Source organism: Pantoea sp. GCM10028869, from assembly GCF_042666835.1.
GTDB classification, from domain to species: Bacteria; Pseudomonadota; Gammaproteobacteria; order Enterobacterales; family Enterobacteriaceae; genus Pantoea; species Pantoea leporis.
Genome location: NZ_JBHTGO010000006.1, coordinates 113562 through 171232 on the forward strand (window position 1 = coordinate 113562; position 57671 = coordinate 171232).

The following is a 57671-nucleotide window of genomic DNA, read 5'->3' on the forward strand; positions in this document are numbered from 1 at the left end:
TTAAATTGGTATGATAACTTTTAGTTAAAAGCCATCTGGCTACAAAATGAGGAAGCAGGTATGTCGCGTTTTATGAGTGAGGATTTTCTACTCGACACCGAGTTCGCCCGTCGTCTGTACCACGACTACGCTAAAGACCAGCCGATTTTCGACTATCACTGTCACTTACCGCCGCAGCAGATTGCCGATAATTACCGCTTCACCAACCTCTATGACATCTGGCTGAAAGGCGATCACTACAAATGGCGTGCAATGCGCGCTAACGGCGTGCCGGAAGCGTTATGCACCGGCGATGCCAGCGATCGTGAGAAATTTAACGCCTGGGCGCGTACCGTGCCGCATACCATCGGCAATCCGCTCTATCACTGGACGCACCTCGAATTGCGCCGCCCTTTTGGCATCACCGATGTGCTGCTGAATGAGCAGAGCGCAGATCGCATCTGGCAGCAGTGCAATGAACTACTGGCGCAGGACGCCTTCAGCGCGCGCGGCATCATGCAGCAGATGAAGGTGAAAATGGTCGGCACCACCGACGATCCGCTCGACGACTTACAGCATCACCGCAAGCTGGCGCAGGACAGCAGCTTTGACGTCAAAGTGCTGCCGAGCTGGCGTCCAGACAAAGCCTTTAACATTGAGCTGGAGAGTTTCCTACCGTGGATTCAGCGCTTAGCGCAGGTCGCGGATGTTAACGTGCAGCGCTTTGACGATCTGCGCCGCGCCTTAAGCCAGCGACTCGATCACTTCGCCGCGCATGGCTGCAAAATTTCCGATCACGCGCTGGATGTGGTGGTGTTTGCGGAAGCGGATGACGCCACGCTGGATGGCATTCTGGCGCGCCGACTGCAAGGTGCAGCGCCTTCCGCTGAAGAGACGGCCCAGTTTAAAACTGCCGTGCTGGTGTGGCTCGGCAGCGAATATGCGCGTCGCGGCTGGGCGCAGCAGTATCACATTGGCGCGCTGCGCAACGCTAATCGCCGCCAGTTCGATATTCTCGGGCCGGATGTAGGCTTCGATTCGATTAACGATGCGCCGTTGGCGATTCCGCTGGCGCGTCTGCTGGATGCGCAAAACCGCAATAACGCGCTGCCCAAAACCATTCTTTACTGCCTCAACCCGCGCGACAACGAAGTGCTGGCGACCATGGCAGGCAATTTCCAGGGTGAAGGCGAACCCGGCAAGATGCAGTTTGGTTCGGCGTGGTGGTTTAACGATCAGCTGGATGGCATGCAGCGGCAGATGACGCAGCTGGCGCAAATCGGCCTGCTGAGCCGCTTCGTCGGCATGCTAACCGACAGCCGCAGCTTCCTCTCTTACACGCGTCATGAATATTTCCGTCGTTTGCTGTGCCAGATGATCGGCAATTGGGTGGCGCGGGGCGAAGCGCCTGAAGACGAGGCGTTGTTAGGGCAGATGGTACAGAACATCAGTTTCAACAATGCGCGCGATTACTTCGGTATTGAGCTGGGAGCCTGATAATGCAGCGACTCAACCGTCACGATTTTCCTGGCGCGCACTACAGCGAGCGCGTTATCCAGTTTGGTGAAGGCAACTTCCTGCGCGCCTTTATCGACTGGCAGCTCGACTGGCTTAATCAGCATCACAATACCGATGCGGGCGTGGTGGTGGTGCGGCCGCGCAACCGTGTGGTGGAAGAGACGTTGAATCAGCAAGATAGCTTATACACCACGCTGATTCGCGGACTCAATGCGGCGGGTGAGCAGGTGAGTGAAGCCCGCCTGATCCGCAGCGTGAATCGTGAAATCCAGCCGTATCAGCAGTTTGATGCGTTTCTCGCGCTGGCACGCGCACCGCAAATGCGCTTTGTCTTCTCCAATACCACAGAAGCCGGCATTGCCTTTGCGGAGCAGGATCGGCTGGACGACACGCCCGCCTCATCCTTCCCCGGCAAGCTGACGCAGCTGCTGTGGGCGCGCTTCAACCATTTTGCCGGTGCCAGCGATAAAGGTTGGCTGGTGGTGCCCTGTGAACTGATCGATTACAACGGCGACACGCTGCGCGAGCTGGTGCTGCGCTACAGCCAGCATTGGCAGCTGCCGCCGGCATTTGCCCGCTGGGTGCAGGATCACTGCGCGTTCTATAACACGCTGGTGGATCGCATTGTCACCGGTTATCCGGCGGATAGCGCGGCGATCGAAGCGTCATTAGGCTACGAAGATCGCTATCTGGTGGCGGGCGAAGTCTATTACCAGTTTGTGATTCAGGGACCAAATGCACTGGCGCAGGAGCTGCAGCTGCACGCGCTGGCACCGGAAGTGAAGCTGGTGGAGGACATCACACCGTACAAAGCGCAAAAGGTGGCGATCCTTAACGGCGCGCACACCGCGCTGGTGCCGGTGGCATTTCAGGCCGGGCTGGAGAGCGTGGGAGAGGCGATGGATGATGCGCAGATGGCTGGCTTTGTCGATGCGCTGCTGCGCGATGAGGTGATCCCCACGCTGGATCTGCCGCGCGACGAGCTGCACGCCTTTGCCGACGCGGTGCAGCGTCGCTTCCGCAATCCCTTTATCCGCCATGCGTTGCTCTCCATCGCCCTTAACGGCATGACCAAATTCCGCACCCGTTTGCTGCCGCAATTGTTGTTGTCGCAGCAGCAAAACGGGCAATGGCCTGTGCGGCTGACCTTCGCCTTTGCCGCGCTGCTGGCCTTTTATCGTGGTGCAGAGGGCAAACGTCACTGGCCGCTGCAGGACGACGAACAGTGGCTGCAGCGTTTCGCTGAACTGTGGTCAGCAGTAAATAACGATAAACAGACTCCAGAACAGTTGGTGCGCGCGGTACTCAGCGACGCCAATCACTGGGGCGAAGATCTCACTCAGCAGCCCGGATTAGTGGCTGCGGTCAGCCAACACCTGCAAAACATCATCGTCCACGGGATGCGGACGGCGTTGACACAACTGAGATAACGCTATGCAAGATGCCATTAGAATCCATTCACGCGACAACGTTGCTGTGGCGTTGCGCGATTTGCCAGCCAATACCCAGGTCGAAATCAATCAACAGGCGATCATCTTGCAGCAGGAGGTTGGACGCGGCCATAAGTTTGCGCTGCAGCCTTTAGCCACCGACGCGCTGGTGATCAAATACGGTTTGCCGATCGCGCACGCCACTCAACCGATTGCGGCCGGCGAAATCATTCACTCCAGCAATGCGCGCACCAACCTAAGCGACGTGGATGAGTACGACTATCAACCCGATTTTCTCGATCTGCCGCCGCAAGCTGGCGATCGCGACGTGCAGATCTATCGTCGCGCCAGCGGGGAAGTGGGCATCCGTAATGAGTTATGGATCCTGCCCACCGTGGGCTGCGTCAACGGCATCGCGCGGCAAATCCTGACGCGCTTTATGAAAGAGACCAATGACGCCGAAGGCATTGATGGCGTGCATCTGTTCAGCCATCCGTTTGGCTGTTCGCAGCTCGGGCAGGATCACGAGAACACCCGCACCATGTTGCAGAACATGGTGCGCCATCCCAATGCCGGCGCGGTGCTGGTGATTGGGCTTGGCTGCGAGAACAATCAGGTTGATGTGTTTCGTGAAACGCTTGGTGGCTTCGATAGCGATCGCGTGCAGTTCATGGAGTGCCAGAAGCAGGATGATGAAGTGGAAGCGGGGCTGGAACGTCTGCACGAACTCTATGGTGCCATGCGCGCGGATCAACGCCAGCCGGGCAAACTCAGCGAGCTGAAGTTTGGCCTGGAGTGCGGCGGTTCGGATGGTTTTTCCGGCATCACCGCCAATCCTATGCTGGGCTGTTTCTCTGACCAGATGATTGCCAACGGCGGTACCACGGTGCTGACCGAAGTGCCGGAGATGTTTGGCGCAGAGCGCATTTTGATGAGTCGCTGCCGCGATGAAGCCACCTTTGAAAAAACCGTGGCGATGATAAATGACTTCAAGCGCTACTTTATCGATCACCAGCAGCCGATTTATGAGAATCCATCACCCGGCAACAAAGCGGGCGGCATCACCACGCTGGAGGAGAAGTCGCTCGGCTGTACGCAGAAGGCCGGACAAAGTCAGGTGGTGGATGTGCTGAAGTACGGTGAGCGCCTGCATACACCGGGACTGAATCTGTTAAGTGCGCCGGGCAACGATGCGGTTGCAACCAGCGCGCTGGCGGGCGCTGGCTGTCATATGGTGCTGTTTACCACCGGACGCGGCACGCCGTACGGCGGTTTTGTGCCGACGGTGAAGATCGCCACCAATACGCAGCTCGCCGAGAAGAAGCCGCACTGGATCGATTTTAATGCCGGGCGTTTGCTTGAAGGAATGAGTATGGCGGAGATGCTGGAGGACTTCGTCGACATGATTGTGGCGATTGCCAATGGCCAACCCGCGCGCAACGAAACTAATGATTTTCGCGAGTTAGCCATCTTTAAAAGCGGTGTGACCTTGTAAAACCAGGTCGCCATGAATGGCGACCCATATTCAAAAACCTTACCTTACTCCGATTCTGACACCGTACGACGCGGCTGGCGCTCGGCTTCGGCCTGGCATACGGCCGCGGTAAACAGAATATCCGTCGAGGAGTTAAGCGCAGTCTCGGCGGAATCCTGCAGCACGCCAATAATAAAGCCCACCGCCACTACCTGCATCGCCAAATCATTTGGAATACCAAACATGTTGCAGGCTACCGGGATCAGCAGCAGCGAACCGCCGGCCACACCGGATGCGCCACAAGCACACAGTGACGCTACCAGACTCAACAGAATGGCGGTTGGAACATCCACCGCAATACCCAGCGTATGTACTGCCGCCAGCGTCAACACCGTGATGGTGATGGATGCGCCAGCCATGCTGATGGTGGCACCCAGCGGGATCGACACGGAATACGTGTCTTCATCCAGATTGAGACGTTTCGCCAGCGCCATATTGACCGGAATGTTGGCCGCTGAACTGCGGGTGAAGAACGCGGTGACGCCACTTTCACGCATGCAGGTAAACACCAGCGGATACGGGTTGCGGCGAATCTTCTGGAACACCAGCATTGGGTTGATTACCAGCGCCATAATCAGCATGCAGCCGAGCAGCAGCGCCAGCAGATTGGCGTATTCCCACAGCGCGTCAAAGCCGGTTGAGGCGAGAATAGAGGCCACCAGACCAAAAATTCCCAGCGGCGCACAGCGGATCACACAGCGCACGACCCAGGTCGCGGCATTGGACGCGTCATTAAGAAACGCTTTGCTGCTTGGGCTGGCATGACGAAACGCCAGCCCCAATCCCAGCGCCCACACCAAAATACCGATGTAGTTGGCATTCATCAGCGCTTCAATCGGGTTCGACACCATGCTCATCAGCAAACCGTGCAGCACTTCGGTAATACCCGACGGCGGCGTAATTTGCGTGGCGCCGACGTTCATCGACAGCGTCTGAGGGAACAGATGGCTGAAGATCACCGCCACAACCGCAGCAAAGAACGTGCTGAGCAGATACAGCATGATAATCGGGCGGATATTGGTTTTTTGTCCCTGCTGATGGTTAGCGATCGAAGAGATTACCAGCACCAAAACCAACAGCGGCGCGACGGCTTTTAGCGCACGCACGAACAGCTCACCCAGCAAGCCAACGGCCAGTGCGGCATCGCGTGAGAACCACGCCAGCGCCACGCCCGCCACCAGGCCGATCATGATTTGTTTTACCAGGCTTCCTGCGAACAGTGCGCCCAGACGTCCAATAAAGTTGTTTTGCATATCACAGTCTTTTTATATTCGCGGTCATGAGTATTGTGCGCGGTTCCACCACGCACAACGGTTTGCCCGGCGGAGTATAAGGAAAAGAGCTTATGAGGAAAGAGATAATTCTGTGCATGCGCAGCAGATCGGTTTTTTGATCTGCTGATGATGGGAAGTGTGACAGATATATAAAAGGTGAAGGTTGCCACTGGCGAAACAAAGCAGGGGCGATTAGCGCCCCTGCAGAAGATTATGGTGAGATCTTCTTCTGGTCGTTTCTGTGGTTTACCCAGGCGTTGATCAGCAGCGTACCGCCGAGAATTACACCCACCACCGTCAGCGAGATGCCGACGGGAATGTGATAGAACTCGACAATCAGCATTTTGATACCGATAAACACCAGCACAATCGCCAGGCCATATTTCAGCATCGAGAAACGCTCCGCGACGTTAGCCAGCAGGAAGTACATGGCGCGCAGGCCGAGAATCGCAAACAGGTTGGAAGTCAGCACAATGAACGGATCGGTGGTCACCGCGAAGATAGCGGGAATGCTGTCCACGGCGAAAATCACATCGCTCAGTTCAACCATGATCAGCACCAGCAGCAGCGGCGTAGCAAACAGCACACCGTTTTTGCGGGTGAAGAACTTCTCGCCGTCCAGACTATCGGTCATGCGCAGATGTTTGCGCAGCCAGCGCACCACCGGTTTGTCGCCCACCGTGCTGTCATCTTCCTCTTTCGCCAGCGCCATTTTCAGGCCGGTGAACAGCAGGAAGGCGCCAAACACGTAGAGGATCCAGCTGAACTGAGTAACCAAATAGCTGCCAGCGAAGATCATGATGGTACGCAGCACAATCGCGCCCAATACGCCATAAATCAGCACGCGGCGCTGCAGGTTGGCCGGTACAGCGAAGTAGCTAAACAGCATCAGCCAGACAAAGACGTTATCCACCGCCAGCGCTTTCTCTAAAACGTAGCCAGTGAGGAAAGCGAGGGTTTGCGCGGTGGCGACTTCACGTCCGGCGGTGCCGTCGAGATACCACCAGAAGGCGGCGCTGAACAGCAGTGAAACTGACACCCAAATCAGCGACCAGACCGCTGCTTGTTTGAATGACATGGTTTGTGCGCCGCGTCGGCCCTGTAATAGCAGGTCGATCGCCAGCATGATGAGCACTACGACAGCGAAGCTGCCCCAAAGTAACGGTGTGCCAACTGAGTGCATAGTCGTATCCTTTTCCAGAAATAAAAAAGCGGCTGAAGTCAGAAGACGTCAGCCGCTTTGATCGTGCTGCAAGCAAACCTCGCCTTCCGGCAAGGTCTCACTTACAACTCAGAATAGATTCCGGGTTGCCTGACGACCGGATGCGTAACGCATATTGCGTGGCGCATCGTAATGACGATCAATCAGCGTAGAAGTTACTCCCCTTTGCAGCGCTAAACATACGGAGTTCGATAATCGCTTTCAAGAGGGCTTTGGAAATGTTTTGCAATATTTACACTTCAGCCTGATCCGCCGGGAATACCACGCCGGTCTGGCGACGGATTTCCGTGAGCAGTTGCGCCGTAATGCGCGAGTTTTCTAAGGCCGCATGCTCAACTTCACCGGCTTCCACCAATTTGGCGAAGGTTTCGGCTTCATACAGCATGGTATTGATGTGCTGCGGCTGCGTCAGGTTTTGGCTCTCGCCACCGCGCGGGATAAAGTGCAGTTGCTGGCACTCGGAGATCTTTTCAATCACCAGCGATCCCGCTTCGCCCTGAATTTCACTCGGGATCAGTGAATCGCTGACCTTTGAGTGCAGCAGCGTGACATCAAAATCGCCGTAGCCCAGCACCACCACGCCATGCGCATCAACGCCACTTTCCAGCAGGGAAGCTTGCGCCTTGACCTGCTGTGGCGCACCCCACAAGGTGACAGCGGCGGCGAGGCAGTAAAAGCCGATATCCATCATCGAGCCATTCGACCAGCGAGGATTAAAGGTATTCGGGTTCTCACCATCCAGATAGCGCTGATAACGCGAGGAATACTGGCAATAGTTGATCAAGGCTTTACGCAGTTTGCCCAATTGCGGCAGCGTTTTTTGCAGTTGCAGGAAGGTGGGCAGGCTGGCGGTTTTAAAGGCTTCGAACAGCACCACCTGATGCTGGCGCGCGCAGGCAATCATCGCCTCGGCTTCACGCAGGTTAGACGCCATCGGCTTCTCGCAAATCACATGCTTGCCATGCGACATAAACAGTATCGCCTGCTCACTGTGCAGCGCATTCGGACTGGCGATATACACCGCATCGATCTCACTGCTGGCGGCAAGCTCATCCAGAGAGGTGAAGGTCAGCTTACAGGGATAATCCACCACAAACGCGTCGGCCTGCTGCTGACTACGCGAATAGACGCCGCTCAGCTTCATCTTGCCGGTTTCATGCGCGGCGTCGATAAACTGGCGGGTAATCCAGTTGGTTCCCACGATGGCGAAACGAATCACGTGCTGCTCTCCTGCTAAAGTAAAACGGCAGAGTAACATGTTCATCTGAGCGCCAGGCAGGCGAAATTTGATCCTGAGATCCGCATTCCAATATGATGATGCCGCACAACTTTTTAACCGACTTAGCGGGGACGCGCGGGTGAGTGGAAGTAAACATGCTCTGAACTGGACCACATTACTGATCGCCATCCCCGTTGGATGTGTGGCCTCGCTGGTGACGCTGGCCTTTCGCGGCGTGATTGAATTGATCAACCATCTGCTATTCAACAGTGACAGTGAAATCACCGTGGCGATGCATGTCTGGCCGTGGATCTTCTGGCCGCTGCTGGTGGGCGCGGGCGGCGTATTGGCCGGTTTTTTCCTGCGCTATGCGGTGGCGATTGAGAAACAGGAAACGGTGCAGACCGATTATCTGGAGGTGATCAACGCGCGGCTCGATGCGGTACCAACCAAAACCTCGCTGTTCCGTGCGCTGTCATCGATGGCCAGCATCGGCAGCGGCGCGTCGATTGGTAAAGAGGGGCCGATGGTGCAGCTATCGGCGCTGAGCGGCAGTTTAATCGGGCGCTGGCTGCCGAAATCGCTGAATCTGCGCAACAGCGATATCGTGGCGATGGCCGCTGCTGCCGGGCTTTCATCGGTGTATCACGCCCCGTTGGCGTCGGCGATATTTGTCGCGGAGATCGCTTTTGGCATCTCGGCGCTACAACGCTTGATTCCGCTAATTGTCTCGTCGGCGGTGGCGGTGATGACCATGTGGTCGCTGGGTTTTCGCAGCGCGCTATATCCGTTATCCGAAGCGCTATTCCAGATGGATATCAGCAGTTTGCTGATGACGTTGCTGATTGGTTTTGTCGCCGGTATCGCCGGCTGGCTGCTGATCAAACTGATTGCGCGCAGCAAGGCGCTGTTTGGCCGCGTGCGTTCGCTGCCGCTGCGGCTCGGCGCCGGTGGATTAGCGGTGGGGTTTTTGGCGCTGATCTCCACCGATATTCTCGGTAACGGTTACGAAGTGATCGTGAAAATCATTGATGGCCAATATCTACTGATGGGATTACTGGGATTGCTGGTGCTAAAAACGCTGGCGACCACGCTGTCGGTGGGTTCCAACGCGGTGGGCGGGCTGTTTACCCCTTCCTTATTGATCGGCGCACTGCTCGGCGTGGCGCTGGCGCAGATGGGTGTGATGCTGCATTTACCGGTCGGCAATACTTTGCTGTATGCGGCCATCGGCATGGCGGCGGTGCTGGCGGCGGTCAGCCAGGCACCGTTAATGGCGATGCTGATGGTGCTTGAGATGACGCTGAATAGCAGCCTGCTGTTCCCGATTATGATCGCGTCAGTGCTGGCCTCGATGGTGGTGTATCGCCTGCAATCGTCCAGCACTTATCCGGTGGTGAGCAGCCATTTCAGTCGTTCCGAAGCCAAGTATGATTTCGATAACATGCGTGTCGATCAGTTGATCATTCCCGGCGCGGCGTTGCAGCCAGAAGAGTCAGTAGGGCAGGCGCTGGCGGTGAGCTCGCTCAAGCGGGAACGTTATGTCTATGTGATTAATAGTGAAGGGCAATTTCTCGGCGTGGTGTCGATACACGATATCTCACGCAAGGTGTTGTCGCAGGAGATCACGCTGCATTCGCCAGTCAGTAGCGTGATGGACAATAACTTTCCTTGCATTTATCAGAATCAAAGCATGCGCGAAGGCTGGGAAGCCTTTGCCCGCGTCACGCTTGAACGCCTGCCGGTGCTAAATAATCCGCAGGAGCGCCGTTTTATGGGCGCACTGACCAAAACCAGCCTGATCCAAAAAGCGCAGGAGTTTCTTTAAGCCGCGTTGCCGCGCATCGCCTGATCGGTCATCCACAAGCGTGCGTCAAATTCGAGCTGATGATAATCCGGTTCCATGTGGCAGCAGAGTTGGTAAAACGCTTTGTCGTGCTCTTTCTCTTTCAGGTGCGCCAGCTCGTGCACCACGATCATGCGCAAAAACGCTTCCGGTGCGAGGCGGAAGAAAGTGGAGATGCGAATCTCCGCTTTGGCTTTTAGATTGCCGCCTTGCACGCGCGAAATCGCCGTATGCAGCCCCAACGCGTGCTTCATCACCTTGATTTTATTGTCCCAAATCACTTTGCTCACCGGCGGTGCGCTGCGCATATAGCGGTTTTTCAGCGCCTGCGTGTAATCATAGAGCGCGCGGTCGCTGACGATATTGTGCGTATCGGGATAGCGTTGCTGGAGAAAGGCACCTAAGCGCTCATGTTCGATCAGCGTCTGAACCTGCTCGAGGATGTTTTCAGGGTAGCCCTGCAGATAGATTAATGACATTGGGATTCCCGGCGAAAGACAGTATACTGCGCCCCCTTTTTAGGGCGAAAATCGCGCAAAGTGTACCACGCCGGAGATTCCATGAGCCAACTTGAACTGACCAATCGCACGCTGACGCTGCACCGCTTCCCGCCAATGCGTGAGGAAAGCCCGCTACAGGCGTGGGATTCCGCCGATGAATACCTGTTGCAGCAAGCGCTGCCTGAGGGACCGGTTTTGGTGTTCAACGACAGCTTTGGCGCGCTGACTTGCGGGTTGGGTGCACGTCCGGTGTGGCACGTCAGCGATTCACTGCTGAGCGAACAGGCGGCAAAACAGAACCTGCGACTCAATGAGATGGATGAAGATCAGGTGCATTTTCTCGATAGCCTGGCGCCATTGCCGGCCGCACCGGCGGTGGTGATGATCAAAATCCCCAAAGCGCTGGCGCTGCTCGAGCATCAACTGCGTGCACTGCGCGAAGTGGTCACGCCGGACACGCTGATTCTGGCGGCGGCGAAAGCCAAAGATATTCACAACTCCACGCTGCAACTGTTCGAGCGCATCCTCGGCGAGAGCAAAACCTCGCTGGCGTGGAAAAAAGCGCGTCTGATTTACAGCCGCTTCACTGCGCCGCAATTAGCGGATCAGCCCGCCACCATCGTTTGGCCGCTGGATGATTCTGAATACCAGATCCACAATCACGCCAACGTGTTTTCCCGCGCGTCGCTGGATGTGGGCGCACGCTTCTTTATGCAGCATCTGCCTTTTGACATTGAAGGTGAGATTCTCGACCTGGGTTGTGGCAACGGCGTGATTGGCTTGCTGGCACTGGAACAGAACCCAAACGCGGACGTGCTGTTTTATGATGAATCCTACATGGCGGTGGCATCAAGCAAACTGAACGTGGAAGTGAACCGTCCGCAGGATATGGCGCGCTGTCAGTTTCGCGTTAACAACGTGCTGAGTGGCTTCCCGTCCGATCGCCTGCACGCGGTGCTGTGCAATCCGCCATTCCATCAGCAGCACGCGGTGACCGATCATCTGGCATGGCAAATGCTGCGTGATGCGAAACGCTGCCTGCAGTATGGCGGCGAGTTGCGCATCGTCGGCAACCGCCACCTCGGTTATCACGTCAAAATGAAAAAGCTGTTTGGCAACTGCGAGCTGGTGGCGTCCAACGCCAAGTTCGTGGTACTGCGTTCGGTCAAACTGCGCTAATTACACACTCAGCGCCAGTTCGGTCGCCTGAGCGATGGCGCGGCGAGCATCCAGCTCCTGCGCCACATCCGCACCCCCAATCACACGTACGGATTTGCCACGCGCGCTGAGCTGATCCGCCAGCAGGCGCAGCGGTTCCTGTCCGGCACAAATCACCACGTTATCCACCGCCAGCGTCATCGCTTCGCCCTGATGACGCAGATGTAATCCAGCATCATCAATCTGCAAATATTCGACGTCGCCCCACATCTGCACGCCGTGCGCCTGCAAGCTGGCGCGGTGGATCCAGCCGGTGGTTTTCGCTAAGCCTGCGCCCGGCTTGCCGGATTTGCGCTGCAGCAGCCAGATTTGCCGATCGGCGGGCTGTGGCTGTGGCGCAATCAAACCACCTCGCGCCTGCAGGCTGCGATCGATGCCCCAGCTTTGGTAAAAATCGTCATGGCTGGTTTGATGCAGCAGAAACTCAGCGGTATCAAAACCAATGCCGCCCGCGCCGATAATCGCCACGCGTTTTCCCACCGGTTTTTTATCGCGAATCACATCAAGGTAGCTCAGTACGCTGGGATGATCGATGCCAGGAATCGTCAGCTGGCGCGGCAAGATACCGGTTGCGATGATCACTTCGTCAGCGGCTGCCAGTTCGTCAGCGCTGACGCGATGTTCCGTTTTAATCGTTACGCCTGCGGCAGCAAGTTGGTGACGGAAATAGCGCAGCGTTTCACTGAATTCGGCTTTGCCGGGAATCTGCCGGGCGATATTAAACTGCCCACCAATTTGCGCATCGGCCTCGTAAAGCGTGACCTGATGGCCGCGCTGCGCCGCCTGCAGCGCGAACGCCATACCCGCGGGCCCCGCGCCCACCACCGCCAGCTGTTTCGGCTGCTTGGTGGCGATCACCGGCATCAACGTTTCGTGGCAGGCGCGCGGATTCACCAGACAAGAGGTGATTTTGCCAACAAAGATTTGATCGAGGCAGGCCTGATTACAGGCAATGCAGGTGTTGATGGCATCGGGCTGGCCGGTTTCGGCTTTACGGACAAAAGCCGCATCGGCGAGGAAAGGGCGCGCCATCGAGACCATATCAGCGATGCCATCACGCAAAAGCTGTTCAGCTACGTCGGGATGGTTGATGCGATTGGTGGCGATGACCGGCACCGATACGCGCTCGCGCAGGTGCTGCGTGACCCAGGCAAAACCAGCACGCGGCACGCAGGTGGCGATGGTGGGAATGCGCGCTTCATGCCAGCCAATGCCGCTGTTAAACAGCGTAACGCCGCACTGCTCCAACGCTTGCGCCAGTGAAAGCGTCTCTTCCAGCGAGCTGCCGTTATTGACCAAATCGAGCATCGACAGGCGGAAGATAATGATGAAGTCGCTGCCGACGGCATCACGAACCGCTTGCGTCACCGCTAACGCAAAGCGCTGGCGTCGCGTCACATCGCCGCCCCAGTCATCCTCACGCTGATTGGTGTGCGCCACCAGAAACTGGTTAATCAGATAACCTTCCGAGCCCATGATCTCCACGCCGTCATAGCCGGCCTGTTGCGCCAGTTTGGCGCAGTGCGCGAAGTCCTGAATGGTTTGCTGAATATCCGCATCGCTGAGCGCTTGTGGCGTAAAAGGATTGATCGGCGCCTGTAATGCCGATGGGGCAACCAGGTCACGCTGATAGCTGTAGCGCCCGGCATGCAGAATTTGCAGCGCGATTTTCCCGCCTTCTGCATGCACCGCATCGGTGATGATACGGTGCCAGTTGCACTGACTTTCCTGGTTGAGGATCGCTCCGCCTTGTGCCACCACGCCTTGCGGATTGGGCGCGATACCGCCAGTGACAATCAGCGCCACGCCTTCACGCGCGCGCTCAGCGTAAAAAGCGGCCAGGCGCTCTGCGCCCTCGGCGTGTTCTTCCAGTCCGGTATGCATCGAACCCATCAGAAAACGATTTTTAAGCTGGGTGAAACCCAGATCCAGCGGGGCGAACAGGTGGGCATAATGCTCAGACATAATCACATACTCAGAGAGTGGTCGGATGAGTGAACTCTAGCGGGATTTTGCAGGGAAGGAAGTGTGTGGCGTTCAGCCTGTGAGAAGTATCAAAAAAAAGCAGGGCGGTAAGTCGCAGACGAAAGTATCGGACTTCTTTCGGCAGGCACGGGAAGAAACCTACTCGCCCTGTAATAGCATGAAGAAGGGGCTAATAAATTAGCTCTGTGGTTATTAATTCCTTTATAACTCAATCTTTTTAAAAACTGTCCGGGGTTAGGACAAGGCATATCATGCCACGCCATAACGTTATTAATCAGCAAGACTAGTCTTGATTTTTCTTTCAACAAGCCCCATTGCGACGTGCAAGTTCGATGATATCAACCAGGTTTTTTGACTCAAGTTTTTGGAATATCTTTGTTTTATAAGTGCTGATTGTTTTATTATTTAATCCCAATTCGCAAGCGATGGTTTTATTCGACTTCCCCTGTGCGAGCTGTCGCAAAATTAAATTTTCACGGTCAGTCAGGCGAGAAAGCATATCTTGCTCATTTGCATAACGCTGACGTTTGTCCAGAATGTCGCCCGGTAGATAATTCACATTATTAGAAACGCAGCCAATGGCGGCGATCAGTGTTTGAATGGGATCGTAAGTTGACACGAACCCGTTCGCGCCTTGGCTAAGTGACTGTATTGAAAGATGGTTGTTGCTATCCCGACTAATCAATATGACTTTCATCCACGTCTTTGATTTGACGATATCGCGTAGAAATGCGATGCCATTTTTTTCTTTAAAGTCAGGGTCTAATATTAGTATGTCGATGTGTTGATGAATGATATCATCAATACCATCGTTAATTGTGTGCGCAGTAGTGACACAATTAAAGCCATTCATTAATAATAAAGCCTGCACGCCGGCGGCAACCAAACGATGCTCATCAACGATGAGAATTTTTGCATTAAACATATCTCTCCCTTTAACGGCACCGTAATGATGACGTTGACGGCCATTATGTCCGGCAGATTAATAGGGCGAACCGAGAAATGTCTCGATAAGATTATGATTCTATAAATCTTGATGTTTTTTCAGGCGATGTTTCTCAAATTCTTGCAAGGACTCATTAACACGTTTCATTTCCTCGACAATCTGCTGAATTAACACTTGCGGATCGAGGGCTTCCTCGCGGTGTTTCTCCAACTTGCGGCCCAGTTCAGTCAAGGTTGGAGCATTTAGCATTGCTGCTCCTCCTTTTAATTTGTGACCCAGCTGTGACAGGGCGCTGACATCATCGGTTTGCTGAAGTGATACCAACAACTCATCGTGGCTGGTTCGTATGCTGTTGAGTAACACCAGACAACCTTCACTATCCTGTTCGGCCAGTTGTGTTAACAGCTGTGGGAAAGAGGAGATACTTGCTGCCGGCGGGGCCTGGATTTCTGGTTTTATGGCGCTGCGCCGGGTACAACGTGCAACCTGAGCAAGTAAGCTCTCTAAATCCAGCGGCTTGAAAAGACAATCGTTCATTCCCGCCTGAAGGCAGCGTTGCATAATATGCTGCTCAGCCGATGCAGTCAGGCCGAATAGCATGATCGGTGTTAACTGATGCTCATGCTCGTATAGACGCAGCGCTTCAGCGAACTCAAAGCCGTTCATGCCCGGCATATTACAGTCTGTGATGATGAGGTCGAAACGTAATGGATCCTGCTGCCATAACGTCAGTGCTTCTGCCGCACTTTCACTCACCATGACTTGATGGCCGGCCAGTTCAAGCTGTTTCCCAAGCAGTAATCGGTTGGGTGCGTGATCATCGATGATCATCACGGAGAGCTTGTCGGAGATCAGCGGCTGCGACAAATGAGGCTGTGTTTGATCCTGCGGTTCACCGGGCAAGGCACGGAAATAAAAAGAGAACACCGCGCCTTCCCCTGGCGCACTTTCCACAATCAGCTCACCATCCAGTAGATGCGCCAGATTACGACAAATGCTTAATCCTAATCCGGTGCCAATTTGCTGCTGCTGACGATCGCCCACCTGCACAAAAGGTTCGAAGATGGCGTGCTGTTGGTCCTCCGTCATGCCACAACCTTGATCGCTAACTTCGATCACGAATTCACAACCGTCCTCCTCCTGCGCAATGCCCTGCATGAGCACGACAGTGACAGTACCGTAATCGGAAAACTTAATGGCGTTGCTCAATAGGTTGGAGAGAATTTGATTCAGCATCAATGGGTCTGTCTTCACCCAGTAAGCAGCAATATCCATCTCTACCCGCAGTTCAAGTCCCTTAATCTCTGCTTTATTACGAAATAGCGTAACCGCTTGATCGAGAACATCAGGAAGGTAGACCGTTTCTAACGTTGGTTGATAAAGGCCGGACTCGATTTTCGACAAATCGAGAATATCGCCAATCAATGACAGCAACGCGCGTGCCGAATGGTACGCAACCCGGATGTTCTCTGAGAGTGAATCAGCCGGTTGCAAGCGAGTTTCGAGCTCCAGTAAGCCAATCATGGCATGCAGTGGCGTGCGGATTTCATGGCTCATGCTGGCAAGAAATTCACTTTTGGAGCGGTTGGCTTTATCAGCCACATCTTTGGCGAGTTGTAACTCCTGCAGCAGCGCATTGCGTTCAGTGACATCCAGCCAGCCCCCAATAACACCTGCGACATCACCGTGCCGATCGCGAAACGGCAGCGTCCAGTGATAAAGCTGGAATGTCCGCTGTTCAAAATCCATGTGTATATCGCGCATGACGGCTTCGCCATCCAGTAAGGTTTTTTGATAGCCATCTTCAATACTGTGAATACTGGCGTTATTGCCAGTAAGAACGTCCGACAGTCGTTTACCGATGACATCTTCTCGCTGGAAATCCATAAAACGTAGGTAGGCATTGTTGCAATCCACTAATCGGGTTTGTTTATCGCGGATATACATGGCAACGGGCGAGTCATTGAAGAGTGTATGAGTGAAATTGAGCTGATTTTTCAATGCATTTTCAGCCTGAATACGCTGCTGAATAACCTTCCGCAGATGACGGTTCCACAGCAAAATAAGGGCTATCAATCCGGCCGAGACGGACACGATCAGCAAGATAACTTGTTTGTAACTCTGCCATGAAGCACTGAGGAACGGCATCTCTGACTGACGCCAATGTGCCAGCAACTTGAACATGGTTTCGGGAGGAATCGCGATCAAGGCTTTATTGAGAATGCTAATCAGCGTTTCATTACCGGGTTCAACACGCATAACAAAACGTGCCGGGTCTGCACCCAACGTGGTTTCAATAATCAGGTCATCTGCATAATGGTTGTGGAGCAGATAATCCACAAAAATTTTTGGCAGCACTACCGCATCGATTTCATGCGCCTGCAGTTCGCGCAAGGCCTGCAAAGGATCGTTGATATAGGCGAGGTTCAGATGGGGATAATGCAGAAGCATCCAATCCTTCATCTGCCGATTGTTCAGCATGAGAGCCGAGCCAAAGGGAAAAGGATCCCGAGCCATAATATTCCGAGGGCGTTTATGGCGAATAATGACCCAGTGTGAAACCAGCCATGGGCGGGTTATTAACTGAGGTGGCATATCCGGGGTAAGCATCTCAAGCGCATACAGATGTGGAAAATGCTTATCGGTTTGGTTACGTCCACTTTCTTCCTGAACTTCTGAATTAAATGTAATGCCACTTTGGTTGGCTATCAGATCTAAAACATCAATGATCATGCCGCGAAACGGCATGCTTCCGTTGCGACTGCTGAGTGGAGCGAGGGTTTGCGGTAGTGCGGTGTTAATACGCGGGTGTGCCTGTAGCCATTTCTCCTCTTCATGCTTGAGTGCAAGCGGATTACGCTGCAGCACATGGTACGTATCCAGTTGCCAGCGCTTCGCTATCTGCATGCGAATAGAGAGAGGAATTTGTGTTAAGGAAAAATTAATCGCTTCGGCAAGTTGTGGATAACGCGGGCTAATGCCAAAGCTGAAATTCATTGGAATAGCGTGGTCATCTTTGGTTATATCCAGCGCATTTGCGAACATGAAGCGATTAAGGTGCGTAAGTGTGGCGGCATTGCCCCATACACGCTCTGTTTGGCCAAATACTGTTGCTGCGACAGCATCGTAGTAACCAGGAAAGCGAACTAAAAGGTCGCTCTTAAAAGTCTCTTCTAAATGTGCACGCATCAACGCTGAACCAGACCAGGCCATGCGATTGGGTTCATCAATTTTTAATGGAGCGTTCTGCCCAGACTTAAAACCGATCGCTGCATAATCCAGCATCCAGGGGTCGCTGGCGATCAAGGTTTGCGGCTTTGATACTGAGGGGGGTTCCACATAGATCGCTAATAGTTGCATTTCTCCGCTGGTTACGGCTTCCTGGGCCGCGCTATGGCTGGCGTAATAATGGATTTCTATTGTGGTATCCAGCATATTCTGAATCAGAGAGAGATAATCCGCACTCACGCCTTCGAATCGTCGCGTATCTATATCCATAAAAAGGGGCGGTTGTGGTTGCCCAGCGACAGCAACTTTGAGAACGTGATGACGAAACTCTGAAGAGATAGGTTCAGCCAGTTGTAAAGCAGGTTGAGCTACATCATATCGCGCCAGTAATTGCAGTTTTTTCTCTGATGCTATTAATGAACATGAAACTAAAGCCAGAAAAAATAATGCCAACAAGCGAAAAGTATTAAGATTAATTAGCACGCTGCCTTCTTAAGGTATCCATTAATATCTATTAGGACCAGGGATTATAAAGATATTATTATCTTTCGCTCGTTCTATTCTTTTACTGTTAAAATTTTGCGACCATTCTCAAATATTTGATTTTTAGCGAAAGAGAGAGGGTGATGACGATGTCACTATATGATGTTCATTTCTTAGCTTATTCAGTTAGTTAGATTGCCCCTTTTCTTTCAAGACAATTCTTATGTGGTCTTGTTAAGGAGTTAAGTCAGACTTTTCCCACTTTTACGTGAGCAGGAAAGTAAGAATCTATCACGGAAAAATATAAACCTAAAAGGGGTATATGAAAATGACCGCTATTAGGGTGACGCTATCGATTTAGAATTCTGATGTTGTGAAGGCTATTTTTTCACAGCTGTTGTAATCGACACCATTTATTTATTGAAGCGGGTGTGACAGTCAGAATTGGACAAAGTTAATGCTGTAATAAAGGAATAAACAAATGGTATATGCACACAATAAACAAGTGCGTGTGGCTGTCCTTGATGATCACCCCATGGTCCGTACCGTTTTCGAGTTGTGTTTGAAACATGAGCCCGATATTCATTTGGTGGGTACCTGGGCTTCAAGTAATGAATTATTTAATCAGCTGAGAAGTACCGTAGTCGATGTGCTGGTACTGGATTTCCTGCTGGGTGAACGTGAACTGGATGGTTTGGCGCTGGTGAAGCAACTGCGTAATCACCATCCCCAGCAAAAAATTCTGATCTCTTCTTCGATGGAGAGTCCGGCCATCGTCAAAATGGTGCTAAGCGCAGGCGTGAAGGGCTTTATTGGCAAAAGCCACAATATGCAGGAAATTACCCATGCGATTCGTCAGGTGGCGCAGGGCCGTTTGTTCTTGTCTAAAGAAGTCGCTTACGAGGTTGAAAATCTCTATGTCATGAGCGAAGAGTCGCTGGATGACAGCCTCGATTTCAGCAGCAAAGGCAATATGTATGAGAAGGTGAAAACCCTCAGCCCGCGTGAAGTTGAAGTGGTGCGTTGTTTTCTCGATGGTTTGAGCGTGTCGCAAATTGCCGTGAAGTTTAAGCGCAGTCGTAAAACCGTGAGCGGGCAGAAACAATCGGCGCTGAAAAAGCTCGGTTTACGTTCGGATTCTGAGCTGTTCAAATACAGCCACGACCTGATGTCAGGCTATTAATTCTCTTCACAGGCGGCCACTTACGGCCGCCTGTTTCCTCTTCGGCATCGCAGACTTCACGTTCCAGGTAACAGCTTTCCGTAACATGTTTTTAGGTGATGTTCATCACAGTTTTAAGCCGCATAACCCGGTCTGATGGCCCCCATTGCTACAGCTCTTATGGGGACGTTATGAATATCGAAACGCAATCCGGCGTAATCACTGGAAAAAAACAAGTCAGCGTTGCGCAGCAGCAGGTGAAATGGGACGGCAAAGGTACGCTGGTGCGTATCACGCGTGGCGGCATTTGTGGATCCGATCTGCATTACTATCAGGAAGGCAAGGTCGGTAGTTTTGAGATCAAAATGCCGATGATCCTGGGCCACGAAGTGATTGGTTATGTGGTTGAGAGCGACAATCCAGCACTTAAACCCCAACAAAAAGTCGCGGTAAATCCCTCTAAGCCTTGCGGCGCGTGCAAATATTGCCAGCGCGATCAGGAAAACCAGTGCACCACCATGCGCTTCTTCGGCAGCGCCATGTATGTGCCGCACGTTGACGGCGGTTTTACCCAATACAAAGTGGTGGATAGCGCGCAATGCGTGCCGTTCCCGCAGGATGCTGATGAAACGGTCATGGTGTTCGCTGAGCCGCTGGCGGTGTGTATTCACGCCACGCAGCAGGCAGGTGATCTCACCGGCAAGCACGTGTTTATCTCAGGCGTGGGTCCGATTGGCTGCCTGATTGCGGCGGCGGCCAAAGCGCGCGGCGCGGCCTCCATTGTGTGCAGCGATATCAGCGAGCGTTCACTGGAGATGGCGCAGCAGATGGGCGCAAGCGAGGTGATTCATGCCGCCGACGGCGATTTCGCGCCCTATCTTGCCGACAAAGGCTATTTCGATGTGGCGTTTGAAGCCTCCGGCCATCCTTCTTCGCTGCAGCGCTGCCTCGATGTGGTGTGCGCCAAAGGTACGCTGGTGCAGGTTGGCATGGGCGGCACCATTCCCAATTTCCCGATCATGGCGCTGATTGCCAAAGAGATTAATCTGGTTGGTTCCTTCCGCTTTACTCATGAATTCAACACCGCCGTCGAATGGCTGGCTACCGGCGTGGTAAACCCGTTGCCGCTGTTCAGCGGTGAGTATGCCTTGCAGGATATCGATGCCGCGCTGCAGTTTGCCGGCGATAAAACCCGTGCCGCTAAAGTCCAGTTAACCTTTTAAGGAGCAGTGATGAGCCAGTTATTTTCCCTCGAAGGCAAGCGTGTGCTGTTGACCGGTTCGGCGCGCGGCATTGGATATCTGCTGGCGCGCGGCCTGGCGGAAGCCGGTGCTGACGTGATCGTCAACGCCACCACGCACGAAGGCGCAGAGAAGGGCGCGGCGCAGCTGCGTGAGTTGGGGTTACGCGCGCACGCCAAAGCGTTTGATGTCACGCAATCGGCGCAGGTGAAACAGGCGGTAGATGAGATCGAAGCGGAGTGGGGCGCGATTGATGTGCTGGTGAATAATGCTGGCATCCAGCGCCGTCGGCCGTTCCTTGAATTCCCGGAGCAGGACTGGAATGACGTTATCGCGGTCAACCAGACCGCCGTATTCCTGGTTTCGCAAACCGTGGCGAAAAAAATGGTCGAGCGTCAGCAGGGTAAAATCATCAATATCGGTTCGATGCAGAGCGAATTAGGGCGCGACACCATCACGCCTTACGCGGCCTCCAAAGGCGCGGTGACTATGTTGACGCGCGGCATGTGCGTGGAGCTGGCGCGTCACAACATTCAGGTGAACGCCATTGCGCCGGGCTATTTCGTCACGGAGATGACTCAGGCGCTGGCTGACGATCCTGCCTTTACCGGCTGGCTAACCAAGCGCACGCCAGCCGCTCGCTGGGGCAAACCGGAAGAGCTGATTGGCGCGGCAGTGTTCCTTGCTTCCGGTGCATCGAACTTCGTTAACGGGCATCTGCTGTTCGTTGACGGTGGCATGCGCGTCGCCGTGTGATGACCGGGCGCGGCTGGCATTATCATCGGGCCGCGCCTAAACCTTAATCACCCCTCTGTATTCCTAAGGATAATAAAAATGCCAATAACCATCATTGTGCTGGGTGTGATACTGCTGCTGGTGTTGATGATTGTATTTAAGGTCAATGGCTTCATTGCTTTGGTATTTGTCTCGGCGGTGGTCGGTATTGCCGAAGGCATGACGCCACTGAATGTAATGGCCTCGATCCAGAAAGGTATCGGCTCGACGCTGGGCGGATTAGCCATGATCCTCGGCTTCGGCGCCATGCTCGGGCGGCTGGTTTCCGATACCGGTGCCGCACAACGTGTTGCTACCACGCTGATCGCCGCTTTTGGTAAAGAGCGGCTGCAATGGGCGCTGGTGGTGACCGGACTGATCGTCGGCCTGGCGATGTTCTATGAAGTTGGCTTCGTACTGTTGCTGCCGCTGGTGTTCACTATCGTGGCGGCTGCCGGTTTGCCGCTGCTGTACGTCGGCGTGCCGATGGTCGCCGCGCTCTCGGTCACTCACTGCTTCCTGCCGCCGCATCCTGGCCCAACGGCGATTGCCACTATCTTTGGGGCCAATCTCGGTACCACGTTGCTCTACGGCATGATCATCACCATTCCAACGGTGATTATTGCCGGACCGGTTTTCTCGAAGTTCCTTAAAAGCTTTGAGAAGTCACCGCCGGAAGGGCTCTACAACCCAAAAATCTTCACGGAAGAGGAGATGCCAGGCTTCGGCATCAGTATTTTTGCCGCGGTGATTCCGGTGGTGCTGATGGCGATTGCCGCCGTCTTCGAGTTGACCACGCCGAAAGAGAACGCGCTGCGTCAGTTCTTCGAATTCATCGGTAATCCGGCAGTGGCGCTGTTTATCGCGGTGGTGATAGCGGTGCTGACGTTGGGGCTGCGCAATGGCCGTAAGATGGAAGAAGTGATGGATATGTGCGGCGAGTCGATTGCCGCCATCGCCATGATTATCTTTATCATCGCGGGCGGCGGTGCTTTTAAACAGGTGCTGGTGGACAGCGGTGTGGGTAACTACATCGCCGATATGATGAAGGGATCGTCACTGTCACCGCTGCTGATGTGCTGGACGGTTGCGGCAATGCTGCGTGTGGCGCTGGGTTCAGCCACGGTGGCGGCGATCACCACCGCCGGTATTGTGACGCCAATTATCGCGGCCACGCATGCCGATCCTGCCTTGATGGTACTGGCGGTGGGTTCCGGTAGCGTGATCGCTTCACACGTGAACGATCCCGGCTTCTGGCTGTTCAAGGGTTACTTCAACCTGAGCGTGGTGGAAACCCTGAAAACCTGGACGGTGATGGAGACGCTGATCTCAATTCTCGGTTTAGCCGGCGTACTGGCGCTCAATGCCATAATTCACTGATCGATAAAGCTTCACAAGGATGTGAAGCCCTTAACCGCGCGTGCGGATCCACGAGAAACGTGACTGATAGCCGCTGTCAAAATGGGTGTTGTAGCGATAGCTGGACCCCGATTCCGCCATGCAGTAGGTACAGACGTTCAGCACTTCAATATGTTCCGCCACCACTCCCCGCTGTAACAACAAGCCTCGCGCCAGGTTAGGCAGATCAAACCAGATTCCATCCTGCTGGGCCCGCGCCTGCGGACGGATCGCTTGTGCGTTGTGCGGCTGCTGGGTGGAGTAGGGTAACGGCGGAAGATCGTGACGATCCTGCATCTGTGTCACCAGATCGTTACCCAGTTCATAGCAGCACGGCCCGATCGCTGGACCAATTACCACACGCAGCGTTTCACGGCTGGCGCCGCGCTCCAGCAGACGATCAATCGCGTTGTTCAATACGCCACCGAGCGTGCCTTTTAATCCGGCATGCACCGCCGCAACCTGCTGTTGTTGCGGATCGGCAAATAACACCGGCAGACAATCGGCGGTATACACCGCGACCGGCAGATGATCTTCGCCAATCAAGCCATCCGATTCGCAACGTTTAGGCGGGATGTTTTGGCTTGCCAGCAACACATTGGCGCTGTGACGCTGTTGACCATAAGCCGCCTCTGCCGGAACGGGCTGGCCAGCCGGCTGAAAGGCGTATTCCAGCCAGGAAAAGTCATCCAATAGTCTTGATCGTGGACCGCTGTGGGGGTGCTGTACCATAAGTGTCTCCTCTCACCAAACCGCTGCTTTCTGCTGCCCACAGCTTACGTTAACTGCTACATTTTTGTAGCTTTACAAAAACTGACCCTAATCACTTAAGGATGAAATGATGAAGAAAACCACCTTGCTGGCGGCATCCGGCTTAATGGCGCTGGCATTAACCGGTTGTGCGCAGCCTTCTAAACAGCAGGCTCAGCAGCAGCTCGGCCAGCAATCGGTGCTGGCAGTAAACTGGTTCCAGCAATCCGGCGAATATCAGGCATTGAGTTGGCAGGCATTTAACAGCGCGCGCATGGCCTTCGATCAGGCGCCATCGCTGGCGGGTAAACCGAAAGCGGTTATCGTCGATTTAGATGAAACGATGATTGATAACAGCGCCTACAGCGCGTGGCAGGCGAAAAACGGCCAGCCCTTCTCGGGTAAAACCTGGTCAGCGTGGACGCAGGCGCGTCAGGCAACGGCCGTTCCGGGCGCAGTGGAGTTTGCCAACTACGTCAACAGCCACGGCGGCACTATGTTCTATATCTCCAACCGCGACCAAAAAGATTTTGCCGCAACGGTTGAGAACCTGAATAAGCTGGGCTTCAGCGGCGTGAGCGAGAAGACGGTGCGCTTGAGTACCGGTAATTCTAACAAGCAAGAGCGCTTCGACGCAGTTAAGAATGCCGGTTACAACGTGGTGCTGTATGTGGGCGACAACTTGAATGACTTTGGCGGTTCAACCTGGCATCAGGGAAATGCGCAGCGTCAGCAGTTCGTTAGCCTTAATCATCAGCGTTTTGGCACCCAATTCATCGTGTTACCGAACCCGCTGTATGGCGACTGGGAAAGTGGCATGGCGGAAAACTACAACAAACTCACGCCTGAGCAGCAACTGCAGGTGCGTGAAGCGCGTATGAAAGCGTGGAACGGTAAATAATTCGTCAGGTAAAATAGCGTCTGCTTAGGCAGGCGCATTCATGTCCTTTTCAGGTCCATCAATATTTACATAACTCCGTAACTATTATTCCCCTCACTGTTTTCCTGATCTCTTACTAAATTCATGGCAACTGAATAGCGAAATATCTCGTCTTATTTGTTGAATGGCAGTGAATCGCACTAATCATAAATTTTTTAATTAGGAATTCTCCCAGCTCATAAGGATTAAATTATAGCGTCGCTAAAATGGCATATAATTTTTGCGTGTATTGTTTTGTAATTGCACCGAAAATATCACATTTAAAATCGCACTTATTTAATTGTTAATAATGCTTTTTATCGATCCTGCTCATCATTCCGCTCCTTGCATAAACTTACCTGATTCATACGTTTATTGAATTTGTGTTTACAAAAAGATTCGTTTTGTCGACGTCAGAAATATTCATGATGCAAGGTAATGCTTAAGCGTCTATAAACTATTTTTGTGAGGAAGTTCTGCTTTCATCCTCAATGGTTCTCCATAGCCGCGTTTAATGACGTCGCTATCTGCCTGAAAGCGATCTTTTTAAATGTTGAGAGAAGATTATTGTGATGACCCTGAAACCCTTATTAGTGATAAATCGTACTCTGGCTTTGCGGCGCCGCGCGCGGTTAATTCAGCCATCTGCAGAGGAATCAACGCCATGAATTTAAGCACGCTTCGTCAGGATATTCCGGCTGGTTTGGTGGTGTTTCTGGTCGCGCTGCCGCTCTGTCTTGGCATCGCGCAGGCGAGTGGATTGCCGCCCTTTGCGGGTCTGCTCACCGGCGTGATTGGTGGGTTGCTGGTGACTGCGCTGAGCCCCTCGCGTTTTGCGGTTAGTGGTCCGGCGGCGGGATTGGTAACGATTGTGGTCGCGTCGATCGCCACGCTAGGCAGCTTTTCCGCCTTTCTCACCGCGCTGATTCTGGCGGGTGTGTTGCAGTGCCTGTTTGGCTTACTGCGTGCAGGACGTTTTATCGCCTTAGTGCCGAGCAGCGTGATTAAAGGCATGCTGGCGGCGATTGGTATTTTGCTGATTATGCAGCAAATTCCGGTAGCATTCGGCGCGGCGGGCGATGTTGAGCTGTTGTCGCTGGTAAAAGGGGAATTTCATTTTTCCAGCAGCGCGATGCTGGTTGCTGGCGTGGGATTGGCTATTTTATGGCTGTGGACCACGCCGCTGATCAAGTCAGTTAAAGTGCTGAGCTGGATGCCCGGTCCGCTGGTAGCGGTGCTGGTAGGCTGTGCGGCGACGGTGTTTGGGGATCGCCTGTTTCCAGCGTTAGCTGATGGCTTGCCGCGTATCGCGCTGCCCGCGTTCGACAGCATGTCGGCGCTGGTGGCTGAACTGGAAACGCCAGACTGGCAAGCGTGGCAGAATCCTGCGGTGTGGATGGTGGCGATCACGCTGGCGCTGGTCGCGAGCCTTGAAACGCTGCTCAGCCAGGAAGCGCTGAAGAAACTGCGTCCGCAACATCCTGCACCTTCACCTAACAAAGAGATGTTTGCGCAGGGTATTGGTAACCTGACCGCCGGTTTCCTTGGCGCGATGCCGATTACTGCAGTGATTGTGCGCAGTTCGGTGAACGTCAGCGTTGGCGCGCAAACCAAACTGTCGATTCTGATTCATGGTGTGCTGCTGTTAATCTGCGGCCTGTGGTTCAGTAATCTGCTTAACGCGATTCCCCTTGCCAGCCTTGCGGCGGTGCTGCTTTATACCGGCTATAAGCTGGCCACGCCGCGCCTGTTCATTGAGCAGATGCGCATGGGACCGCAGCAATATGTGCCATTCCTTGCCACTATCGGCGGCATTATTGTGTTTGGCATGCTGGCCGGCATCGGAATTGGCATCGCTACGCAAATCCTCTACAGCATCTATAAAAGCCATCGCAACGCCTTGCAGCTCACGCGACATGACGATCACTACGTTTTACGCCTGCAGCAAAATCTGACCTTTATGCACAATCCAAAGCTGCAGGGATTGCTGGCGGAGATTCCTGAAAACAGCGTGGTGATTGCTGAGCACGGCAATGCCCAATATATGGATCCCGACGTTAAAGCGGTGCTAAAAGACTTTGGTGAAAACGCACGCCAACGTGGCATTCGTCTAAGTCAATGGCCTGTTGCGGTGAAATAGCCATAAGTCTGTGCTGGAACAACCGTTTTAAAACTAAAAAATCGGATATCTCGGATAGCCGATTTTTTTATTTACAGGGCATAATTGCCACAAGTTTTATCCTTTGTCTCTGGCGTTTCCACAATGCCATTTGGCGCGACGCTGCTTTTTATGGCAGGTGAGCGCCGCCCAGCCGCAGAGTAGGATGGCGAACACTTGCTTAATTACCGAATCATCGCACGGGTATTTCCGGTTTAATGCTTGCTGATGCTTAGGGTTGATGCCGGCACTTTCCAGGTTACAGGGTTCAGACGTATGCGCGTTATGCTGTTTGAAGAGAATAATTTTAAAAAGAATGCCCTCACGCTGTTCTTCATTACGCTGTTTTTCTGCTTTATCGGCAGCCATTTACGCATCCCCGAAGAGTTCTCACTATTCTGGCCGGTGAATGCGCTGGTGGCGGGATTAATAGTGAGGAATCCGTTTTTGCACACTACCTCCAGCTATCTGGTGTGCTTCAGTGCGATGATTTTTAACGACACGGTATTTTCCGGCTGGGCGCTGCCAGCGTTTACCGTCAATTTTGCCAACATTCTGTTTATTCTCGTCGCGGTCAGCATGCTGATCAAACATCTGCAACGTCCTTCCGCCCACAGCCAGGTGTTCAATGCCATGCGCATTTTTCCCGCCTGTTTTCTTGGCGCGGCGGCTTGTGCAACCTGGGGCGCGTGGGCACAGGATATTGATTTCAATGCGCGCTTTATTGTGGCGTGGAGCGACTGGTTCAGCGAACAGTTCTCTACTTCGCTGATGCTGCTGCCGGTGATGCTGGCACGCCCGCTGCGAACGGTTTCACCGCGCACCTTAATGCATCCCGGCAAATTGCTGCCGCTGGCGGCGGTGATTCTATCGCTGACTGTTGGGGCACTAATTGGCGGGGCCGGTAGCCTGACATTCCCGGTTCCTGCGCTGATCTGGTGCGCCATTGTGTTACCGATTCCATTGACTAGTTTAGTGATCCTGATAACCGGTATCACGGAGATTGTGCTGGTGTCGCATGGTGTGATGAACATCCAGGGAGACGATGCACTGCTACCGATTAGCCATCTCACCTCGGCACGGCTTGGCGTCGCCACCGTTGCGCTCAGCCCGCTGCTGGTGGCGGTGAGCATGGATGCGATCCGCCAGTTAAATCATCGCCTTGCACTCCGCGCTAATTTTGATTTTCTCACCCAGTTGCTGTCCCGTTCCGGTCTGTATGAAAGCTTAAGAAATGAACCTTTCTCGCTACAACGGGAAGCAGGCGTTATTATGCTTGATGTTGACTATTTCAAAGCCATTAACGACAATTTTGGCCACGATGCCGGTGATTGCGTGCTGGAAGAGATTGCGCGGCGCATTCAGCGCGTGGTTGGCAATCGTGGCATGGTGTGTCGCTTTGGTGGCGAAGAGTTTGTGATGGTGATGTTCGATTGTAGCCATAGCCAGCTTTACCAACTCGCCGAAACGGTACGTCAGGCGATGGTCAAAGAGAAGTTCTGGATTCAGGGCAACACGGTGACGGTAACTGCCAGTTTAGGTCTGGCGCGCGGCAGTGCGCAGAATGAACGTGAATGGCCAAGCGTGATCAATCGCTTAGTGTCAGCGGCGGATAAGAATCTTTATCTTTCCAAACGCAATGGTCGTAATCAAACCTCACCGGCGATGGAGCCGCGCAGCATGATGAATGACGTGGCCTGAGCCACGTCATGGCGATTCAAACGCTACTTTTCAGTTGGCTGGTTTGCTGGTGACGCTGCTGAGCCAGCTCAATCAGACGGGAAATCAGATCGCTGTAGCTCAAACCCGCTGCCTGCCATAACTTCGGATACATGCTGATATTGGTAAAACCCGGCAAAGTATTCACTTCATTGACAATGATCTCGCCGCTTTCCGTCAGAAACACGTCAACACGCGCCATGCCAAAACACTCCAGCGCCTGAAACGCAGTAATTGCCACCTGACGAATCGCCTCGCTGGCTTCATCGCTGATTGCCGCTGGCACCACCACTTGCGCACCGCTTTCGCTGATGTATTTGGTGTCGTATGAGTAGAAGGCATCATGCACCACCACTTCGCCGCACGGGCTGGCTTCTGGCGTATCGTTGCCCAGCACGGCACATTCAATCTCGCGCCCCTTAATCCCTTGCTCGATCAAGACTTTGCGATCAAACCTAAAAGCGAGATCCAGCGCGGCATCGAACGCTTCAGGGCTCTCGACTTTGCTCACGCCAACGGACGATCCCTGGTTAGCCGGTTTGATAAACAGCGGCAGGCCAAAGCGTGCAATCACGGCCTCAGCATCAATGTTCGCTCGCTGTGCCTGCGTCACGCTCAGCCAGGGGGCAACGTTCAGTCCGGCATCACGCAGCAGCCGCTTGGTAAAATCTTTGTCCATGCTGACGGCAGACCCGAGCACGTCAGAGCCGACAAACGGCAGATTCGCCATACGCAATAAGCCCTGTAGCGAACCATCTTCACCCAGCGTGCCGTGCACGATGGGGAAAATGACATCCAGCTGTGACAACGGCTGCGCTTGCTGACGGGTAATCAGCTGCTGGGAAGAACTGCCCGGAACCAGCGCGACATTTTCACCTGAACGATTAAGCGCAATCAGCTTCGGGTTCTCTGCGTTGAGCAAGAATCCCGAAGCATCATTGAGATGCCATTCACCCTGTTTATCAATTCCCAGCAACACCACCTCGTACTTGCTCTTATCGATGGCTTCGAGGATGTTTTTGGCTGATTGTAATGACACTTCATGCTCGGCCGATTTGCCGCCAAACACGATCCCTACGCGCTGTTTTACCATTGCTATTTGTCCGATTGCGATAAAGCGAGCCAGTAAGATAACACGCCCAGGACGAGCATCAACAGCCTTGCATTTTTCTGCGCCAGGCAGTGCAAAAAGCCCGCCTCCGTGCCTGCAATCACGACTTTAAACAATTATTCCTAACCGTTTGAGACAAGTCTTGGACTGCTCAAAACCTGCCTTCTGTCAGAATTTTCCCAATTCAAACAGGTGCAACGGTGGGCAATGTGCTCACCGTTTTTTTGTCAGGTTTACAGGAGTCGGGAAATGGTCGACCAGAAGCAGGATGCTGTGGAGCAGGATGCGCGTTCTGTTGCTCGTATTGAAACCACGGTAGATGACACGCTGTTAAAAAGCGTGGCTTGGATCTGCAAACACTACAAACGCGAGAAAAGTGAAGAAGCGCTGGTGGCAGGTTTGCCAAAAGCGACATTGCTCTCACCATCACAGGCCATGACAGCGCTCGAAAACGCCGGCATTACCGGCGGCATGGTTGAGCGTCGTCTGCAGGATCTGCCGGAGCAGTTGATGCCGATGATTCTGCTGCGCAAAGGGGGCGGCGGTTGCATTGTGCTGTCGCGCCGCATTCACACTAATGAGGAAAATCAACGCGAATTGCGCTTCCAGCTGGTGATGCCAGAAGTCAGCGCTTCAGCCGTTGAGATGAATCTGGCCGAGCTGAATGAGATCTACGCGGGCTTCGCCGTCATGGCGAAACCCACTGCTGTGGTCGATGAGCGTGCCAGTGAAATGCTGCCGGAAGTAAAAGGCCATTGGCTGTTCACCACACTGTGGCGCTATCGTCGCTATTACCGCAGTGCCGCGATTGCGGCGGTATTGATCAACGTTCTCGGTCTTTCCAGCATCTTCTTCACCATGAACGTCTATGACCGTGTGGTGCCGAACCAGGCATTCGTGACACTGTGGTCACTGGCGATTGGCGTGACCATTGCGATGATCTTCGAAGCCGTTACCCGCTTCGTACGCGCGCATCTGCTGGATATGGCGGGTAAAAAGGCCGATTTAGTGCTCGGCAGTATGCTGTTCCGTCAGGCACTTTCTATCCAGATGGAACACAAACCCGCTTCCTCCGGTACCTTCGCCAACCAGATTCGTGAGTATGAATCGGTACGTGACTTCGTGGCATCTGCCACGCTGGCGGCGATTTCCGATCTTCCTTTCATTCTGATGTTTGTGGGTGTGATCTTCTTTATCAGCGGTCCGCTGGCGATCATTCCACTGATGATGATCCCATTGATCATCATCGTCAGTGCCGCGATCCAGTGGCCGCTGGCGCGCATTATGAAAGAGAACTTGCGTGACGCCTCACTCAAACAAGGCGTGCTGATTGAATCAGTTGAAGGTATGGAAACGCTGAAAGCAGTGGGCGGTGAAGCACACATGCAGCGTCGCTGGGAAAATTTCAGTGCACTGCAATCCGCTAACTCGATGAAATCAAAACGCTACTCAACGCTGGCAACCGGCGTGGTGACGTTCCTGCAGCAGTTTCAGACGGTGATGTTGGTGGTGGCCGGTGTTTATCTGATCAATGAAGGCACGTTCACCATGGGTGCGATGATCGCCACCGTGATGCTTGCCAGCCGCGCGACTGGCCCGCTCGGTCAGGTTATTGGCCTGGCTGTACGTTATCAGCAGGCAAAAGCGGCGCTAACGTCACTCAACAAGCTGATGGAGATGCCTATTGATCGTGACAGCAGCAAAACCTATCTCACCGATCCGCCGTTGAGTGGTGAGATCACGCTGACCAACGTCAACTTCTCCTATCCGGCACCGCCAATGAAGCCCAACCCGGAGATCCTTAAAGATATCTCGTTGAGCATTAAAGCCGGGGAACGCGTCGCGATTCTTGGCCGCATCGGTAGCGGCAAATCCACCTTATTACGTGTGATGGCGCGCCTTTACCAACCGGTGAAAGGTCAGCTTTCGGCCGATGGTCTGGATGTTAACCAGATTGATCCGGCGGACTGGCGCAAGGCTGTTGGCTTTGTCGGTCAGGATGCGCGTCTGTTCTACGGCACGCTGCGCGAAAACGTAATGATTGGGCGCCCGGACGCCACCGCCAATGAGCTGCTGCGCGTGCTAAATCTGACCGGTTTGGACCACGTTGCGGCACGCCATCCAAGTGGTATCAATTTAACGGTTGGCGAGGGCGGCGAAGGCTTGTCTGGCGGTCAGCGTCAGCTGGTTTCTCTGGCGCGAACGCTGCTCACCCGGCCTAAAGTGCTGCTGATGGATGAGCCAACCAGCGCCATGGATAGCATGACGGAAAACCAATTCCTCGCGCATTTACGTCGCGCCAGTGAAGGACACACGCTGATTGTGGTGACGCATCGTCCATCCATCCTGGCATTGGTCGATCGCATCATCGTGGTGGAAGAAGGCAAAGTGGTGGCGGATGGCCCGAAAGATCAGGTGCTTGCCGCTTTAGAAGGAAAAAATAAAGCCCGCAAACAGCCGCGTCAGGCGGTTGAACCGGCGGTACGTGCGCCAGCTCCCGCTAACGATTCAGCGCCGACGCAAGCAGCAGCAGAGGAGGCCGCAGTATGAGCAAGTTAATGTCATGGCGTAAGAGCGAGAAAGGTATGTCCGCTGCTGATGCCGAATTTATGAATGACGTGCAGGCTTCTCTGCTGTCGCAAACCACGCCGGGTTCCAAGCTAGTGATGTGGATCATCATCGCGGTGTTAGTTGGTGGCCTTACCTGGGCCAATTACGCACGAGTGGAAGAGATCACTAAAGGTGATGGCAAGGTCATCTCACGCAGCCGTGAACAGGTTATTCAAAGCCTGGAAGGCGGCATTCTGGCAGAGATGAATGTGCGTGAAGGTACGGTTGTAGATCGCGGTGATGTGCTACTGAAAATTGACCCAACGCGTGCGCAATCCAGCTATCGCGAAGTACTGAGTAAAGTGGTGGGTCTGAAGGGCAGCATTGCACGTTTACGTGCTGAAGCTTATTCATTGCCACTGGCGTTTGATGAGCAGGTACAGAGCGATCCCGCCGTTGTGGCGCAGGAAACTAAAGCTTATGAATCGCGCAAACGTGCGCTAAGTGACAGCATCAACTCATTGCAACGCAGTTACGCACTTTCGATGCGCGAGATTCATCTGGCTGAGCCGTTAGCGGCCAAAGGTCTCTTGTCAGAAGTCGAACTGCTGCGTATGCAGCGTCAGGCCAATGACATTCAGGCGCAAATCGTCGAACGTCGTAACCGCTATCAATCAGATGCCCACACCGAGCTGGGACGTCTGGAATTAGAACTGAGCCAGGTTAGCGAAAACCTGATTGGTCGTGCCGATATTGTTGATCGTACCACGATCGTCGCACCGGTGCGCGGCACGGTGAAAAACGTACGCGTTAACACCATTGGCGGGGTTATTCAGCCGGGTGAGCATATTCTCGAAATCGTTCCGCTGGAAGAGCAGTTGCTGGTGGAGGGAAAAATCCGTCCGTCGGATGTCGCCTTCCTGCGTCCAGGCTTACCAGCCAAGGTGAAAATCACCGCCTATGACTTTGCCATTTACGGCGGGCTTGATGGGCACGTGGAGTATATCAGTCCGGATACCTTAAAAGACGATCAGAAAGCCGCCAGTGGACGCCCGGATGATACCTACTATCGCGTACTGATCCTGACGGATAAAAGCACGCTGCACGCAGGTAACAAAGATCTGCCGATCATTCCCGGCATGATCGCTACCGTCGAGGTGCGCACGGGTGAGAAAACCATTCTCGATTACCTGCTGAAGCCGGTCCTGAAAGCTAAAGAAGCATTCCGCGAGCGTTAATAATCATGAAAAATAATAACAAGATGCGCCATGCACAGGCGCGTCATCTCTCTCTGCTTGCCGTTTGTATTGCCGTTGTGATGGCGCCCGCGGTTAACGTGATGGCGGATTCCACCAGTGAGTTGATGATGTTTGCGGAAATGAGCGGCCAGCGTCCTGTCGCTCCTGCGGCAGCGCCGGTGCGAACGCAACGTTTGCAAGGTTCTACGGCGCCTGCATCTGCTCCAACGACACCTGCGGCAAAGGTTGCGCAACCAACGTTCACTGCGCCAGCGCCGCTGTTTGTTGAAAGACAGATACCGGAGGTCGCGATTACTCCGCGGGTTCAGCCGCCAGTTGCGCCAATCGTACCGGCCCCAATAGCAGAAGCGCCGCACCAGCGCGAAGCCGCCGAACGTCCTGCACAGATCAGCGCGAAAACCAGCCAGCATGCTGAAATTCAGGGCGGAGGTTTCCTGACGGAGGATCAGCGTCGCCCTGAACCACAGCCGTTTAACCCGATGCAATCGTCGCGAAATGTGGGTCAGCAGCAGGCTGCAGCAACGAAAACCTATGCTCCAGCTGAAAGCGCTAAGGCAGATTTTAGTTATGTTAGCCCTCCAGCAGCGACTACAGCGGCAGAAACGACTTCACCCGTTACGTTAAGCGGCGGAGTTAATGAAACAGTTGCCGAGAGTGAAATACGGCAAAAGTTTCTCTCAGCTGCGCGTATCACCTGGCGAATCAGCCCGGCGCTGAAGTCCTATATCGCTCAGGGTGATGCGGCTGAAGCCAGCGTAGATGAAGCGAAAGGCCAGCGCTGGCCACAAGTTGATGTAAGCGCCGCTTCGGCAACCAAAGAGTTTGGTGGTGGAACTAAAAATTATGAATACCAGGGGAATATGCCGTCTTTAGGTGTTTCAGTAGCGACTAATCTAATCGACTTTGGCCAAACCAGTCGCACCATTGAAAGTCGCGAAGAGCGCGTTAAGTCAGCCTTACAGTCGGTGCAGGCACAGCGAGAAGATTTGGCGATGCAGGTAAGTAACGCCTTGATTGAGTGGAATAAACAGCAGCACGTCATCGCCATCAGTAAGCAGTATTTGGCGCGTATGGCAGAGCTGACCAAAATGCTCAGCGGTATTGTTCAGTCAGATACTGGACGTCGCAGTGAACTGACGCAGGCAAAAGGGCGCTTACTGCAAGCGCAAAGCTACCTGGAAAATGCCGAGTCTCGCGCGCGGGATGTTGAAATCACTCTGAATCGCCTGATGGGCAACAACCGCGTGACGTTACCAGCCAGCGATAAGTGGGCGCTTTCCTTTGGTGATTTAAACCGCCAACTGACGAGTTTGGATGTCCATCCTCTGATCTTGCGCGCCAGCGCTGAGGAGCGAGCAGCCTTTAAAGAGGCGGAGGCAATCAAAGCTTCTGGCCTGCCAAAGCTCAACTGGACGGTAAGCAAAAACACCCGTGAAGATCAGCTCGGACGCCAACAGGCATGGCAAACCGGCCTGAACGTTAGCTGGGGCTTATTCCGCGGCGGTTCAACCAACGCCCAGGAAATTGCGGCGATTAAACGTGCCGAAGCGAGTCGTCAGCAGGTGCAGGAGCAACGCCGCGATCTGGAAAATCGTGTGCGTGCTGCCAACCAGAATGCCCACTCAACAGCGGAACGCGCCGTGCTTTACAAAAACCTGATTGTGGAATCCGATCGGATTCGTAAGGACTTCTTTGATCAGTGGTATCACTTAGGCCGCCGTTCATTGCTGGATGTATTGAGCGCAGAAAGCGATCTGTACAACAACCAGGTTAGTGAAGTCAGCAACCGTTTCGATAGCTATGCCGCCATTATCAGCGGATATGCTAACTCGGGCACGCTAAGTCGTTGGCTAACGACGGGGCGATAACAATTCCATACACCCGCTTCGGCGGGTTTTTTGTTTTAACCCAACGTAAACGAACAGGCTATTTGAGTTGGCAACGCTGCGTAAGTCACTTTAGAATCGCGGCGGATTTTTACCCGAGAGGAGAACAGAATTGGACACAAGTCCCAAACGATTACAGCAGGACCTCGCGGTAAGATAGCCTTCACGCTGTCTTAACTGCGCGTTAAGACGGTGAATTTCCTTCCAGAATCACCCCTTTTCATAAGCACAATGCGGCTGGTTCCCAGCGGTATTCGCACTGTCTGTAATCCATTTATTAATCTTTTGTTCCGCAAACAGAAAGCTGCGGATTGAGGTCTATCATGGATTGGAAAATCTTTTTACTGCGCGTCACCGTCGCGCTGGTTTTGGGTGCGCTGATCGGCAGTGAGCGCCAACTACGTCAACGCATGACTGGATTACGCACCAATGCGTTGGTGAGCACCGGCGCTTGTCTCTTCGTTCTGATGACACAAAGCGTGCCCGGCATCGCTACGGATGCGTCACGCGTTGCGGCTTATGTGGTTTCCGGTATCGGTTTCCTCGGCGGCGGAGTGATCATGCGCGATGGCTTGAACATCCGCGGATTGAATACCGCCGCCACCTTGTGGTGCACCGCCGCCATTGGCGTGCTGTGCAGCATGGGATTGCTGCTGGAGGCGGCCCTCGGCTGCATGGTGATCCTGTGCGCGAATATACTGCTGCGTGAACTGGCTTTGGGTATCAACCGCCAAACCATCGTCTCAGCAGCCGAAGCGATGCAACACTACAAAGTACAAATCATCTGCCTCGCGCAGGATGAGGTTCAGGTTCGTAGCCTAATGCTGCACACGCTGGGCGGCAGCGGATTGCGTCTGCAATCACTGCACAGTGAAGATTTGGATCCGCCGCATCGCATGGAGGTGAATGCTGAGGTGATTGGCAATCCCACGTTAACCGATCAGCTGGAAAGCTTGGTGAGCCGCATCAGTCTGGAGAAGGGCGTAAGTTCGGTGCGTTGGCAGGTGAATGAGTTGGAGCGTGATTGATATTTAGATGTGCTTTAGAAAACGTATCGCCATTTGATCGCCACTATGAATGACAAACAAAAAAGCCACCTTGAAAAAGGTGGGTTAACAGTATGATTTACATTACTAAAATTAGTGGCGCTGCTGGATTTGAACCAGCGACCAAGCGGTAACAAGTTAAAATTTATAGCGAGTGGAATCAGTAATTTACTGAATTTAATGTTTTCTTTAGGCCGAATAGTGATGAAAAGTGGCACATAGCGTTGAGCTCTGCTGCCACTCTGCTGCCATTTCTACACAAAAATTTCTCTAGCTAGAATTCCCATCCAGTCAGAGTTGTCTAACTTCCTGTAGAGGGGGGTTAGACGCTCTTTAACATGCAAAATGAGTTCGTTTTCACTCATTTCAGAAGCTTTTGAATAAAAGATAGGTATTGCTTCGTCAAACAGTTCCCAATAAAAATTGGATAGAATATTCGCTGATCTGGCGAAAGCTCTTGGCGGAAAATCTAAGAAATAATGAGTAAATAATGCAAGCTTGCCCTCAACATCTTCACCGGATTTAGAAGCAATCAAATATCCTATTTGCATCCGTAGCCATACTAATGCGCTGTAATGAGGATGTGGATTTTGTATGTTCATCTCTCGCTGGTAAATTTTTAGATATTGCTCTACTTCATTACGATCAGGTATCGGCTCTAAATTCAGAGATGCCAGAATAAGGAGAGTATCAGACTCTTCGCCTATTAAGTCTTTTCTTTCAGCCCATTCTGTTATCGCTTTGTAATACCTATCCAAGCCAATTACATGAAATGTATTACTGAAAACCCTAACGCATAGGAGTTCTTCGAGTTCTAAATCATCACACGGAATTTCCTTCTCCATCACGATTCCATTTTGCTGAGAGGGTTAAGTAAAATAGCTTCTGACAAGTGATCTGGCGCAAAATGCGCATATCTCATTGTTACCTTAATATCTGTATGCCGCAGTATCCGCTGAAGTACGAGAATATTGCCGCCGTTCGTCATGAAATGAGACGCGAACGTGTGGCGCAAAACGTGCAAAAACTGCCCAGCAGGTGTTTCGATACCGGCACGTTGCATGGCCTTCCTAAAGGCTAAGTAACAAGGTTTAAAGAGCACCTGTGCTTTCCTGCAGGCTGGCAGATCAGCTTGTAATTTTTTAGTTATCGGCACCTCGCGGTTTTTCTTGCCTTTAGTTTTCACATAGATGAACTGACCGGCGCGGATTTGGTTGCCCTTTAAGCCTTCGGCTTCACTCCAACGTGCGCCAGTTGCCAGGCAGATCTTCATAATAGTAGTTAAATCTTTAGAACGGCTGTTCCCACATTCAGCGAGGAGTGTTTTAATTTCCTCAATGGTGAGAAACGCCATCTCCGATTCACTGATTTTAAACTCGCGCACGTTTTCAAGCGAGTTCGGAGCGGTTCATTAATCTAACCGGCGTAGCTCGTTAAACATTGCCCTAAAATATGCCAGCTCTAAATTAACAGTGCGCGGCGTAACCGTCTTCACTCGGCTGGAGCGGGTGATCTTCTCGCTTATCCGCTTTATCTCCCAGCCAAGGCTTATGTTGAGCCTAATCTTTTACGAAATCAGGCAAAGCGTCGCGGCTACACGTCAGGAGACTATCGCGCCAGTGGTTTGGATTGGTTCAGAGCAAATCAACGTGGCGCAGTTGATGCTTGACAGTGTTGCGCTTATGCAGTGAATGGCAAGTCATACGCACCCGTCTACCGGGCAGCCAACCAACAGAGTCGCCATCGGGAAAAGTGCCATACATGTCACTGCACTCGCCGCGAAATATTCTCAAGTTATCGGTAAATTATCCACTTCACCAGACCTGCTAACACAGCGTTTTTTTATGCCTGCTATCACACCACACAGAACGCACGTAGCCGCACGCATCAGAACAGCCACTCGACTAATCACCCTCACATGGATCATCCGCACAGTAGGGCACAGGTGCAGCAACAGCCCCACAATGACGAAAACGGCGCTACATCGCACCCGCCTGTGGGTTTTACATCATAAAAATTTTTCAGTTTTATTTTTATGCAAACCGATGCGCCAGTGCACGTAGCTGCTGGCTTTCTGATGTAATTAGGCAAATTAAAATCTTGAAAAGATTTTGAGTGCTTTTCAGTTTGAAGGATCAATATTGGATCTTGGTAATTGCACAGCTCAATGAGAAAAAGACAAGATTGTTATTTGCAGATTATTGGATCTTGAATGGATCTGCTGCTTGAGCGTAAGCAATGTCCATTTGGCCATGATTGGTTAGGGGGCTGCGGTAAAATTGACTGATTCGAATGGACTGAAAAACAGAGGGGTAAAAACAGTGTCAGGCGTCATTAAAAATTAGCACGATTATAGGTGGTTGTGCTTTCCAAAAGTTTAAATGACGCTAAGAATTAACCGTTTATTGTCAACCTAAATTATCACAAGACGAATTGTTTAAATTTTTCTCTGTTCGCAACAAGGTAAGATGGGAATTTATCATTAGTTAACTCTTGCCTGACAAGTTTTCTTTCCCTATTCCATAAATCTTTACCATTTTTCAGCGCATCAATAATGTGCTCTTTATTATTTAAATGAGGTAAATCATATTCGGTATGAGAAATTGAAGACATTTTTTCTGATATCCGTTCTGGAGTCATAATCCATGAGAAATGCCAGCCTGCATTTTTTATGACCTTGCTGCGTAACTTAAACCAGTTTCTTGAAATAAAATGACTGTATAATTCTGATTTCTTTATGTTTCGGAACAACTCTGGCTTACCGTCAAAATAATGTTTGAGATTATGCATATTAGTAGCCCGTGGTAATCGGCATTGACGCTCTGATCCGTCAGCATTGAATACTTGAAGATTAAATTGATAATTATAAAAAGGCATATACAATATCGTACATAATTTCTTGGGATTTATTTTTTTTATAATTTCTGAGTTAAAAATTTCATCAACATCGGAAATTAATATCAAATCTTCATCCTTAGCCTTTTTTAATCCTCGCATTATAGCGTTTCTTGTTGCAGCCTCGTTTGCCCAGGCATCATAGTTCCCTGCTTTACCATTTTCTAGAATTGGTAACTCATCAAAGACAACATAGATAATCTTATCTTTAAATCTTTCATATTTATCTATATCGAAATTTAATTTCTTAGGTTTCCCAGTGAATGTATGAGTAGATTCTACAATGACAAAATAATCTACGGCATCGTCCAAACTATTTAATCTTATATCAAGTAGCATATCTTCGTCGTAGTATAAAAAACAATCATAAATCATTAGGTATTCCTTACGCATTGAGTTAGTTCCAGCGTCTTATGTTCACAAATGATAGATGCTGCTGTCTAGCTTTTGGATCTCGGTGGACAAAAAGGGGGCAATGAAAGCCAAATACGAAAAAGCCACCTCAAGGAAGGTGGCTTAACTGCATGATTTTCATCACTAAATTTGGTGGCCCCTGCTGGGTTTGAACCAGCGACCAAGCGATTATGAGTCGCCTGCTCTAACCACTGAGCTAAGGGGCCAGCGGAGCGGGGATTATAGAGTATCTTGTTAGGGTGATCCAGAGTTCGCCATTTGGATGGTGAAAATTACAGCAATAGCTGACTCATTGATCTCAAAAGAAAATTCTATCGTCCCACGCTCTATCGCTTATTAAGCGCCCAATCATCATTGGTTTTTGAGACCAGGCTCATTCGAAAGTTTGCTTATGCTACAAATAGCGTGATGCAGGCTTGTTAAGCGAGATGAACGGCAATATGGCGATGCGTGCTTCTTCGTAACTCTGCCAAAGCTGCACATCTTCAACGGATGGTATTGTTATCAGTTCGCCGGCATCAAGTCCACGTAGCGCAGCCGAGACTAAATCATCCACTTCCATCAGCATCTCAGCGGGAAGTTCGTTAATGGATTTTCCTGCGCGCTCGAAAATCTCGGTACGCGTTAAGCCTGGCAACACCGCCTGCGTACGCACACCGCTTTCGGCTAATTCACGATGCAAATTACGGGTCAGGGAAAGCACATACGCTTTGCTGGCGTTGTACGCGCCATTCGCCGATTCGCTCACTAGCGCTAGCACTGAAGCAATATTTACTATCGTACCATTGCGACGTGCACGAAACGCCTGCGCAGCAGTGTGGGCCAGCTGTGTCAGCGCCACGATATTTAACGTCAGCATTGTTTGAATTTTCGCGATGTCACCGTCGATGAATTCACCTTCAACCGTCATGCCCGCATTGTTTACCAGCAGAGTAATCGCTTTATTTTGCTGGATTTCGTGATCGACTCTTTGCAAATCATTATGGTTGGTGAGATCGGCCGCTAACACGCTGACTTCAACGCCATGTGATTCACGCAAAGATTGCGCCAACAGATTGAGCCTGGCTGCATCGCGCGCCACCAGAATCAAGTTTGTGCCGCGTGCTGCCAGCTGTTTTGCATAGGTCGCGCCAATTCCGCTTGATGCGCCGGTGATCAAAGCCAAGTGTTGTGACATGGTGTATTCCTTTAAATGATGGTTATCATATTTACGCGGTTTAATATGACGATCATAATATTTGTCGTCAAGCTAGAATATGATGGTTGTAATAATTACACTGATTGCTATCAACGATATGGGAGTCAATGAAGATGGAAAAGCTGAGCCATAAAGCGCGTACGCGACAGCGCATTCTGGATGAAGCCTCTGTGGTAATGCGCGAGAACGGCACTGAAAGCATCGGTGTCGCGGCGCTGATGAAGCGCGTGGGCTTAACGCACGGCGGCTTTTATGCCCACTTCGCCTCGCGCGAAGATTTAGTGCAAGCGGTGATCGCTGAGATGTTTGCCGATTCGGCGCGCCGCTTTGCGGATATCACCTCAATTAACGATCCCGCTGAACGACTGAGTCAGTTAATCGATAGCTATTTATCCGAGCATCATTGCAACACGCCGGGTGAAGGCTGTCCGCTGCCTGCGCTGGTGAGTGAAATGGCACATTTACCGGTTGAGGCGCGCACACTATTTTCCCAGCGGCGAGAAGCCATGCGGCAGCGCCTGGCGTTGACGCTACATGAACTTAACCATCCGCATGCGGATGACGCCGCGACCACCATGTTGGCTGAAATGGTTGGCGCGGTGGCAATGGCACGTGCTTGTCCGGACGACGAGGAAGCACGTACGATGCTGGCGAGCAGTCGTCGGTCGGTAAAACAACGCGCCGGACTGGAGATGGCATGAGCGAGCACGATATCCGCGACATTATTGCGCCTGATTTACAGGTACTGTTTTGTGGCATCAATCCGGGCAAATCGTCGGCGCACACCGGATTTCACTTTGCGCATCCCGGTAATCGCTTTTGGAAGGTGATTTACCAGGCCGGCTTTACGCGCGAGTTACTTAAGCCCGAGCAGGAGCAGCGGCTGCTGGAAACTGGCTGTGGCATCACCATGCTGGTGGAGCGTCCAACGGTGCAGGCTAACGAGTTGGACGGCGATGAATTACGCGACGGTGGTTCACGCCTGCAGCAAAAAATTCTGCATTATCAGCCGCGTGCGTTGGCGGTGTTGGGCAAGGATGCTTTTGAGAAAGCATTTCGTCAGCGCAAAGTTGAGTGGGGCGAGCAGCCGCAAACGCTGGGTGAAACGCGTTTGTGGGTGCTGCCTAATCCGAGCGGGTTAAATCGTACGACGCTGGAAGAGATGGCCGCATCCTATCGCCAACTGCATGATTGGCTGCAGAGCAACGCGTGAAAGAGCTATTCTTCAGGCAATAAAAAACCCCGGCAAGCCAGGGTTTTTTCGTCTCGACAACGATTAATCGTCGAGGAAGCTACGCAGTACTTCTGAGCGGCTTGGGTGACGCAGTTTACGCAGCGCCTTGGCTTCGATCTGACGAATACGTTCACGCGTTACATCAAACTGTTTGCCAACCTCTTCCAACGTGTGGTCGGTGTTCATATCGATACCGAAACGCATACGCAAAACTTTCGCTTCGCGCGCGGTCAGGCCAGCCAACACGTCGTGGGTCGCTGAGCGCAGGCTTTCCGAGGTTGCGGAATCCAGCGGCAGCTCCAGCGTGGTGTCTTCGATAAAATCGCCCAGATGCGAATCTTCATCATCACCAATCGGCGTCTCCATAGAGATCGGCTCTTTAGCGATTTTCAGCACTTTGCGGATCTTATCTTCAGGCATCAGCATACGTTCAGCCAGCTCTTCCGGCGTCGGTTCGCGACCCATCTCCTGCAGCATCTGACGCGAAATACGGTTGAGTTTGTTGATGGTCTCAATCATATGCACCGGAATACGGATGGTGCGCGCTTGGTCAGCGATAGAGCGGGTGATAGCCTGACGGATCCACCATGTAGCGTAAGTTGAGAACTTATAACCACGACGATATTCAAACTTATCAACGGCTTTCATCAGACCGATGTTGCCTTCCTGAATCAAATCGAGGAACTGCAGACCACGGTTGGTGTATTTCTTGGCGATAGAGATAACCAGACGTAAGTTTGCTTCAACCATCTCTTTCTTCGCACGGCGCGCTTTCGCTTCGCCGATAGACATGCGACGGTTAATGTCCTTCACCTGCTCGATGGTCAAGCCGGTTTCTTCTTCGATCTGCTGCAGTTTGTACAGCGAACGATTCACATCATCTTCAACTTCCAGCAGCTTCTCAGACCATGGTTTGTTCATTGCCAGCGCGGCTTTGAACCAGCTTGGGTTGGTTTCGTTGCCGGTGAACAGCGTGATGAAGTTTTTCTTCGGCATCTTGCACAGTTCAATACACAGCTTCATGATCAGGCGCTCTTGCGTACGCACGCGCTCCATCATTTCACGCATATTGTTTACCAGGTAGTCGAACTGCTTCGGTACCAGGCGGAACTGCTTGAACACTTCAGAGAGATTCTGGATTTCGGCTACGGCGTCAGCATGGCTGCGACCTTTCGCTTTGATGACGGTACGCGTGGTTTCATACTGCGTACGCAGGTCGCCAAACTTCTCGCGAGCCAGTTCTGGATCGATAGAATTATCGTCGTCAGAGCTGTCGTCATCCTCTTCATCTTCTTCTTCATCGTCGTTACGATCTTCCTGAGATAACTCAGAACCCACGTGCGTGGCGGTCGGCGCGATATCTTCTTCCGCGTTAGGATCGATGAAGCCGATGATCAAGTCAGACAGGCGATAGTCGCCCGCTTCAACGCGATCATACTGATCGAGTAGATAGGTGATCGCTTCCGGATATTCGGCTACAGAGCATTGGACCTGGTTGATACCGTCTTCGATGCGCTTAGCGATGTCAATTTCGCCTTCGCGCGTCAGCAGTTCAACGGTACCCATTTCGCGCATGTACATGCGCACCGGGTCGGTGGTACGGCCAATTTCAGATTCAACACTGGATAAAACCTGAGCGGCGGCTTCTGCGGCATCTTCGTCAGTATCGGAGCTGTTTTCATTCAGTATCAGATCATCAGCATCAGGCGCTTCTTCAACAACCTGAATACCCATGTCATTAATCATCTGGATGATGTCTTCGATCTGATCGGAGTCGACGATATCTTCCGGCAGATGGTCATTGACCTCAGCATAGGTCAAATAGCCTTGCTCCTTACCACGGGTGACAAGTAGCTTAAGCTGTGACTGCGGGTTTTGCTCCATAAGACGGTATCCACACTTCTGTTAATTAGATTGGTGTCGGTCGGCGCGAGCCAACTATAACAGTGAAGGCGTTGTGTTTTTGCCGCTGCCTACATCGCGGCCAGGGCTGAAGCCCATCTATAATCGGCACTTAAGCCGCTTGTGTTCTTTCCGAGGCTAACCTACTTGCCATTTTCAGTGCTGGCAGTGCTCGCAATCCTCACGTACTTCAGTACGCTCCGGTTGCTGTGCGCTGGCAGCACTGAAACTGGCTGCGACGTTGACGCCTCTAAATTTGTGCTGTGTGTTTCCGGCTTCGCTTATCGCGTCTATTATTCCGGAAATCACTGAACCAGAATGCTGTTTTTAACGTACTTGCAGTTCTGATCCCGTTAAAATCTTATTTTTTCGCTAATGCCTGGCTTAAAGCCCAGAATTCACGGCGTTCGACGGCGCTTAGGCCTTCAGTTCGCTCGCGCGCTATCAGCGCTTCAAGGCGCTGTTCGAGTGCGGAATCGTAAATGCTCGCCAGTGAATCCTGGAACACTTCTTCCGCCTCTTCATCCACTATCATGTGGTTCCAGGTGGCCAGTGTTTCAAGGGGCTGGCTAAAATTTGTTCCGCGATATAACTCTAGTAGCTGTCCGGTGGTCAGGCCAGGATTTTCTGTACAACGGCTGACTAACTCCACAAATAGCGGTAAACCCGCCATTTTTGACTGCTCCAGTCCATCCAGTGTAGGCACGATGGAGGCAAATTGCGGATTCTGCACTAATAACGCGATCAATACGCGCATGGTGGTGCGCTTCAACGGTGGGGCAGTTGGCAGCATTCCGCTTTCTGCCAGCTTCGGCATCAGCTTGTCTAACTGGTTATCGTCAAGAATCCCGAGTTTATTACCCAAGGTTTGACGCATATAAATGCGCAGCGTTTCACCGGGAATTTGACTAATCAGCGGTAACGCCAAGGTCGCCAGCTTGGTCTTGCCATCGCGTGTACTCAAATCCACTTGCGGCATCAGGCTGTCGAACAAAAATGTGGAGAGCGGTGTAGCCTGCTCCATCCGCGCTTCAAAGGCTGCTTTGCCCTCTTTGCGTACCAGCGTGTCCGGATCCTCGCCATCGGGCAAAAACATAAAGCGTAGCTGACGACCATCATTCATGTAAGGCAATGCGGTTTCGAGCGTACGCCATGCCGCTTCACGTCCGGCGCGATCGCCGTCGTAACAGCAAATCACGGTATCCGTTGAGCGGTAAAGCAGCTGAACGTGTTCAGCGGTGGTCGAAGTGCCCAACGAAGCTACGGCATAATCGATGCCAAACTGCGCCAGCGCCACCACGTCCATGTAACCTTCGACAACCAACAAACGCGTGGGTTGCGGATGATTTTTTTGCGCTTCATAAAGTCCGTATAACTGGCGGCCTTTATGGAAAATCGGTGTTTCGGGTGAGTTCAGATACTTCGGCGTATCGTTGCCCAGCACGCGGCCACCAAAACCAATCACGCGGCCACGTTTATCGCGAATAGGGAACATCACACGATCGCGGAAGCGATCGTAGGTGCGGCCAGAGTCATTGCTGACCAACATGCCCGCTTCCATCAGCGATTCGCGATCGTCTTTCTGCTGCCCAAAGCGCTTCAGAGCATTATCCCAACCCGCAGGCGCATAGCCGATAGCGAAGTGATCGATCACTTCCTGACTAAGACCGCGCGTGGCGAGATAGTTCTGTGCAGATTGCGCTTGTGGATTACGCAGGCTCTGTTGATAGAAGCCGTTCAGGCCATCCAGCAACTGATAAAGACTTTGACGTTGATGGCGCTCCATCTGGCTAGGACCGTTGCCCGCTTCATATGGCACTTCTAAGCCATGAAGCGTGGCGAGCTCCTCAACGCTCTCAACAAATTCCAGACGATCGTGATTCATCAGGAAGTCGATGGCGTTGCCTTTGGCGCCACAGCCGAAGCAGTAATAGAACTGCTTCTCACCGCTTACGGTGAAAGAGGGGGTTTTCTCGTTATGAAAAGGACAGCACGCGTGATAGTTCTTACCCTGCTTTTTCAGCTTAACGCGGGCATCGATAATATCCACGATGTCCGTGCGGGCAAGTAAGTCGTTGATAAATATGCGTGGAATTCGTCCAGCCATAAGCCCCGATTTTTCAGCTCATAAACGACAACAAGCCGCGCTTCCTTTCGGAAAGCACGGCCTTTTACTTGACTCTGTCTGCGTTTATCACGCGGCGGAAGCAAGCTTCCGCAAGAAATTAGTACAGACGAGTGCGGCGTGCGTTTTCGCGAGCCAGTTTCTTGGCGTGACGCTTAACTGCAGATGCTTTAGCGCGCTTACGCTCAGTGGTAGGCTTCTCGTAGAACTCACGGCTACGAACTTCTGCCAAAACACCTGCTTTCTCGCATGAACGCTTAAAGCGACGCAGTGCTACGTCGAACGGCTCGTTTTCACGTACTTTAATTACCGGCATGTAACTCTTACCTCGATAAAATTCGGTTTTTGCTGCTGACTGCGGCGCCAGCACATTTCAAAATGGTGCAGCATTTTACTCCAGCCGCGGCCGACTTGTAAAGCACCATGTATAATTTAGAACCAACAGGGGCATATGCCATCGCGGCTGCCGGTTTTTTCAGGCCGTGGAGTATAGCGCACTCTTTGTGCGACAGAAAAACACTTTTTCAGGGGCAAAGTCTCTGGCGTGAGAATTGCCTGTGTTACACTGCGCGCCGCACGAAGAGGGTGATAAAAGCTATGCGAGTTCTGGGTATTGAAACGTCCTGCGATGAAACCGGCATCGCGATTTACGACGATGCGTCCGGTCTGCTGGCAAATCAACTATATAGCCAGGTGAAACTGCATGCCGATTACGGCGGCGTGGTGCCGGAACTGGCATCGCGTGACCACGTCCGTAAAACCGTGCCGCTGATTCAGGCGGCACTGAAAGAAGCGGGCCTTGAGCCACAACAGATTGACGGCGTCGCCTACACCGCCGGGCCCGGATTGGTGGGGGCGCTGCTGGTTGGCGCCACCATTGGCCGAGCGTTGGCATTCGCCTGGAATGTGCCGGCGGTGCCGGTGCATCATATGGAAGGGCATCTTCTGGCGCCGATGCTGGAAGAGAATCCGCCGGAATTCCCGTTTGTCGCGCTGCTGGTTTCCGGCGGGCATACGCAATTGATCAGCGTGACCGGCATTGGTGAATACACCTTATTGGGCGAATCGATTGACGATGCGGCTGGCGAAGCGTTCGATAAAACCGCCAAGCTGCTGGGGCTGGATTATCCCGGCGGACCGATGCTGTCGCGTATGGCGCAGCAAGGCACGCCAAACCGTTTCCGCTTCCCGCGGCCAATGACCGATCGTCCGGGGCTGGATTTCAGCTTCTCCGGCCTGAAAACCTTTGCGGCGAATACCATTCGCGAGCATCAGGGCGACGAGCAAGCTCGCGCGGATATTGCTCGCGCATTTGAAGATGCGGTGGTTGATACCTTAATGATTAAGTGCAAACGCGCGCTTGAGCAAACTGGCTTTAAACGTTTGGTGATTGCGGGTGGCGTCAGCGCCAACCGCACGTTGCGTGAGCGCATGGCCGAGATGATGAAAAAGCGTGGCGGCGAGGTGTTTTACGCACGCCCTGAGTTTTGCACCGATAACGGCGCGATGATTGCTTACGCGGGCATGGTGCGCCTCAAAGGCGGCACCAGCGGTGGACTCAGCGTCAGCGTGCGGCCGCGCTGGCCGCTGGCAGAATTGCCCGCCATATAAAAAAACCGGCCTTGCGCCGGTTTTTTTATTTCTTCTTATTCCGTTTCCAGATCTTATTTTCCTGGCCGCGCCACAGGCGCTGGATGTTGTCGTGGTGCCGCAACAGAATCAAACACGAGAGCATCGAAACGGGGAAAGTGAATTGCGGTTTGAACCACCACACGTAAAAGGGTGCGATCAGCGCGCTGACAATCGCGCCAAGTGACGAATAGCCGCTTAGCAGCACCGTCAGCAGCCAGGTTCCGGTCATCAATCCCGTCAAATCCCAGCCAATCGGCGCAATCGCACCAAAGGCCGTTGCCACGCCTTTACCGCCGCGAAAACGAAAGAACACCGGATAGATGTGGCCCAGACAGGCGGCAATCGCCGTGAGGCCAAGATAGAGCGGGGCAACGTGTAGCAGATAAGCGATCCACACCGGCAGCATGCCTTTTGCCACGTCGAAAATCAGCACCGCCGCGGCGGCGGCTTTGCCACCAATGCGCAAAACGTTGGTCGCGCCAGGATTGCCTGAGCCTTGCGAGCGCGGATCGGGTAAACCAGCCAGTTTACAGACCAGTATCGCACTGGAAATCGAGCCGCAAAGATACGCGAAAATAATCATACCAAGCGCGATAGCACTCATAGCGTCGTACCGTTCCTTTTGGGTCGTTTTGTTCTCGATAAGCGTGGATAATACGCATAATCCGCCGGAAGTGGTATCCGGCTTAGCCAAAAACAGAGACTGACATCATGGATATCGTATTTATCGAGCAGCTTACCGTGTTCACAACTATTGGCGTTTACGACTGGGAACAGGGCATGCAGCAGAAGCTGGTGCTCGATGTCGAAATGGCGTGGGACAACCGTCACGCCGCCGCCAGCGACGATGTGAATGATTGTCTGAGCTACGCCGATGTCACGGAAGTGATCCTCAATCATCTGCAAGGCCAGCGTTTTGCCCTGGTCGAAAGGGTAGCAGAAGAAATCGCCGATCTGTTGATGAATCGTTTCAAAACCCCTGGAGTACGCATAAAGGTAGGCAAACCGGGCGCTGTAGCCCAGGCGGCCAGCGTTGGCGTGCGTATTGAGCGCGGGACTATTCCGAAATAAATCTTCCGTGATTGCCATCACAATGAAACCAAACCAAATTATGGTGTGTCTCACTTGAGGCCGTTGCGCTAACCAGCAGGAAGTGACCGAATTTCTTAAGGTTTCCTTCAGCGTGACGCAGGCATAATTTCAGGCGGTAGCCCTTTGCGACCGCCTTTTTACTGTTTAAAACGGATAGAGGAAATATTTTGATGGCAGACATTCACCAGCTTTGGGTAGCTGCAATCCTGGGGGTTGTAGAAGGCCTCACGGAATTCCTGCCGGTCTCTTCCACGGGCCACATGATTATTGTTGGCCATCTGTTGGGTTTTGAAGGCCAGACCGCTGAAACCTTCGAAGTGGTGATTCAGCTCGGTTCGATTCTGGCTGTGGTCGTGATGTTCTGGCGTCGCCTGTTTGGTTTGATCGGCATTCACTTCGGTGAGGTCAAACATGAAGGCGTGGGTACGGGCAAATTAACCCTGATTCATATTCTGTTGGGTATGGTGCCAGCGGTGGTGATTGGTTTGCTGCTGCACGACCAAATCAAAACGCTGTTTAACCCGATCAACGTGATGTATGCGCTGGTGGTCGGCGGTGTGCTGCTGCTGGTAGCGGAATACTTCAAGCCGAAGCAGCCGAAAGCGGTTGGCGTTGACGATATCACCTACCGTCAGGCATTTATGATTGGCTGCTTCCAGTGCCTGGCGCTGTGGCCGGGCTTCTCGCGCTCAGGTGCGACGATTTCTGGCGGTATGCTGATGGGCGTGAGCCGTTATGCAGCGTCAGAGTTCTCGTTCATTCTGGCGGTGCCGATGATGATTGGCGCCACCGGACTGGATCTCTACAAGAGCCTCGGCTTCCTGACGATGCAGGATTTCCCAATGTTTGCCGTCGGTTTTGTAACGGCTTTCGTCGTGGCGCTGCTGGCGATCAAGGTGTTCCTTGAGCTGATCAAGCGTATCTCGTTCGTCTCTTTCGCTATCTACCGCTTCATTGTTGCGGCCGTGGTTTACGCCATCTTTATGTAAGTTGCCCCGCGCGGCTGGTTACACTGGCCGCGCGTTAATCAATTGCGCCTGCAGCACCACCACACGCCGACGCGTCAACTCTTCCCGCACTTCCGCCCCTTTAAAACCTGCTGCCACCACATCTTTGGTTGGCACCGCTTGCGCCAGCGCAAACGCCTGACGCAAATAGTCGCCTTGCGGATAAGTCATGCTTTCCAGACCCGCACGCCCGCGCGCATCCGCTTCGCTGGTCAGCGCCATCTTCTCCACGCGATCGGGCTTGCGCCAGGCATCAATTCGATCAAAAAGCGCGATTAACGCGTCAGCTGGCTGGCGCTCAATGGTGTGCACCACGTCATGGAATTCGGTCACCACTAACGCCAAATCACGCACCTGATTCGGCACGCGCAGGCGCTGGCACAGCGCTTCAACAATCGGCACGCCCGCGAGGCCATGACCATGATGGCTCGGCCATTTTTCTGCTGGCGTCAGCGCCTTACCGACATCGTGGAACAGCGTAGCGAAACGCACATCAAGCTGATTCGAGAGCGCAGCGGACATCGCCAGCGTCATCAGCGCATGGATGCCGGTATCAATCTCGGGATGCCATTTGATCGGGGCCGGAATGCCATAAAGATTATCGATTTCCGGGAACAGCACCTGCAGCGCGCCGCAATCACGTAATACCTGGAAATAGACCTGTGGATTACGCGTCAGCAACGCTTTTTCCGTCTCTTTCCACACCCGTTCTGCTGTGAGATGCGCCAGTTCGCCGCTGACCGCCATTTCGCGCATCAGCGCCTGGGTTTCATCAGCAATCCGGAAATTCAGATGGGCAAAGCGGGCGGCGAAACGCGCCACGCGCAGTACACGCAGCGGATCTTCGTTAAAGGCGGCGGAAACATGGCGCAGCTGGCGTTTCGCCAGATCGCGCTGACCGCCATACGGATCAATCAGCTCACCGCTGTCGCTTTGGGCGATGGCATTGATGGTGAGATCGCGGCGCTGCAAATCTTGCTCGAGCGTGACATCCGGCGCGAACTGCGTCACAAAGCCGGTGTAACCGTTGCCGCTTTTGCGTTCAGTACGCGCCAGCGCATACTCTTCACGGCTTCGCGGATGCAAAAAAACCGGAAAATCCCGGCCAACCTGCTGATAACCTTCCGCCAGCATCGCATCTGGCGTCGCGCCTACTACAACCCAATCTCTATCTTTTACCGGCAAACGCAGTAAGGCATCGCGCACTGCGCCACCGACCAGAAACGTCTTCACTCAACCACTCCAGAGGCAGATCAAAAATTGCGTGCTGAACACGCTTGTTACTTTATTGTTGCATACTTTGGCTAAATATCGGGCACGCCAAAAGGGGCATCTTACGATCCCCTTAAATAAAAGAACAAATCTGCGTGGCGCGTTAGTTCATCCAGCGATCGTTTTTCTTACGACGCGGCACCATATGCGGCAGCAACAGACCCAACAGCAGACCAACGCCCAGCACGCCGCCGCCATACATAAACCACTGCATGATGATGGTGCGCTGCTTGTCATCCAGCTGCACATTGGCGGCGCTGACTTTCTTCTGCGCGACAATCAGCTCATTTTTCAGCTTCTGATTTTCCGCTTTCAGGCCATCAATGGTGCCGTCGCTGTTGGCGACTTTGTTCTGCATCTCAGAAGTGCGCTGATTCCAGCTGTTGTCAATATTCGCTAGCTTGGCCGTCAGATCTTTAACCTGCTGCTCCAGTTGCGGTACGCGGGTACGCAGGCTAGGACTGGCGCTCAGTTGCGACAGTGGAATCCAGTTAGTTTTGCCTTCTGCATCACGAATCTGACCATATTGAGAGTCGTTATTGGTCTGCAGCAAGGTCACTTCTTCTCCGGCGTTCAGCTTACCGATTAGGCGATATTGATCGCCCGGACCGCTGCGCACCCAAGTGGATAATTCATCGGAGATGTAGCGTTTTTCGTCAGCAGCATGAGCAGGTGTGATGGCGCTGAAAGCCAGCAAAGAAAGGGCAGCAAGTGTGATTTTTTTCATTCGATGTCGTTTTTTCTTAATGGCGTAAAATTACCGGCACAGTCTGGAGACGCTTCTCAAAAATCTGAATGAGAACTATCCTGGTCTCAATCCGGTGCGAAAAGGGTCGTAAAAGCACAAGAAAGCGGAGACAGCGGGCTTCCGGTGCATTACTCTTCGCCAGATTAAACTCGTAAGTGCCAGCAGCGTATTGAATAAAAAATTATGACCATCGAAATCGAATTAAAGTTCATTGCTACACCGCAAGCCGCCGAAAAACTGGCGGAAAAGCTTGCCGCGTGGCCACATCAGCACTTCGCCGCGCGCGAGCTGACCAATATCTATTATGAAACCGACGACAACCAACTGCGTCGCTGGGACATGGGCCTGCGCATTCGTGGCGTTGATCAACGCTATGAAATGACGCTGAAAGCGGCCGGTAAAACCGTTGGCGGTCTGCATCAGCGTCCGGAATACAATGTTGATCTCACGGAGCCGCAGCTGGATATCGCGCGCCTGCCAGCCGAGATTTGGCCGCAGGGCACCGATATTGCTGCACTGCAATCGCGCCTACAGCCGCTGTTCAGCACTCATTTCCAGCGCGAAGCCTGGTTGGTGCAATTTGGCGACAGCGAAATTGAAGTGGCGTTTGACCGCGGCGAAGTCGCTGCCGGTGAATTCAGCGAACCGCTTTATGAAGTCGAGCTGGAGCTTAAAAGTGGTCAACGCGATGACATGCTGAAGTTCGCTGAAGCGCTGGTTACGATGGGCGGATTACGTCTCGGCAGCCTGAGCAAAGCCGCGCGAGGCTATCAGTTGGCGCAGGGTAACTTACCGCGCCCCATCCGTACGTTGCCATTGCAGAAAATCGCCGCGAAAGCGTCGGTTGAGCAGGGCATGATCAACGCAATGACTGCGGCACTGAATCATTGGCAATATCACGAAGAAGTGTGGCTGCGTGGTGATAAAGATGCCAAAGCAGCGGTAATTGATGCGCTGGAAACGCTGCGTCAGGCGTTCTCACTGTTTGGTGCGTTGGTGCCACGCAAAGCCAGCAGCGATCTGCGCCAGAAATTAACCCGTCAGGAAGAGTTGCTGGCCGATGATGAGAACAATGCTGAAGCTACCTGCTTTTCGTTAACTTCGGTTGAGGCTCAGTTAGCACTTACTCACTGGCTGGTCGAGTCGCAGTGGCAAAAATGGCTCGACGACAAGAGCAAAAGCAAGCTGCAGGGATCGTTCAAGCGCTTTAGCGATATTATGCTAAGTCGTATTGCCGCCGATCTCAGAGAAACATTCGTTGATGTTCAACTATTCAATGAGTTCCAGGATAAAGCGACGCGCCTGAATCGCCAGCTGTTGGCGGTGAACCTGCTGGCGGGTGCTTATCCGGCCGAAGAGGTGAATGTTTGGCTGGACGGTTGGCTGGAGTTACAGCATGCGATTCGAGAGAAGCAGGAACGTGGCTTAATGCATCTGGTTAACCTGGCCGTGCGCCCCGCACCTTTCTGGCTCAATAGCGGAATCAAACGCTAACGAAAAATCCAATCAGGGAGAGAAGATGTTGTTACCGTTACCGGCGCTCATGCAGGCGCAGTTGGCTAATGTGGCAGAGCGACTTAATTTGCCATCCTCAGCGTTCACGCCAGAACAGGCGGGCGCGCTGACCTTTAGTGACTTTATCCTCGATAACCTGCAGCAGCATCCCGAATGGTGGCAGCATCTGCAACAGCAAGCGCCTGTGCCAGAAGAGTGGCAGCACTATGCCCGCTGGCTGAATGACGTGCTGCACTCGGTTGAAAATGAAATCTCCCTGATGCGTGAACTGCGTTTGTTCCGTCGTCATATGCTGGTACGCATCGCCTGGATGCAGGCGCTGCAACATGCCACTACCGAACAAAGTTTGCAGCAACTCAGCACGCTGGCGGAAATCCTCATCGCTGCCGCGCGCGACTGGGTTTGGCAGGATTGCAGCCGCGACTTTGGTACGCCATGCAATGAAGCGGGTGAAGCCCAGCCGATGCTGATTCTCGGCATGGGTAAACTCGGCGGCTGTGAACTCAACTTCTCTTCTGATATCGATCTGATTTTTGCCTGGCCGGAAAACGGCGTAACCCAAGGTGGACGGCGCGAGCTCGACAATGCGCAATTCTTCACGCGCATGGGGCAGCGGCTGATCAAAGTGCTCGATCAACCAACGATGGATGGATTTGTCTATCGCGTGGACATGCGTCTGCGTCCGTTTGGTGATAGCGGTCCGCTGGTGCTGAGTTTCGCGGCACTGGAAGATTATTATCAGGAGCAGGGCCGCGACTGGGAACGCTATGCGATGGTCAAAGCCCGGCTGATGGGCGACGATCATGGCCACTGGAGCCAGGAATTGCAGCAAATGCTGCGGCCGTTCGTCTATCGCCGCTATATCGATTTCAGCGTGATTCAATCGCTGCGTAACATGAAGGGCATGATTGCGCGCGAGGTGCGTCGACGCGGCTTGAAAGACAACATTAAGCTCGGCGCCGGCGGCATTCGTGAAACGGAATTCATTGTGCAGGTGTTCCAGCTGATTCGCGGCGGACGTGAGCGCTCACTACAACTGCGCTCCTTGCTCCCTACGCTCAAAGCGATTGGTCAGCTAGCTTTGTTAAGTCAGAAACAGGTCGATCATCTACGTGAAGCCTATTTGTTCCTGCGTCGGCTGGAAAACCTGCTGCAAAGCATTAATGACGAGCAAACGCAAACGCTGCCAGAGAACGAGCTCGACCGCCAGCGCTTAGCCTGGGCGATGGGCGCGGCAGACTGGACCGCGCTGATGGCGCAGCTTGAGCTGCAAATGGCCGGTGTGCGCGCCATCTTTGACGAGCTGATTGGCGACGATGCACCGGATGTCGACGATCAGCCGCAGTTGGCTGAGTTTGCCGGGCTGTGGCAGGACGCGCTGGAAGAGAGCGATCTCATCCCGGTGGTACCGCAATTGGACGATGCGCAGCGTCACGCGCTTTACAACGCGTTGAACAACTTCCGCCAGGATGTGAGCCGCCGTACTATTGGTCCGCGTGGTCGTCTGGCGCTCGACCAGTTGATGCCGCGTCTGCTCTGTGAAGTTTGTCCGCGCGAAGATGCCGATGTGCTGCTGAATCGTCTGACGCCGTTGTTGCTGGGCGTGCTGACGCGCAGCACTTATCTGGAATTACTCACCGAATATCATGGCGTGCTGCGTCATCTGATTCGTCTGTGTGCCGCGTCACCAATGGTTGCCAGCCAATTGGCGCGCTATCCGCTGCTGCTGGATGAGTTACTCGATCCCGCAACGCTGTATCAACCTACCGCAACCGACGCTTACCGCGACGAACTGCGCCAATATCTGCTGCGTATTCCCACCGATGACGAAGAGCAGCAGTTGGAAGCATTGCGCCAGTTTAAACAGGCGCAGCATCTGCGCATCGCCGCTGCCGATATTGCTGAAACGCTACCCGTAATGAAAGTGAGCGATCACTTAACCTGGCTGGCAGAAGCGATTATTGAATCCGTGGTGCAGCAAGCCTGGCAGATGATGGTGCAGCGATATGGTCGTCCATCGCATTTGACTAGCGACAGTGAGCGCGGTTTTGCGGTTGTCGGTTATGGCAAGCTGGGTGGTTGGGAGCTGGGTTACAGCTCTGACCTTGATTTGGTGTTCCTGCATGATTGTCCGGATGATGCGGAAACCGATGGCGAGCGCGTCATTGATGGTCGCCAGTTCTATCTGCGCCTGGCGCAGCGTGTAATGCATCTGTTTAGCACGCGCACGTCGTCCGGCATTTTGTATGAAGTGGATGCGCGTCTGCGTCCTTCTGGCGCGGCGGGTATGCTGGTCAGTACTTTTTCCGCTTTTAACGAATACCAGCGCAGCGAAGCATGGACCTGGGAACATCAGGCGCTGGTGCGCGCGCGCATCGTGTTTGGCGAACCTGCGCTCTGTGAACGCTTTGATGAAATCCGCCGTAACGTTCTTTGCTTGCCACGAGACGTTGAGACGTTGCAAAAAGAAGTGCGTGAAATGCGCGAAAAAATGCGGGCGCATCTCAGCAACAAACATAAAGGTCGCTGGGAAATTAAGACCGATGAGGGCGGGATCACCGACATTGAATTCATCGCGCAATACCTTGTCTTAAGCTACGCGGCCGATCAGCCAGCGTTGACGCGTTGGTCGGATAATGTCCGCATTTTCGAATTAATGGCGCGTCATGGCATTATGCCGGATGAAGAGGCGCAGGCTTTGACGCATGCGTACGTCACGCTGCGTGATGCACTGCACCATCTGGCATTGCAGGAATTACCGGGCCATGTGGCGCCTGAAGCCTTTGTCGCTGAACGCGCGGTGGTCAACAACAGTTGGCAGCGTTGGTTAAGCGGTATCCAATCTGACAGCGCGGAACAGTGAGCCTGATGGCTTATGTGGTAATATCCCGCGCATTATTTTGACCGTGTTGGAGTCTCTGAATGAAAGTAACACTGCCCACTTTTGGCAAGGCCACTGTGCTGGTCGTCGGCGATGTGATGTTAGATCGCTATTGGTATGGCCCAACCAGCCGTATTTCCCCGGAAGCGCCGGTGCCGGTGGTGAAAGTGGATACCATTGAAGAGCGTCCAGGCGGCGCGGCAAACGTCGCCATGAACATTGCTGCGCTCGGTGCAGCATCACGGCTGATTGGCTTGACCGGCGCCGATGATGCCGCGCGCGTGTTGAGCGAAACCCTGCAAAAGGTCAACGTCGACTGTGATTTTGTGGCGGTACAAAGCCATCCAACCATCACCAAATTGCGCGTGCTTTCGCGCAATCAGCAGCTGATTCGCCTCGATTTCGAAGAGGGTTTTGAGGAGATTGATCCGCAGCCGATTCACGATCGTATGCGTCAATCGCTGACGCAAGCGGGTGCGCTGGTGCTGTCTGACTACGCCAAAGGCGCGCTGAACAGCGTGCAGACCATGATTCAATTAGCGCGTGAAGCTAAAGTGCCGGTACTGATTGATCCTAAAGGCACTGATTTTGAACGTTATCGCGGTGCAACGCTGCTGACGCCGAATTTGTCTGAATTCGAAGCGGTTGTGGGTAAATGCAAAAGCGTGGAAGAGATTGTCAGTCGTGGCATGCAGTTAATCGCTGATTATGAGCTTTCCGCGCTGCTGGTAACCCGTTCTGAAAACGGTATGACGCTGCTGCAGCCGGGCAAAGCGCCGCTGCATCTGCCTACGCAGGCGCAGGAAGTGTATGACGTGACCGGTGCGGGCGATACGGTGATTGGCGTGCTAGCCGCAGTGCTGGCGGCTGGCGACAGCCTGGAAGAAGCCTGTTTCCTGGCGAATGCTGCGGCTGGCGTCGTCGTCGGGAAGCTCGGTACTTCCACTGTCAGCACTGTTGAGCTGGAAAATGCCATTCACGCCCGTCCGGAAACGGGATTTGGTGTGATGACCGAAGCGGAGCTGAAAGCCGCTGTTGCGCTGGCGCGTCAGCGTGGTGAGAAAGTGGTAATGACCAACGGCGTGTTTGACATCCTGCACGCTGGCCATGTTTCTTATCTGGCGAATGCGCGCAAGCTGGGCGATCGTCTGATTGTGGCCGTTAATAGTGATGCCTCGACGAAGCGTCTGAAAGGCGAAACGCGTCCGGTCAATCCGCAAGAAAACCGTATGATTGTGCTGGGTGCGCTGGAAGCGGTGGATTGGGTGGTGCTGTTTGAAGAGGATACGCCACAGCGTCTGATTGCGGGAGTGCTGCCAGATCTGCTGGTAAAAGGCGGCGACTACAAGCCGGAAGATATCGCGGGTAGCAAAGAAGTGTGGGCAAACGGTGGTGACGTG

General features: G+C 53.0%; 43 protein-coding genes, 1 tRNA gene and 1 pseudogene (1 of these 45 only partly in view). 24 read left to right on the forward strand and 21 right to left on the reverse strand.

The window, feature by feature from the left end; translation table 11 throughout:
* Positions 1–60 precede the first annotated feature (60 nt).
* Genes uxaC through ACFQW4_RS16770 form a run of 3 tightly spaced genes read left to right on the forward strand, consistent with a single transcriptional unit; the run spans position 61 to position 4422 of the window.
* Positions 61–1476, forward strand: a complete 1416-nt coding sequence (uxaC, locus tag ACFQW4_RS16760) for a glucuronate isomerase (RefSeq protein ID WP_110867398.1) — start codon at positions 61–63, stop codon at positions 1474–1476.
* A 2-nt stretch (positions 1477–1478) separates the two neighbouring features.
* Positions 1479–2927, forward strand: a complete 1449-nt coding sequence (locus tag ACFQW4_RS16765) for a tagaturonate reductase (RefSeq protein WP_377726286.1) — start codon at positions 1479–1481, stop codon at positions 2925–2927.
* 4 nt (positions 2928–2931) lie between these two features.
* Complete coding sequence (locus ACFQW4_RS16770) at positions 2932–4422, forward strand: UxaA family hydrolase (protein ID WP_377726288.1); 1491 nt, start codon at positions 2932–2934, stop codon at positions 4420–4422.
* A gap of 44 nt (positions 4423–4466) precedes the next feature.
* Here the strand turns inward: ACFQW4_RS16770 and sstT are convergent, their stop codons facing one another.
* The 3 genes from sstT to ACFQW4_RS16785 all read right to left on the reverse strand — a co-directional run bounded on the left by sstT (position 4467) and on the right by ACFQW4_RS16785 (position 8176).
* A complete protein-coding gene (sstT, locus tag ACFQW4_RS16775; protein ID WP_101762914.1) occupies positions 4467–5714 on the reverse strand; it encodes a serine/threonine transporter SstT in 1248 nt (415 codons plus the stop codon).
* 232 nt (positions 5715–5946) lie between these two features.
* A complete protein-coding gene (locus tag ACFQW4_RS16780) occupies positions 5947–6918 on the reverse strand; it encodes a TerC family protein (RefSeq protein ID WP_008103489.1) in 972 nt (323 codons plus the stop codon).
* Positions 6919–7189: 271 nt separating this feature from the next.
* Positions 7190–8176 carry a Gfo/Idh/MocA family protein gene (locus ACFQW4_RS16785; protein WP_377726416.1) on the reverse strand — a complete coding sequence of 329 codons (987 nt, stop codon included), beginning with the start codon at positions 8174–8176 and terminating at the stop codon, positions 7190–7192.
* A gap of 139 nt (positions 8177–8315) precedes the next feature.
* Between ACFQW4_RS16785 and ACFQW4_RS16790 the strand changes: the two genes are divergently transcribed.
* Positions 8316–10004, forward strand: coding sequence for a chloride channel protein (locus ACFQW4_RS16790; RefSeq protein WP_137386575.1), 1689 nt, complete (start codon positions 8316–8318; stop codon positions 10002–10004).
* On the opposite strand, the gene ACFQW4_RS16795 is transcribed toward ACFQW4_RS16790, so the two are convergent.
* Entirely contained in the window at positions 10001–10501 is a 501-nt protein-coding gene (locus ACFQW4_RS16795) for a M48 family metallopeptidase (RefSeq protein ID WP_101762916.1), read from the reverse strand. The genes ACFQW4_RS16790 and ACFQW4_RS16795 overlap by 4 nt on opposite strands.
* Positions 10502–10582: 81 nt before the next feature.
* Between ACFQW4_RS16795 and rlmG the strand changes: the two genes are divergently transcribed.
* Positions 10583–11701, forward strand: coding sequence for a 23S rRNA (guanine(1835)-N(2))-methyltransferase RlmG (rlmG, locus tag ACFQW4_RS16800; protein WP_377726290.1), 1119 nt, complete (start codon positions 10583–10585; stop codon positions 11699–11701).
* Here rlmG and ACFQW4_RS16805 read toward each other — a convergent pair whose 3' ends face one another.
* The 3 genes from ACFQW4_RS16805 to ACFQW4_RS16815 form a co-directional block, all read right to left on the reverse strand.
* Positions 11702–13705 carry an FAD-dependent oxidoreductase gene (locus ACFQW4_RS16805; protein ID WP_377726291.1) on the reverse strand — a complete coding sequence of 668 codons (2004 nt, stop codon included), beginning with the start codon at positions 13703–13705 and terminating at the stop codon, positions 11702–11704. It lies immediately after the preceding gene.
* Between the two features lie 322 nt (positions 13706–14027).
* Complete coding sequence (locus ACFQW4_RS16810) at positions 14028–14651, reverse strand: response regulator transcription factor (protein ID WP_101762919.1); 624 nt, start codon at positions 14649–14651, stop codon at positions 14028–14030.
* Between the two features lie 99 nt (positions 14652–14750).
* Positions 14751–18383, reverse strand: a complete 3633-nt coding sequence (locus ACFQW4_RS16815; RefSeq protein WP_377726294.1) for an ATP-binding protein — start codon at positions 18381–18383, stop codon at positions 14751–14753.
* A 481-nt stretch (positions 18384–18864) separates the two neighbouring features.
* Between ACFQW4_RS16815 and ACFQW4_RS16820 the strand changes: the two genes are divergently transcribed.
* From ACFQW4_RS16820 to ACFQW4_RS16835, 4 genes are all read left to right on the forward strand, one after another.
* Positions 18865–19566: a response regulator transcription factor gene (locus ACFQW4_RS16820; RefSeq protein ID WP_101762921.1), complete on the forward strand. Its 702-nt coding sequence runs from the start codon at positions 18865–18867 to the stop codon at positions 19564–19566.
* 170 nt (positions 19567–19736) lie between these two features.
* Positions 19737–20768: an L-idonate 5-dehydrogenase gene (idnD, locus tag ACFQW4_RS16825; protein WP_110867381.1), complete on the forward strand. Its 1032-nt coding sequence runs from the start codon at positions 19737–19739 to the stop codon at positions 20766–20768.
* Between the two features lie 9 nt (positions 20769–20777).
* Positions 20778–21542, forward strand: a complete 765-nt coding sequence (gene idnO / locus ACFQW4_RS16830) for a gluconate 5-dehydrogenase (protein WP_101762923.1) — start codon at positions 20778–20780, stop codon at positions 21540–21542.
* A gap of 78 nt (positions 21543–21620) precedes the next feature.
* On the forward strand, positions 21621–22940 hold the full coding sequence (locus ACFQW4_RS16835) for a gluconate:H+ symporter (protein WP_008103467.1): 1320 nt from the start codon (positions 21621–21623) through the stop codon (positions 22938–22940).
* 30 nt (positions 22941–22970) lie between these two features.
* On the opposite strand, the gene ACFQW4_RS16840 is transcribed toward ACFQW4_RS16835, so the two are convergent.
* Positions 22971–23690 (reverse strand): polyphenol oxidase family protein, encoded by a 720-nt coding sequence (locus tag ACFQW4_RS16840; RefSeq protein WP_271461366.1) that lies wholly within the window; start codon positions 23688–23690, stop codon positions 22971–22973.
* Positions 23691–23799: 109 nt separating this feature from the next.
* Here ACFQW4_RS16840 and ACFQW4_RS16845 point away from each other — a divergent pair, with 109 nt between their 5' ends.
* Together ACFQW4_RS16845 and ACFQW4_RS16850 are read left to right on the forward strand one after the other, a co-directional pair.
* The gene (locus ACFQW4_RS16845; RefSeq protein WP_101762925.1) at positions 23800–24609 is read left to right on the forward strand and encodes a 5'-nucleotidase, lipoprotein e(P4) family; all 810 of its coding nucleotides are present in this window, start codon (positions 23800–23802) and stop codon (positions 24607–24609) included.
* 682 nt (positions 24610–25291) lie between these two features.
* The gene (locus ACFQW4_RS16850) at positions 25292–26767 is read left to right on the forward strand and encodes a SulP family inorganic anion transporter (protein WP_377726298.1); all 1476 of its coding nucleotides are present in this window, start codon (positions 25292–25294) and stop codon (positions 26765–26767) included.
* A gap of 96 nt (positions 26768–26863) precedes the next feature.
* Here ACFQW4_RS16850 and ACFQW4_RS16855 read toward each other — a convergent pair whose 3' ends face one another.
* Positions 26864–27154, reverse strand: coding sequence for a hypothetical protein (locus tag ACFQW4_RS16855; protein WP_167391194.1), 291 nt, complete (start codon positions 27152–27154; stop codon positions 26864–26866).
* Between ACFQW4_RS16855 and ACFQW4_RS16860 the strand changes: the two genes are divergently transcribed.
* A complete protein-coding gene (locus ACFQW4_RS16860) occupies positions 27062–28486 on the forward strand; it encodes a GGDEF domain-containing protein (protein ID WP_110867375.1) in 1425 nt (474 codons plus the stop codon). The genes ACFQW4_RS16855 and ACFQW4_RS16860 overlap by 93 nt on opposite strands.
* Before the next feature lie 16 nt (positions 28487–28502).
* Here the strand turns inward: ACFQW4_RS16860 and ddlA are convergent, their stop codons facing one another.
* Complete coding sequence (gene ddlA / locus ACFQW4_RS16865) at positions 28503–29597, reverse strand: D-alanine--D-alanine ligase (RefSeq protein ID WP_377726300.1); 1095 nt, start codon at positions 29595–29597, stop codon at positions 28503–28505.
* A gap of 267 nt (positions 29598–29864) precedes the next feature.
* Between ddlA and ACFQW4_RS16870 the strand changes: the two genes are divergently transcribed.
* From ACFQW4_RS16870 to ACFQW4_RS16885, 4 genes are all read left to right on the forward strand, one after another.
* Complete coding sequence (locus ACFQW4_RS16870) at positions 29865–32165, forward strand: type I secretion system permease/ATPase (RefSeq protein WP_222234904.1); 2301 nt, start codon at positions 29865–29867, stop codon at positions 32163–32165.
* Entirely contained in the window at positions 32162–33403 is a 1242-nt protein-coding gene (locus ACFQW4_RS16875) for an HlyD family type I secretion periplasmic adaptor subunit (RefSeq protein WP_137386563.1), read from the forward strand. The genes ACFQW4_RS16870 and ACFQW4_RS16875 overlap by 4 nt, the downstream gene beginning before the upstream one ends.
* Positions 33404–33408: 5 nt before the next feature.
* Positions 33409–35292, forward strand: a complete 1884-nt coding sequence (locus tag ACFQW4_RS16880; protein ID WP_222234903.1) for a TolC family protein — start codon at positions 33409–33411, stop codon at positions 35290–35292.
* 341 nt (positions 35293–35633) lie between these two features.
* Positions 35634–36338, forward strand: a complete 705-nt coding sequence (locus ACFQW4_RS16885; RefSeq protein WP_110867369.1) for an MgtC/SapB family protein — start codon at positions 35634–35636, stop codon at positions 36336–36338.
* A 272-nt stretch (positions 36339–36610) separates the two neighbouring features.
* Here ACFQW4_RS16885 and ACFQW4_RS16890 read toward each other — a convergent pair whose 3' ends face one another.
* From ACFQW4_RS16890 to ACFQW4_RS16910, 5 genes and pseudogenes are all read right to left on the reverse strand, one after another.
* A complete protein-coding gene (locus ACFQW4_RS16890) occupies positions 36611–37201 on the reverse strand; it encodes a hypothetical protein (RefSeq protein WP_377726304.1) in 591 nt (196 codons plus the stop codon).
* Positions 37201–37887 (reverse strand): annotated as a pseudogene (locus ACFQW4_RS16895) (tyrosine-type recombinase/integrase); the annotation flags it as partial. The gene ACFQW4_RS16890 and the pseudogene ACFQW4_RS16895, both read right to left, overlap by 1 nt.
* An 890-nt stretch (positions 37888–38777) precedes the next feature.
* Positions 38778–39644: a benzoate transporter gene (locus tag ACFQW4_RS16900; RefSeq protein WP_377726306.1), complete on the reverse strand. Its 867-nt coding sequence runs from the start codon at positions 39642–39644 to the stop codon at positions 38778–38780.
* Positions 39645–39795: 151 nt separating this feature from the next.
* Positions 39796–39871, reverse strand: a tRNA-Ile gene (locus tag ACFQW4_RS16905).
* A gap of 188 nt (positions 39872–40059) precedes the next feature.
* Positions 40060–40842: an SDR family NAD(P)-dependent oxidoreductase gene (locus ACFQW4_RS16910; protein ID WP_377726308.1), complete on the reverse strand. Its 783-nt coding sequence runs from the start codon at positions 40840–40842 to the stop codon at positions 40060–40062.
* Between the two features lie 134 nt (positions 40843–40976).
* Here ACFQW4_RS16910 and ACFQW4_RS16915 point away from each other — a divergent pair, with 134 nt between their 5' ends.
* Together ACFQW4_RS16915 and mug are read left to right on the forward strand one after the other, a co-directional pair.
* Entirely contained in the window at positions 40977–41564 is a 588-nt protein-coding gene (locus ACFQW4_RS16915; RefSeq protein ID WP_110867321.1) for a TetR/AcrR family transcriptional regulator, read from the forward strand.
* Positions 41561–42076 carry a G/U mismatch-specific DNA glycosylase gene (mug, locus tag ACFQW4_RS16920; RefSeq protein WP_377726310.1) on the forward strand — a complete coding sequence of 172 codons (516 nt, stop codon included), beginning with the start codon at positions 41561–41563 and terminating at the stop codon, positions 42074–42076. Before ACFQW4_RS16915 ends, mug begins: the two co-directional genes overlap by 4 nt.
* Before the next feature lie 63 nt (positions 42077–42139).
* Here the strand turns inward: mug and rpoD are convergent, their stop codons facing one another.
* The 3 genes from rpoD to rpsU all read right to left on the reverse strand — a co-directional run bounded on the left by rpoD (position 42140) and on the right by rpsU (position 46440).
* A complete protein-coding gene (gene rpoD / locus ACFQW4_RS16925) occupies positions 42140–43981 on the reverse strand; it encodes an RNA polymerase sigma factor RpoD (RefSeq protein WP_064738465.1) in 1842 nt (613 codons plus the stop codon).
* A gap of 379 nt (positions 43982–44360) precedes the next feature.
* Positions 44361–46106 (reverse strand): DNA primase, encoded by a 1746-nt coding sequence (gene dnaG, locus ACFQW4_RS16930; RefSeq protein WP_377726312.1) that lies wholly within the window; start codon positions 46104–46106, stop codon positions 44361–44363.
* 118 nt (positions 46107–46224) lie between these two features.
* Positions 46225–46440 (reverse strand): 30S ribosomal protein S21, encoded by a 216-nt coding sequence (gene rpsU / locus ACFQW4_RS16935; protein WP_008103436.1) that lies wholly within the window; start codon positions 46438–46440, stop codon positions 46225–46227.
* Between the two features lie 281 nt (positions 46441–46721).
* Here rpsU and tsaD point away from each other — a divergent pair, with 281 nt between their 5' ends.
* The gene (tsaD, locus tag ACFQW4_RS16940; protein WP_377726314.1) at positions 46722–47735 is read left to right on the forward strand and encodes a tRNA (adenosine(37)-N6)-threonylcarbamoyltransferase complex transferase subunit TsaD; all 1014 of its coding nucleotides are present in this window, start codon (positions 46722–46724) and stop codon (positions 47733–47735) included.
* A gap of 25 nt (positions 47736–47760) precedes the next feature.
* Here tsaD and plsY read toward each other — a convergent pair whose 3' ends face one another.
* Positions 47761–48360 carry a glycerol-3-phosphate 1-O-acyltransferase PlsY gene (gene plsY / locus ACFQW4_RS16945; protein WP_101762983.1) on the reverse strand — a complete coding sequence of 200 codons (600 nt, stop codon included), beginning with the start codon at positions 48358–48360 and terminating at the stop codon, positions 47761–47763.
* A 107-nt stretch (positions 48361–48467) separates the two neighbouring features.
* On the opposite strand from plsY, the gene folB reads away from it, so the two are divergent.
* Positions 48468–48827, forward strand: coding sequence for a bifunctional dihydroneopterin aldolase/7,8-dihydroneopterin epimerase (gene folB / locus ACFQW4_RS16950; RefSeq protein WP_101762984.1), 360 nt, complete (start codon positions 48468–48470; stop codon positions 48825–48827).
* Between the two features lie 191 nt (positions 48828–49018).
* Positions 49019–49837 (forward strand): undecaprenyl-diphosphate phosphatase, encoded by an 819-nt coding sequence (gene bacA / locus ACFQW4_RS16955; protein ID WP_101762986.1) that lies wholly within the window; start codon positions 49019–49021, stop codon positions 49835–49837.
* 18 nt (positions 49838–49855) lie between these two features.
* Here bacA and ACFQW4_RS16960 read toward each other — a convergent pair whose 3' ends face one another.
* Both ACFQW4_RS16960 and ACFQW4_RS16965 read right to left on the reverse strand, forming a co-directional pair.
* Entirely contained in the window at positions 49856–51088 is a 1233-nt protein-coding gene (locus tag ACFQW4_RS16960) for a multifunctional CCA addition/repair protein (RefSeq protein ID WP_377726317.1), read from the reverse strand.
* 142 nt (positions 51089–51230) lie between these two features.
* Positions 51231–51854, reverse strand: a complete 624-nt coding sequence (locus tag ACFQW4_RS16965; protein ID WP_101762988.1) for a TIGR04211 family SH3 domain-containing protein — start codon at positions 51852–51854, stop codon at positions 51231–51233.
* 204 nt (positions 51855–52058) lie between these two features.
* On the opposite strand from ACFQW4_RS16965, the gene ACFQW4_RS16970 reads away from it, so the two are divergent.
* The 3 genes in view from ACFQW4_RS16970 to hldE are tightly spaced (at most 59 nt apart) and all read left to right on the forward strand, a layout consistent with a single transcriptional unit that may run on beyond the window.
* A complete protein-coding gene (locus ACFQW4_RS16970; RefSeq protein WP_377726319.1) occupies positions 52059–53369 on the forward strand; it encodes an inorganic triphosphatase in 1311 nt (436 codons plus the stop codon).
* Positions 53370–53394: 25 nt separating this feature from the next.
* Complete coding sequence (gene glnE, locus ACFQW4_RS16975; RefSeq protein ID WP_377726321.1) at positions 53395–56253, forward strand: bifunctional [glutamate--ammonia ligase]-adenylyl-L-tyrosine phosphorylase/[glutamate--ammonia-ligase] adenylyltransferase; 2859 nt, start codon at positions 53395–53397, stop codon at positions 56251–56253.
* Positions 56254–56312: 59 nt separating this feature from the next.
* A protein-coding gene (gene hldE / locus ACFQW4_RS16980; protein ID WP_110867313.1) for a bifunctional D-glycero-beta-D-manno-heptose-7-phosphate kinase/D-glycero-beta-D-manno-heptose 1-phosphate adenylyltransferase HldE crosses the window boundary here: on the forward strand, positions 56313–57671 show its 5' portion. It continues 66 nt past the right edge of the window; only the first 1359 of its 1425 coding nucleotides appear in the window; it begins with the start codon at positions 56313–56315; its stop codon lies beyond the right edge, outside the window.

Excerpts from the sequence above, each read along its gene's own strand:
- ACFQW4_RS16780 (WP_008103489.1), bottom strand. The coding sequence starts at position 6,918 with ATGCACTCAGTTGGCACACCGTTACTTTGGGGCAGCTTCGCTGTCGTA.
- rpsU (WP_008103436.1), bottom strand. The coding sequence starts at position 46,440 with ATGCCGGTAATTAAAGTACGTGAAAACGAGCCGTTCGACGTAGCACTG.
- ACFQW4_RS16970 (WP_377726319.1), top strand. The coding sequence starts at position 52,059 with ATGACCATCGAAATCGAATTAAAGTTCATTGCTACACCGCAAGCCGCC.
- ACFQW4_RS16805 (WP_377726291.1), bottom strand. The coding sequence starts at position 13,705 with ATGTCTGAGCATTATGCCCACCTGTTCGCCCCGCTGGATCTGGGTTTC.
- ACFQW4_RS16845 (WP_101762925.1), top strand. The coding sequence starts at position 23,800 with ATGAAGAAAACCACCTTGCTGGCGGCATCCGGCTTAATGGCGCTGGCA.
- ACFQW4_RS16870 (WP_222234904.1), top strand. The coding sequence starts at position 29,865 with ATGGTCGACCAGAAGCAGGATGCTGTGGAGCAGGATGCGCGTTCTGTT.
- ACFQW4_RS16850 (WP_377726298.1), top strand. The coding sequence starts at position 25,292 with ATGAATTTAAGCACGCTTCGTCAGGATATTCCGGCTGGTTTGGTGGTG.
- folB (WP_101762984.1), top strand. The coding sequence starts at position 48,468 with ATGGATATCGTATTTATCGAGCAGCTTACCGTGTTCACAACTATTGGC.
- ACFQW4_RS16890 (WP_377726304.1), bottom strand. The coding sequence starts at position 37,201 with ATGGAGAAGGAAATTCCGTGTGATGATTTAGAACTCGAAGAACTCCTA.
- ACFQW4_RS16765 (WP_377726286.1), top strand. The coding sequence starts at position 1,479 with ATGCAGCGACTCAACCGTCACGATTTTCCTGGCGCGCACTACAGCGAG.
- ACFQW4_RS16885 (WP_110867369.1), top strand. The coding sequence starts at position 35,634 with ATGGATTGGAAAATCTTTTTACTGCGCGTCACCGTCGCGCTGGTTTTG.
- rlmG (WP_377726290.1), top strand. The coding sequence starts at position 10,583 with ATGAGCCAACTTGAACTGACCAATCGCACGCTGACGCTGCACCGCTTC.
- ACFQW4_RS16810 (WP_101762919.1), bottom strand. The coding sequence starts at position 14,651 with ATGTTTAATGCAAAAATTCTCATCGTTGATGAGCATCGTTTGGTTGCC.
- ddlA (WP_377726300.1), bottom strand. The coding sequence starts at position 29,597 with ATGGTAAAACAGCGCGTAGGGATCGTGTTTGGCGGCAAATCGGCCGAG.
- uxaC (WP_110867398.1), top strand. The coding sequence starts at position 61 with ATGTCGCGTTTTATGAGTGAGGATTTTCTACTCGACACCGAGTTCGCC.
- ACFQW4_RS16840 (WP_271461366.1), bottom strand. The coding sequence starts at position 23,690 with ATGGTACAGCACCCCCACAGCGGTCCACGATCAAGACTATTGGATGAC.
- plsY (WP_101762983.1), bottom strand. The coding sequence starts at position 48,360 with ATGAGTGCTATCGCGCTTGGTATGATTATTTTCGCGTATCTTTGCGGC.
- ACFQW4_RS16965 (WP_101762988.1), bottom strand. The coding sequence starts at position 51,854 with ATGAAAAAAATCACACTTGCTGCCCTTTCTTTGCTGGCTTTCAGCGCC.
- idnD (WP_110867381.1), top strand. The coding sequence starts at position 19,737 with ATGAATATCGAAACGCAATCCGGCGTAATCACTGGAAAAAAACAAGTC.
- ACFQW4_RS16910 (WP_377726308.1), bottom strand. The coding sequence starts at position 40,842 with ATGTCACAACACTTGGCTTTGATCACCGGCGCATCAAGCGGAATTGGC.
- ACFQW4_RS16770 (WP_377726288.1), top strand. The coding sequence starts at position 2,932 with ATGCAAGATGCCATTAGAATCCATTCACGCGACAACGTTGCTGTGGCG.
- glnE (WP_377726321.1), top strand. The coding sequence starts at position 53,395 with ATGTTGTTACCGTTACCGGCGCTCATGCAGGCGCAGTTGGCTAATGTG.
- ACFQW4_RS16915 (WP_110867321.1), top strand. The coding sequence starts at position 40,977 with ATGGAAAAGCTGAGCCATAAAGCGCGTACGCGACAGCGCATTCTGGAT.
- ACFQW4_RS16820 (WP_101762921.1), top strand. The coding sequence starts at position 18,865 with ATGGTATATGCACACAATAAACAAGTGCGTGTGGCTGTCCTTGATGAT.
- ACFQW4_RS16835 (WP_008103467.1), top strand. The coding sequence starts at position 21,621 with ATGCCAATAACCATCATTGTGCTGGGTGTGATACTGCTGCTGGTGTTG.
- idnO (WP_101762923.1), top strand. The coding sequence starts at position 20,778 with ATGAGCCAGTTATTTTCCCTCGAAGGCAAGCGTGTGCTGTTGACCGGT.
- bacA (WP_101762986.1), top strand. The coding sequence starts at position 49,019 with ATGGCAGACATTCACCAGCTTTGGGTAGCTGCAATCCTGGGGGTTGTA.
- rpoD (WP_064738465.1), bottom strand. The coding sequence starts at position 43,981 with ATGGAGCAAAACCCGCAGTCACAGCTTAAGCTACTTGTCACCCGTGGT.
- ACFQW4_RS16880 (WP_222234903.1), top strand. The coding sequence starts at position 33,409 with ATGAAAAATAATAACAAGATGCGCCATGCACAGGCGCGTCATCTCTCT.
- ACFQW4_RS16900 (WP_377726306.1), bottom strand. The coding sequence starts at position 39,644 with ATGCGTAAGGAATACCTAATGATTTATGATTGTTTTTTATACTACGAC.
- ACFQW4_RS16855 (WP_167391194.1), bottom strand. The coding sequence starts at position 27,154 with ATGGCTGCCGATAAAGCAGAAAAACAGCGTAATGAAGAACAGCGTGAG.
- ACFQW4_RS16795 (WP_101762916.1), bottom strand. The coding sequence starts at position 10,501 with ATGTCATTAATCTATCTGCAGGGCTACCCTGAAAACATCCTCGAGCAG.
- ACFQW4_RS16875 (WP_137386563.1), top strand. The coding sequence starts at position 32,162 with ATGAGCAAGTTAATGTCATGGCGTAAGAGCGAGAAAGGTATGTCCGCT.
- sstT (WP_101762914.1), bottom strand. The coding sequence starts at position 5,714 with ATGCAAAACAACTTTATTGGACGTCTGGGCGCACTGTTCGCAGGAAGC.
- dnaG (WP_377726312.1), bottom strand. The coding sequence starts at position 46,106 with ATGGCTGGACGAATTCCACGCATATTTATCAACGACTTACTTGCCCGC.
- ACFQW4_RS16860 (WP_110867375.1), top strand. The coding sequence starts at position 27,062 with ATGCGCGTTATGCTGTTTGAAGAGAATAATTTTAAAAAGAATGCCCTC.
- tsaD (WP_377726314.1), top strand. The coding sequence starts at position 46,722 with ATGCGAGTTCTGGGTATTGAAACGTCCTGCGATGAAACCGGCATCGCG.
- mug (WP_377726310.1), top strand. The coding sequence starts at position 41,561 with ATGAGCGAGCACGATATCCGCGACATTATTGCGCCTGATTTACAGGTA.